Raw genomic sequence first — 55,625 nt, 5'->3', positions numbered from 1 at the left:
ACGTGGTCCGGCAGGCCGCGCTGATGCCGGGAGAAGGCGCCGTGGTCAACCTGTGCAACGACCGCTACGCCTTCGCCGTCGGGCTGGCGGCTGCAATGGTGCGCGGCGTCGCCAGTCTCCTGCCGCCCGACGCCCGTGCCGACACACTGGCGCGCCTGTGCGATCCGGGCGGCGGCACGGTGGCGGTGACCGACGAGCCGACACTGCCCACCCCTGGCATGACCAAGGTGCTGGTCGAGCGCGCAGCGGCTTGCGAAGGCGTGCGCCCAGGCGCTGGCGTACCGTCGATTGCCGGCGCGCTGCATGCGGTCAGCCTGCTGACCTCCGGCTCGACCGGTGTGCCGCAGCCGCACGCCAAGACGTGGGCGACGTTGGTCGGCGACGTGGCCGCCGCCGCCAGCACATTGGCGCGCCTGCTCGGGCGTACGTCGCTCGAAGGCATGACGATGGTCGGCACGGTGCCGGTGCAGCACAGCTACGGGCTGGAGTCGACCACGCTCCTGGCGATGCTGGGTGGCGCGGCTTTCGACAGTGGCCGGCCCTTTTATCCAGCAGACATCGTGCGCGCCCTGGAGTCGGTGCCGCGCCCGAGGGCGCTCGTGACCACGCCTTTCCACCTGAAGACGTTGATGCTCTCGGGGCTCGCGCTGCCGCCGGTCGATCTTCTTCTTTCAGCCACGGCGCCGCTGTCGCCGCAGCTCGCGGCGCAGGCTGAGCAGGCCACAGGCGGCATGCTCATCGAGATCTACGGGAGCACCGAGTCCGGCCAGGTCGCCGTGCGCCGGCCTACCGTGAGTGAGGTGTGGGAAACCTTTGGCGAGATCCGCGTCGAGTCGCAGGAAGCGGCCGATGGCACCGAGCGTTTCGTCTTCAGTGGGGATTTCATGCCCGAGCCGACGCCCATGGCCGACGTGCTCGAACTGCTCGATGACCGGCGTTTCCGGCTCTTCGGCCGTTCCAACGACCTGATCCATGTGGCTGGCAAGCGCAGTTCGCTCGGGCACCTCAACTACCACCTCAACAGCATTGCTGGCATTGAAGATGGCGCGTTCTGGCTGCCCGACGAGGTCACCGACGGCGTGGTGCGGCCCATCGCTTTCGTCGTCGCGCCCACGCTCGGCACGGCGGACATCGTCGGCGCATTGCGCGAGCGGCTCGAAGCCGTGTTCGTGCCGCGCCGCGTGGTGCAGGTGGCCGCGCTGCCACGCGAAGGCACGGGCAAGCTCACGGCCCGGGCGCTGCGTGAGTTTGCGCTGTCGCAACTGGCGGCCGACGACACGCCCGTCAGCCTGAGCCACGAGGTGCCCGTCGACCACCCCGCGTTCGCCGGACATTTTCCGGGGCAGCCGTTGCTGCCGGGGGCATTGCTGCTGTCCGAGGTGCTGGAAGCCGCGCATCGGGTGCCGGCAATGTCGGCCAGGCTGGGCATGCAGCCCACCCTGGCCGCCGTCAAGTTCCTCGCGCCGGTGCGCCCGGGCGACGCATTGACGATCGACCTGCACCCGGAGGCGGGTGCGTCGCGTGGCGTGCGTTTCGAGGTGCTCTGCGGTGGGGTGATCGCGGCCAGCGGCCGCTGGATTGGCGGGCCGGAGCGCGCGCCATGAGCCAGGACCGCATCGAAGCGCAGGCCGTGGGTGGCGAGGCTGTGCATGGGGAGGCTGCGCATGTGAAGGCTGCGCGTGCCGAGCCCGTGCGTGCCGCTGCAGGCGCGGCCGAATGGACGCGTGCGCCGGAGCGCAGCAACATGCTGGCCTTGCGTTTCATCGTATGGATGGCGTTGCGTTGCGGGCGGCCCGTCACCCGCGGGATCCTGCACCCGATCAGCCTGTATTTCCTGCTGTTCTCGCCCACGGCGCGTCGCCACATCAAGCGCTATCTCTTTCGTGCCATCGGGCCGCGCGCGGGGTGGGGCGATGGCTACCGGCTGCTGCACGCGTTCGCCTCGACCGTGCTCGATCGCATCTATTTCCTGCGCGGGCGCATGGAACTGTTCGACGTGCGCGTGAGCGGCCAGGCCCCGGTGGAAGCCGAAGTCACGGCCGGGCGCGGCGCCTTCATGCTCGGTGCGCACGTGGGCAGCTTCGAGGCGCTGGGCGCCTGCCGCCAGCAAAAGGTGCCCACCGGCGTGGCGGCCCACGACGCGCTGCGGCTTGCGATGCTGATGTTCACCGACAACGCACAACGCATCGTGTCGGTGCTCGATGCCATCGCGCTGCCCGAGATGCGCCCGCACGTGATCGCCCTGGGCCGGCCGCATTCGATGCTGGAACTGCGCGACTGGCTCGACAGCGGTGGCCTGGGGGGCATGCTGGCCGATCGCACGCTGCCAGGCGCCGAGGAGCAGCCCGCGCAGCAGCGCGGCAACAACGTGGTGCTGCCCTTCCTGGGGCAGCCTGCCACCTTCAACGACGGTCCGTTCCGTCTTGCCGCACTCCTGCGGCGCAAGGTCTTCTTCATGGCCGGCCTGTACGCCGGCGGTGCGCGCTACGACGTGCAGTTCGAGCCGCTGGCCGATTTCAGCGAACGGCTCGCCGATCCAGCGGCGCGGGAACGCCGCATCCGCGAAGCGATCGAAGCCTATGTCGCGAGGCTCGAGGCTCTCTGCCGCCAATACCCTTACAACTGGTTCAACTTCCATGATTTCTGGCTTGAAGACGCGCCTTGAATGCATCCCGCGCCGCACGCGCCCCTGGCGCTCGGCCCTGCGCGCCCTGTGGCTGGCCCTGCTGTGTGTCGCCGCACCGGCCTGGGCTTTCGACGTGCCCGAACTGATGGGCCTGCTCGCACGGCAAAAGCAGGGAGAGGCCACCTTCATCGAGCAGCGCTTCGTGCGCGGTGTCGACGGCCCGCTGGCTGCCAGCGGCACGTTGAGTTTCACCGCGCCCGACCAGTTGATCCGGCGCACGCTCACGCCACGGCCCGAGACCATGGCCGTCGAAGGCAACAACCTCACGCTGTCGCGCGGTGGCCGCAGCCGTACCATGACGCTGGACAGCGTGCCCGAACTGCTGGGCCTGGTCGAAGCCATGCGCGCCACGCTGGCGGGCAACGGTGCTGTGCTCGACCGCTATTTCGACACGCGGCTGTCTGGCACGCCGACCGAATGGGCGCTCGACCTGAGTCCCAAGGACGGCCGCCTGTCGTCGCAGGTCGCCTCGTTGCGCCTGGTCGGCAAGGCGGGCGAGGTGCTGGGCGTGGAAATGGAGTTTCGCGGCGGCGATCGTTCGGTCATGACCATCACGCCCAAGCGATGACGGCCGGCCCGACGCGTGCCCGGCGCATCGCCGTGCTGCTGCTGTGGTTGGCGGTGGTGCTGGCGGGCGCGGGCATCATCTCGCGCACGCAGTTCAGCGGTGACCTGTCGGCCTTCCTGCCGGCGAGCCCCGATGCGCGCCAGCGCGTCCTCATCGAGCAAGTGCAAAGCGGCGTGGCGTCGCGCACGCTGATGCTCGGCGTGGAGGGGGGCAGGGATGCGGCGCAGCGCGCCGAGGTGTCGCGTGCGCTTGGCAAGGCCATGCGCGCGAGCGGGCTCTACGAGCAGGTGCAGAACGGCGACACCAGCGAACTGCAGGAAGCGGGCACCTTCGTCTTCGACCACCGTTACCAACTCTCGCCCGAGGTGAATCCGGCGCGCTTCACGGTGGACGGCCTGCGCGATGCGATCTACGACACCTTGTCGCTGCTGGGAACGCCTGCCGGCAACATTGTCAAGCCGCTGCTTGAGCGCGATCCGACGGGCGAGACCCAGCGTATCGCCGAAGGCCTGATCCCGGCAAGCTCGCCGCGCAGCGAGGAGGGCGTGTGGGCTTCGCGCAGCGCTCCGCGTGCCATGCTGCTGGCAACCACCCGGGCGTCGGGCAGCGACATCGACGCGCAGGGGGCTGCGGTGGCCCGGGTGCAGACCGAGTTCGACCGCATCACCCAGGGCATGGGCGCCGATGCGCCCCGGCTGCTCCTGAGCGGCACGCCCGTGTTCTCGGTGCAGAGCCGCGACAAGATCAAGGGCGAGGCGGTGCACCTGGCCGTCGTCGGTGCGCTGGTGATGGGCTGCCTGCTGCTGCTGGCGTTCGCTTCGCCCCGCGCACTGGTGATCGCGTTGCTGCCGGTGCTCACCGGCGTGGTGGCCGGCACCGCCGCCGTCGCGCTGGTGTTCGGCTCGGTGCATGGCCTGACGATGGGCTTCGGCAGCACGCTGATCGGCGAGACCGTCGACTACGCCATCTACTACCTGATCCAGGCGCGCGGCGCGGCCGTCGCCGGCACCGGCTGGCAACGCTGGCGCGACCAGAACTGGCCGACGGTGCGCCTGGGGCTGCTGACCTCGGTCTGCGGCTTTGCGGCGCTGCTGTTCTCGGGCTTCCCGGGCCTGGCCCAACTCGGCGTGTTTTCCATCGCGGGGCTGGTGGCGGCGGCACTCGCCACGCGCCACGGCCTGCCGATGCTGGCACCCGACGGCGCGACCGGCATCGGCATGCGTCGGCACATGGCGCGCTTGGCAGGCGGCATCGTCATGGCCATGCCGCGCCTGCGCTGGGCCTTCGCCGCGCTGGCGATCGGTGCCGTGGGCGTGCTGGCCTGGCAGGGCGGCGAACTCTGGCGTGCGAGCCTGTCAGACATGAGCCCGATCTCCAAGGCCTCGCAGACGCTCGATGCTCAGCTGCGCTCGGACATCGGCGCGAGTGACGGCGGCACGCTGGTCGTGGTGCAGGCCGCCGACGCCCAGTCGGTCCTGCGCGCGGCGGAGGCGGCGGGACACCGGCTCGACGCTCTGGTGGAAAACGGCCAGCTCAGCGGCTACGACACCGTCACGCGCATGCTGCCGAGCGTGGCCACGCAGCAGGCGCGCATCGCCAGCCTGCCCGATGTCGCCACCCTGCGCGCGCGGCTGGGCCAGGCGATCAACGGCATGCCGCTGCAGCCGGCGCGTTTCGAGCCCTTCATCGCTGCGGTCGATGCTGCGCGCACGCAGGCGCCGTTCACCCGCGAGGCGCTGATCGACGGGCCTCTGGGACCGGTGGTCAATGCGCTGTTCTACGAACGGCCCGGCGGCGGCTGGTCGGCACTGATCTCGCTGCACACGACCGAGCGTTTCGACACCGGCCAGTTGGCGGCCGCGCTGGCGCCGCTGCCGGAGGTTCAGGTGGTGGACATCGGCCGCGAGCTGGGAAGCCTTTACACCCGCTACCTGCACGATGCCTTCGTGCAGGTGATGCTTGGCGCACTGGCGGTCGTGGTGCTGCTGGGTATCTATCTGCGCTCGCTGCGCCGGCTGGTGGCGGTCTGCCAGCCGCTGCTGCTGGCCGTGGTGCTCACGCTCGGCGGCATGGCGGTGCTCAACGTGCCGCTGGGCATCCTGCATCTGGTCGGGCTGCTGCTGATCGTTGCGGTCGGGTCGAACTACGCGCTCTTCTTCGACCAGCTTCAGCAGACCGGCCGTGCCGACGAAGACACGCTGGCCTCGCTGATGCTTGCGAACCTGACGACCGTGGTGTCCTTCGGGCTGATCGCAATTTCCGATATTCCGGCGCTGTCGTCCATCGGCCGCATCGTGGCGCCCGGTGCGCTGCTGGCGCTGCTGCTGTCAGCAGCCTTCACGCGCAGCGGGGTGATGCGCGCGCCGGCGAAGAACTGAGTTACAACGCCCGCATGCCGCCGTCGACCGTTCCTCCTTCCCAGGCTTCCCACGCTTGCCCCGCGATTGCCGTGCAGGCGGGCGCGTGGCCGCTGCCGCGGCTCATCACCGCCAGCGTGGGCGTGCACGTGGTCGCGCTGGGGGCCGCCTTGCTGGTGCCCGGCGCGTGGCCCTGGGCGCTGGGAGGCGTGGCGTTGAACCATGCGCTCATCACCGGCATGGGCCTGGCGCCGCGCAGCAACTGGCTGGGCGCCAACGTCACGCGCCTGCCGGCGGCCGCGGTGGCGCGCCGAGAGGTGGCACTGACCATCGATGACGGCCCCGACCCGCTCGTCACGCCGCAGGTGCTCGACCTGCTCGATGCGCAGGGCCAGCGCGCCACCTTTTTCTGCATCGCCGAGCGGGTGGCCGCCCACCCGGCGCTCACGCGCGAGATCGTCGCGCGCGGCCACAGCATCCAGAACCACACAGCGCGGCATTGCCACAATTTTTCGTTTCTGGGGCCGCGCGGCTACGCGAACGAGATCGCGCATGCGCAGCGGATGCTCGAGGATGCGACCGGCGAGCGCCCGACCTGCTTTCGTGCCCCGGCCGGGCTGCGCAACCCCTTTCTTGCACCGGTGCTGCACCGGCTGGGCCTGGCGCTCGTGAGTTGGACGCGGCGCGGCTTCGACACGCGCGAAACCGATCCGGCCAAGGTGCTCGCGCGGTTGTGCGACGGTCTTACGCCGGGCGACATCCTGCTGCTGCACGACGGCAATGCCGCACGCACGGCGGCGGGCGTGCCGGTGATCCTCGACGTGCTGCCGCCGCTGCTGCAGCGCTTGTCCGATGCCGGCCTGCGTGCCGTGACCTTGCCCGAAGCCCTGTCCCCTGGAGTGAAATGACCGTTCCGTCTCCCCATCCCGACATGGCTTGGCGTGACCTCGTCGATGCCGCCACCGCGCCGTATCGCAAGGCGGGCCGGTTTGCCTGGCACTTCGCACGCGGCAAGCTGGGCTACGACCCGGTGTTTCGCGGGCTGATCCAGCGCGGGCTGATCGGCGCGCACCGCCGCCGCGTGCTCGACATCGGCTGCGGCCAGGGTATCTTCGCGAGCCTGCTGGCCTCGATGGCCGCAATGCAGGGCCAGAACCGCTGGCCCGCCGACTGGCCCGTCACGCCGGATGCGGCGACCTACACCGGCATCGAACTGATGCCGCGCGACGTGGCACGTGCCGAGGCACTGGTCGGCCACATCGCGCCGACGCCGCGCTTCGTCTGTGGCGACATGTGCAGCGCCGAACTGCCGGCCAGCGACCTGGTCGTGATCTTCGACGTGCTGCACTACGTGGACCTGCAGGCGCAGGAAGCGGTGCTGCGTCGTGTGCGTGATGCGTTGGTGCCCGGCAGCGGCCGCCTGCTGCTGCGCGTGGGCGACATGCAGGACCGCCGGGGTTTCGCCATCAGCCAGTGGGTCGACCGCATGGTCACGCGCGTGCGCGGCCATCGCGTTTCGCCGACCTGGGGCCGGCCGCTCGCCGAATGGGTGGCGCTGCTGCAGCGCCTGGGGTTCACCGTGCAGCCGGTGCCGATGAGCGCGGGCACGCCCTTTGCCAACGTGCTGCTGATCGCCGACCGGCAGGCCGCCGCATGACCGCCCCATGACCACCGAAATGCCGCTCACGCTCGACCGCGATGGCATCGCCGCGCGCATTCCGCACAGCGGCCGCATGTGCCTGCTCGAACGGCTGGAACATTGGGATGCGCAGGCCATCCATTGCAGCACCCGCACCCACCTGGCGCCGGACAACCCGCTGCGCACGGCGAGCGGCCTGCTCGCACCGAATGCCATCGAGTACGCCGCGCAGGCCATGGCGCTGCATGGCGGGCTGTTGGCCACCGAAGGCGCGCCGCCCTCGGCGGGTTTTCTGGCGAGTGCGCGCAACGTGCGCCTGTCGGTCGCGCGGCTCGACCAATTGCCTGGCGCGCTGCAGGTGCATGCGCGGCGGCTGTCTGGCGACGCGCGCCAGGTGCTCTATGAATTCAACGTGAACGACGCGGCCGGCGCGGCGGTGGCCGAGGGCCGTGCCGTGGTCGTGCTGAACACGCCCTTGCCAGAAACGAAAGCCATTTCTCCATGAGTCTCTCCGGAAAACGCGCGCTGGTCACCGGCGCGAGCGGCGCGTTGGGGGCCGCCATCGCCCAGCGACTCGCGCGCGACGGCGCCCATGTGCTGCTTCACGCGAGTTCGCGCCCCGATGCCATCGCGCAACTGGCGGCCACCATCACGGCGGCGGGCGGCACGGCCGAATGCCACGTGTTCGATCTGCGCAGCGACGAAGCCACTGCCGCCGGCTGCGCGGCGATGCTGGCGGGCGGAGCGGTCCAGGTCATCGTCAACAACGCCGGTGTGCATGACGATGCAGTGCTGCCGGGCATGCGCGCCGAGCAGTGGCACAAGGTGATCGATGTGTCGCTCAACGGCTTTTTCCGCGTCACGCAGCCGCTGCTGCTGCCGATGCTGCGCACACGGTGGGGTCGCATCCTGAACATCTCATCGGTGGCTGCGCTCACAGGCAATCGCGGCCAGGTCAACTACGCCGCCGCCAAGGGCGCGCTCAACAGCGCAACCAAGGCCCTGTCGCTGGAAGTCGGTTCGCGTGGCGTGACGGTCAATGCCATCGCGCCGGGCATCATCGCTTCGCCCATGGCCGACGCGTCCTTCGATGCGGCCATGGTGCAGCAACTGGTGCCGCTCAAGCGCGCCGGCAAGCCCGAGGAAGTCGCCGCGCTCGCAGGCTTCCTGGCGAGCGACGAGGCGGCCTACATCACCGGGCAGGTGATCTCGATCAACGGCGGGATGATCTGACCCTTGGGGAAGGCGTCGCCTGCGGCGCTGGGCGCGCCGCTTGGCGGTAAGCAGCCAGTCACTTCACCTTGAAACCGCCCATGATGGGCGCGCCCAGCGCATCTTCAATCTCCTTTGGCCACGTCACCGTCTGAGCAGTCCAGACCACAAAGCGATTGACGACAAAGAACACCACGAACAGCGGCAGCGCCAAGTGCTGCCAAAGCTGCGTCCAGGGAAACTCTTTCCAGTCGCGCCAGTAATCCTTGCGCCGTTGCTTCAATGCTTCGACCATATCGAAACCCTTGATGCCTTTGGGTCCTTTGGTCGGGGACACTTCGCCGGCTTGGAGCGGCGGCATGCCAGCCTCCATGTAGCCACGGATGTATTCCCACATGGCGCCCGGAAAATCGACGCTCGGCAGCACGAAGGAATCCACGATGGTCGGGTCGCTGGCGCTGGCGCGCACCAGGAACACCAAGTGAAAGGTGCGCCGGAAGCTGGTGGTGCTGCCGCCCACTTTGGCGTGCAGTTCGCAATCGACCAGCGACCAATCGGCGGTGCGGGCCTCGACAGTGGTAGGGCCGAACAAGAGAAAGCGTTTGCGTTGGCCTTGATGGACATAGTAGACCTTGCGGCGCAGGCGATCGAAGTAGATCGGCATCTCGCTGGGGCTGAACATCTCGAAGTAGATGCCGATGAAGAAGATGGCGAAGAAGGCAGCAATGCCAAAAAGGAAAGCGACGTAGTGCCCACTTTGAAGATCTGTCCATAGCGACAAGGAACCGCCGGACGTCGCCCAGACAGCCCCCCCACCCGCGACCAACCCAAACGTCGTCGTATATCCCCCTGCACTCACCAGCGACCCGCCATTGAGTTCCACCGCGTTGCTGTAGACCTCGCTCAATCGCCCTTGTTGAGCCGCCTCTCCGCCGCCGGGCAAGCGCTTGTCATAGCGCTCGATCAAGCCCGCGACCAAGCTCACTTGCCGAGCATCTTCGGTGCTGATCCCGCTGGTATTGAAGCCCAACACCATCAGCGCCTCCTGCCTTCATATGGGTCTTCGTCTGTTGCCGCCACCCGCAGCGTGTGCCTGGTATCCACGGAAAGATCGGCCTCAGTGATGGGCGCGCCCAGCGCATCTTCAATCTCCTTCGGCCACGTCACCGTCTGCGCAGTCCAGACCACAAAGCGATTGACGACAAAGAACACCACGAACAGCGGCAGCGCCAAGTGCTGCCAAAGCTGCGTCCAGGGAAACTCTTTCCAGTCGCGCCAGTAATCCTTGCGCCGTTGCTTCAATGCTTCGACCATATCGAAACCCTTGATGCCTTGGGGTCCTTTGGTCGGGGACACTTCACCAGCTTTGAGCGGCGGCATGCCAGCCTCCATGTAGCCACGGATGTATTCCCACATGGCGCCCGGAAACTCGACGCTCGGCAGCACGAAGGAATCCACGATGGTGGGGTCGGTGGCGCTTGCACGAACAAGGAACAGCAAATGGAAGGTTCGCCGGAAGCTGGTGGTGCTGCCGCCCATCTTGGCGTGCAGTTCGCAATCGACCAGCGACCAATCGGCGGTGCGGGCCTCAACAGTCGTCGGGCCGAACAGCAGAAAGCGCTTGCGCTTGCCTTGATGGACGTAGTAGACCTTGCGGCGCAGGCGATCGAAGTAGATCGGCATCTCGCTGGGGCTGAACATCTCGAAGTAGAGGCCGATGAGGAAGACGGCGAAGGGCGTTGCGATCTGAAACAAAAAAAATGAGAAATAGCGTCCATTCCGTATTGGGTCAAAAAAATGTTCGTGACCGATCGACACGCTGGCCACGCCGCCAATCAACCCAATCGCCGTCACCCATCCACCAGCGCTGACCAGCGACCCCCCATTGAGTTCAATCGCTTCGCGGTAGACCTCACTTAGTCGTCCTTGATGGCTGGCCTGTCCGCTGCCAGGCAAGCGCTTGTCGTAGCGCTCGATCAAGCCTGCGACCAAGTTCTCTTGTCGCGCGTCGTCGGTACTGATGCCGCTGGTATTGAAGCCCAGCACCATCAGCGCCAATTACCCGCGTTGTCGGTGCGTGGTGCAGGCTCGTTGTGCCCCGGATCGGGATGTGCTGCCGCCACCCGCAGCGTGTGCCTGGTATCAACGGCGAGGTCGGCCTCGGTGATGGGCGCGCCCAGTGCATCTTCAATTTCCTTTGGCCACGTCACCGTCTGCGCGGTCCAGACCACAAAGCGATTGACCACAAGAAAGACAACAAAAAACGGCAATACAAGGTGCTGCCACAGTTGCGTCCAGGGAAACTCTTTCCAGTCGCGCCAGTAGTCACGTCGGCGTTGCTTCAAGGCCTCGACCATGTCGAAACCCTTGATGCCTTGGGGTCCTTTGGTTGGGGGCACTTCGCCGGCTTGGAGCGGCGGCATGCCGGCCTCCATGTAGCCCCGGATGTATTCCCACATGGCACCTGGAAATTCGACGCTCGGCAGCACGAAGGAATCCACGATGGTGGGGTCGGTGGCGCTTGCACGAACAAGGAACAGCAAATGGAAGGTTCGCCGGAAGCTGGTGGTGCTGCCGCCCATCTTGGCGTGCAGTTCGCAATCGACCAGCGACCAATCGGCGGTGCGGGCCTCGACAGTGGTAGGGCCGAACAGCAGAAAGCGTTTGCGTTGGCCTTGATGGACGTAGTAGACCTTGCGGCGCAGGCGGTCGAAGTAGATCGGCATCTCGCTGGGGCTGAACATCTCGAAGTAGAGGCCGATGAAGAAGATGGCGAAAGGCCCGGCAATACTGAGCCCCAATCCAAAATACCGTCCAGTTCGGATCATTTCCCATAAATCTAATAAATATGGTGGCCCAGGCAGCGCCCAAATTCCAAGCACACCACCTAGCAGCCCCATCGTCGTCACCCATCCACTAGCGCTGACCAGCGACCCCCCATTGAGTTCAATCGCATCGCGGTAGACTTCACTCAGTCGCCCTTGGTGGCTGGCCTCTCCGCTGCCAGGCAAGCGCTTGTCGTAGCGCTCAATCAAGCCTGCGACCAAGTTCTCTTGTCGCGCGTCGTCGGTACTGATGCCGCTGGTATTGAAGCCCAGCACCATCAGCGCCTCCTGCCTTCATATGGGTCTTCGTCTGTTGCCGCCACCCGCAGCGTGTGCCTGGTATTGACGGCAAGATCGGCCTCAGTGATGGGCGCGCCCAGCGCATCTTCAATCTCCTTGGGCCACGTCACCGTCTGTGCAGTCCAGACCACAAAGCGATTGACGATAAAGAACACCACGAACAGCGGCAGCGTCAAGTGCTGCCACAGTTGCGTCCAGGGAAACTCTTTCCAGTCGCGCCAGTAGTCACGTCGGCGTTGCTTCAAGGCTTCGACCATATCGAAACCCTTGATGCCTTTGGGTCCTTTGGTCGGGGACACTTCACCAGCTTTGAGCGGCGGCATGCCAGCCTCCATGTAGCCACGGATGTATTCCCACATGGCACCCGGAAACTCGACGCTCGGCAGCACGAAGGAATCCACGATGGTGGGATCGGTGGTGCTGGCGCGCACCAGAAACACCAAGTGGAAGGTGCGCCGGAAACTCGTGGTGCTGCCGCCCATCTTGGCGTGCAGTTCGCAATCGACCAGCGACCAATCGGCGGTGCGGGCCTCGACAGTGGTAGGGCCGAACAGCAGAAAGCGTTTGCGTTGGCCTTGATGGACGTAGTAGACCTTGCGGCGCAGGCGGTCGAAGTAGATCGGCATCTCGCTGGGGCTGAACATCTCGAAGTAGATGCCGATGAAGAAGATGGAGCCGATAATCAGAACTGTAAAAAGAACACCCAAAAAACCTGCAATTTGATAGTCCCTTGCAAAACTCCCAGAGGGTTCTAACCAGATATTGAGCAAGGCACCGAGAAGACCGATCGTCGTCACCCATCCACCAGCGCTGACCAGCGACCCCCCATTGAGTTCAATCGCATCGCGGTAGACCTCACTCAGTCGTCCTTGGTGGCTTGCCTCTCCGCTGCCAGGCAAGCGCTTGTCGTACCGCTCAATCAAGCCTGCGACCAGGTTCTCTTGACGCGCGTCATCGGTGCTGATCCCGCTGGTATTGAAGCCCAACACCATCAGCCCCGATCGCGAGCGTTGTCGATGCGCGGTGCGGATTCGCCGCGCCCCGGATCGGGATGTGCCTGCGCCTTGCGGCGCACATCTTCCTGCGTGTCGGTTTCATACTCGATGGCAAGCAGCCAGGCTTCTTCTTCGCTCGCTTTGCCGAAGCGCTTCACGGTGTCCTTGCCGAAGTAGCAGCGTCCAGCCCAGCGCATGTAGGAGTCGCGCTCGCTAACCACCGCATAGACATAAGTTGCCACACCCGCAACTAGCAAAACAATGCCGACGCCTGACACCACACTGGCGACTACGCCTGCCGTGCCGGCTACGGCGGCTTCTGTCGCGGCAGCACCAGCGAGACGCAGCACAACGTGCTTCGCAATGGCGCGTGTAACCATACCTTTGGTCGCGGCATCGGCGGCCATGATCCCGTTGGATACACCAATCCCAACGAACAGTCGAGAGGAATATATGTATCCCGCACCTGAATTCGCATCCCCCTCCTTCTGCGCCCCCTCCGCCTTCAACGCCATCAAATAAGCATTGATCCCCGCCCCCAGCACCCCCGTAATTGCAGCCGCCGTGCGCAGCACCGCAATCCGTGTGCTGGCCTCGACCAACTCCTCGCCGCCCGCCGCACGCATCAGCAACGAACTCTTATGGGCAGCGGCCAGTCGCTCGGCTGCCGCGCCCACGAACCCGCCCACACTGTCGGCCACGCCCAAGGCTGCTTCCGCGAGTTTGTCTTGATCGCGTTGGCTCTTGTTGAGTTCGCTCAGCAGTTGGGGCACACCCTGATACAGCCCGAGAAACTGCACGATCATGGCGCCGACAGCCAGCCGCCCGTCGATGGTGGTCAGGCCCAGGTCCTTCTGCGTCGCCTGTCGGCGCATGACTTCGGCGACTTCCTCGGGCGTGAGCGCATGGGTGCGATTGAGGCGTGCGCTTTGCATTTGCACGTCTTCAAGGCTTTTGGCGGCTGCGCCTCCGATGTGTGCCACGTTGACCCGTTGACCCGGAACCGTCTCGGGCCGCAAGTGGCCCTCATGGATTTCCAGTGCAGTCTTGATGTCAGTCAACACCTCCAATTCGACGGTGTTGCCCTGCGCGGTCACGATGGTTTTACGCAGCGCGTCTCTGGTCGCATAACCCCCAAGCACGCTCAGAGCCACATCGACGCTCACCCGGGTCTTGAGACGTACCACAGTGGACAGCACGGCCTTGTTGCCGCCCGGTCGCGTGGCTTCGACGGCTAGCTCCAATTGCCGCGCGCCCGCACACAGGCCGGGCAGCATCGCCTGGTATTTCTTGATGCTGCCCGAGGCGGGCGCAGGCGACTTGCCCCCGGCCATCGCCATCAACTGAAAAACACCGGTTGCGCTGGCGGCCAGTCCACCTGCGGAGAAGGCCATCAAACGCGGGTGCAGCCAATTCAGGCTTTTGCCCAAGTCATGCGTCACAATGCCTTTGAGTACGTCATAGCTTTTGTCGCGAATGTCGCTGATTTCGCCTTGGCCATCTTTCGCTGCGGTCGCGCCACGGTCAGCGTTACCAACAAGGAGGGCCTTGACCTTCGTGATGACGCTGCGCTGGTTGCCGTAGAAGCCGCGCAGTGCGATGGCGGCGGGATCTTCAATATCCTTGTCCAGAATGATCCCGGTCCAGCGCTCCGTGTGTTGGCGCACGGCCGGTTGGGGGAAGTGCGCGATGTAGCTCTCGCCCGCGTAGATCAAGCCGGACGACACGCGGGCCGTGAGCTCGGCCGCATCGTCTGCGTCGAAGTGAGTTTTGAAGTAGGCGCGAAAGGCGTTGCTATCAATCGCTGCGAGCCAGTCGGCTTCATAAGGAGCCAAGGCATCGGCAAGCTGCTTTTCGATGCTCGCGCGCTTGGCCGGCCAGCCGTTGTAGCTGTCCATGTCGAGTTGGTCGGTGATCCTTTCCCAATTGCGCCGACCGAACATCACGCCGCGCGTTTTAATGCGATCGCTCGTCCTAGTCGCCTCGGGTCCAACGGGCCGCATGTGACCGGCGCGACTGCCATCGTTGGCATATGCGCCACTCACATCGGGACTCCATTCGTACATGCCATGCACACGGTGTTTGATGCCGTTCCACTGGTTTTCCGACGCGGCGGTGGCCCATTCGCGGGACTGGATCATGCCGGCCACGGTGAGCGCTTTGCGCAGTCCTTCGAGCGTGCCGTAGCAGGCTTCCGAGCGCGTCCAGGCTTCGGTACTGTTCCACGTCTGCTGGTTGGCATCGTCTTTTGCCATGCGGATGCCGTTGAGGTCGGCGGCCAGTCCTACTGGATCGGGGATGGCAAGCACGAATTCCTTGCCCTTGGTCTTGGGGTGTTGCGCCGCCTGCTTTTGCATGACGGCAACCAAACCGGCCGCTTGACGATAGCTCTTGTCGCCCTCCGCGTCGTAGAACGGTGTCGCAGACGAAGTGCCACCGTCGACAAGATTGATGCCTTGTTTGACGCCGCCGTGATCGAGCACGCGCAGTGCGAAGTCGGCCACATGCTGCTGAATCAGGAAGGCATCGGCTTTGAAGGCATTTTTGACACCCCCCAATTCGGCCAACGGATCGATGCACACCATGCCCGCTGCGGCGGGGTCTTTCCGCACGCGCTCGCGCATGCCGTTGTTCCACCAGTTCATCGAAAATCCGATCCACACCGGGCCGATGCTGTCTAAGTGGTTGTGCGGCAACTGGATGCACAAGGTGCGCAGATCGTGTGGGTGCGAGTCTTTGGCGTTGCAGGCGAACTTGCATTTTTGGTCGGCCCAATTGACCTGCGACGCGGGGATCAATGCGCCGCTTTCATGCACGCGGAACACTTGCCAATCGTTGACGAGTTGGCGCGGTCGCTTGGTGTACCAGGCATAGACAAAGCCACCACGGCGCAGCATGCGAAGCGCGTGGCGGTTTTGCTTCAATGCGGGCAGCTTGAGTGCGGTGACGCTGGGTTCATGGGGCAGCAGTTTGGCGGCTTCGGGCGGCGCAAAGGCGTCGTCGGTGGAAATGGCCGTGGGTCGTACCAGCAGGATCGACAGACCAGCTTTGTTGTCGCATTTTTTGCAGTCGGTCATGCTTTGCCCTGTGTCGTTGGTGCCGCATGCGCGGCCCAGTGGTCAGCGGGTTTGCCGACCCATTCGTCCCGGTATATTTCGATCACCTCACCCAAATCTTCTCGCAGGCGCACCACGGCTTTGATGAGCTGCTGTGCTTGGGGGCACGTCTCGAAGGCCGGTTCCAGCAGTGCTTCGGCGGCGTAGGCGCCCCGATCTTCGGGGTAGACCAAACCCAGCTTTTCGGCCGCTTTCACTTTGTCGAGAACACGCGTCAAGGTGTCGTCGGGCAGCGGGAAGCTGCTGCGCAGCAAGAGGGTTTGCGCCACGCTGACAGGCTGGCAGCGGCTGATCAAGGCGAGGTGCGTTTCGTTCCAACCCAGCTTGTGGTTTTCATTGAGTTCCCCGGGCTGGCCTTGCAGGGTTTGAAGTGCGAAGTTGTGGTCGAGGTAGTGCCAGTCCATGCCTTGCACGGCGGCTGGCCAATCGAGGGAGGCTCCTTGCCGCAACGTGTTGAGCACGCGGCGGTCGAACAGGCGTGCCACTCTGGCCTGCCCGGCTTTGTTCAAGTGCAGCAGCTTGGAGAGTTGCCGCGACATCTGTGCGCCGTACCGCTCGAAGCCGGAGGGCATGCGCCCGGTCAGTGGCTGATCGCTGTCGTCCGTGTCGTGCATCCGCAACCAACCGCCGATGCGGTAGGGGCCTTTGCCCGTTGCAACGGCGTTCAAGTGTTCTTGGACGGCCCATTCGATGCTGGTTGCAAACCACGGATCGCTCGTGTTCTCCAGTCGCACGAGGTACGGGAACTCCAGCTCGGTGATGGTGCGGGGGAAATCGTCAGCGGAATGCAGGGATTCAATGCGCCGCTCCCATGCCGCCATTCGAGCTTTTTGCGGGCCACTGACATACTCGGCCGCAATCTCCGGGTCGAGTTGGACGCCGGGCGGCTCGTCGGGGGAGGGGTCGATCAGCAGGTAGACAGCCCCGCCGCCAATCTGTTCGGTCAAGCGCTCGGTGAGCGCGTCAAGCAAGGCGCGGGGTGGGGTTTCCCAAGGCCAAGGGGGGAGGGATGTTTTTGTTGTCGTCATGGCATGGTTACCAATTGACGGCGGTCTGGGCTCACAACCCCAGCGGGCTCCAGGGCCGCACTGCCCCAGACGACAGGAATTGCGGACGATTGAATCGCAAGGGTGCGCGAACGCACACCATCGAAGATGAACATGGGGACTCCCTGAAGTGCCGGTCCCCTTTGTGGGGGCCTTCTTCAAGGGATTATGAAAGGCTGTCTTCTTGGCGGAAGCCGTAAAAAGAAGACGTCTTGAGCGCGCTTTCGAGATGCGTGATGGATTGCACAAATCGAGCGATCCGGCCCTTCAATACGCTTGCAGATTGCCGCTTGTTTACAACGGTGGCACGGTGGGCGGGCTGCTCGCTGACGCTTGGTGCTCCTCCCATGCCGCCGGATCGGCCAGGCCAGCGCCCCACCACAATGGTGGCGGCATCGAGGGATGCGTGGATGCGGGTCGTTCTCGACGTCGAGTCCGGCAGCCTCCTAAAACTGCTGCAAGCGGGGTTGGTGCAGACGCTGCAGCCCCGCGATGGGCTCGTCCCTCAGCAGGGCCAGCACCATCTCGGCGAGTTCCACGCCGGTTTCCGCAGAACTGGCCTGGCGCATGCAGGCCAGACCTCGCGGTGCGGCTTCGGCGGGCAGCTCACCGTAGACCACCAGCGCCAGGTCCTGGCCCAGTTGCAGCCCGTGCTCCTTCACCGCCTGGAGCGCTCCCTGGGCAGCCAGGTCGTTGTCGATCAGCACGGCCTCGGGGCGTTCCTGCGCATTCAGCGTCAGCAAGGCCTGCATGGCCTGGTAGCCGGCGAGCGGGTCGAACGCATCGCGCCGAACGGCGGCGTGAGGTAGCGTGGCATCGGCCGTCGCCTCCAGCGCCGAGACGAAACCCGCGAAGCGCTGGGCAGCGAAGCTGTAGACCGCGGGTGCGCCCACGTAGCCCATGCGCCGTCGGCCACGGGCCAGGAGGTGTTCGCCGGCTTGCCGGCCGCCTGATTGGTTATCGAAATCGAGCCAGGCGTGGGTGGCGAGATGGCCGTCTTCGGTGCGGCCGTAAGCCACGAAGGGCACGTCGCGCTCGGCCAGCAACTTCAGTCGCGCGTCGTGCACCTGGGTTCGTGGCACCACGAAGGCATCGACGCGGCGGGTGGCAATGGCCCGCTCGTAGGCGCGCAACTCCTGATCCACGGGCGAGGACACCAACAGCAGATCCACCCCTTCCTGCGCCAGCCGTTCGGTCATGGCGGCCGCCACGGTGAGGAACTGCACGTCGCTGGCCAGGTGGCCTGGAACGATGGGCAGCACCATGCCCACCGCATCCGCCTTGCCCAGCGCCAGCCGTCGCGCGGTGGCGTTGGCGCGATAGCCGATGCGCCGTGCCACCTCCTGCACCAGGCGCCGCGTGCCTTCTGCCACCTCGGGGTAGTCGTTGAGCGCGCGGCTGACCGTGGTCAAGGAGAGATTGAGCTCGGCGGCGATCTGCTTGAGGGACATGGGACGTGATCGATAGAAGGAAAAGACGAAGGTCGGCGATACGCCGCTGACTGGTGTAACTACCAAGTCCAATTCAAAGCGCTTTGAAAGATACTCAAAGCGCTTTGAATGAGTCGGAAAAACAAATCAAAACTTGTGAGGGAGAAACACGGTGCGCCATCCACTGGAAACTTTCGCTTGTCGCATTCTTCGGTCGACGGCAGTCGTTCTGATGATACTGACGGCCTGCGCTTCAGCCATCGCCGCCGAGGAGGGGGAACTGGAATTCGCTGCCTATCTGCGGACGGGCGCGTCCCGGGCGTCGGTGGAAGGCGCTCCCCGTGGTGGCTACAGCCTGGGTCTGGCGGGCCAGAAGCTGAGGCTGGGCAACGAGGGCGATTTTTATGGCGAGGTGAAGCTTGGGCGCACCTTGGAGCTGGGCTCCGGCCTCAAGCTGCGCGCCGTATGGGGTGGCGCACTGTACGACCCTGCGCCGACGCCCGACCACCTGCACTACACCCTCAAGCAGGCTTTCGTCGAACTCGCGGGCCTGCCGATGCTGCCCGACCAGGCCGTGATCTGGGTCGGTCAGCGGGCCTGGCATCGCGAGAGCCTGCACATCGTCGACACCGACTACCTTCTTCCCGACAGTGGCCGGGGATTCGGCATCCACGGCCTGCCGGCCGGCCCTGGCCTGTTCGGTGTGGCCTATTTCGGCAAGATCATCCAGAACGTGGCGCAGGGCGTGCAGCACGATATTCAGGCGTCGCGGCTGAGCATCGATTGGAGCGCCGTGCCCATTGGTGAGCGCGGTGATCTGCGCGTGCAGGGCAGCCTGGTGCATGGGGGCGGCGCCAGCGGCGAGCGCGACGGGCAGTCGCTGTCGCTGCGTCACCGCTGCGCCGTCGAACTGACCGATCGCACCCTGCGCCACACCACCTGGCTGCAGTTCTCGTCAGGCCAGGGCGCGCTGGACAACGGATTCGGCGCTTTCTCCAGCACGGTTGGCCGGACGGCGCAGCGATTCGTCCACGCCGTCGAAGGGCAGTCCGGCCCGCTGGGCGCCCAGGCGCTGATGGGCATCGAACGGGGCCGCACCGATGGCATGAACCAGGTCGACAACGGCTGGGTGACCGGCGGTCGGCTGAGCTGGGACATCGCGCGCCATGCCAAGTTGCTGTTCGAGGCCGGTTACAACGAGCGCCGCCCCGACGACGGGGGGGCGCTGCAGCGGCTGAGCAAGTTCACCATCGCGCCCACCCTCAGCGCAAAGCCCGGCTTCAACGGCCGGCCCGAGTTGCGGCTGTTCGTCACCCGCGTGCGGATGAACGATGCCGCCGCCGCTGCGCTGGCCATGCCCGGCCGCGCCCGCAGCGTCACGCTGGTGGGCCTTCAGCTGGAGACCTGGCTGTAGGCGGCCCGCATGGGCGCCCGTTTTCCTTTTCCCCGCAATTGCCGTCCCTGACGGAGGATTTTCATGAAAAACAAAGTTCAGCTCATCACTTACGCAGACCGCCTGGCGGGTGACATTCCCGGTCTGGCCGCCTTGCTGGGCGGGTCGCTGTCGGAGGCCATCGGCGGCGTGCACGTGCTGCCCTTCTTCGATCCCATCGACGGGGCAGATGCCGGCTTCGACCCGAGCGACCACACCGCCGTCGATGCGCGCCTGGGTACCTGGGCCGACGTGCGAGCGCTGGGTGAGCAGGTGGAGGTGATGGCCGATCTGATCGTCAACCACGTCTCGGACGCCTCCCCGCAGTTCCAGGATTTCCTCCGCCGGGGCGACGCCTCGCCCCATGCCGGCATGTTCCTGACCTTCGGCAGCGTGTTCCCCGACGGCGCCACCGAGCAGGAGTTGCTGCGCATCTACCGCCCGCGCCCCGGCCTGCCGCTGACGGCCGTGACGCTCGACAACGGCGACAAGCGCCTGCTGTGGACCACTTTCACGCCCCGGCAAGTGGACATCGACGTGAACCATCCCCAGGGGCAGGCCTACCTGCGCGCCATCCTGGAGCGCTTCCACGCGTCGGGCGTGCGCGCGATCCGGCTGGATGCGGCCGGCTATGCCATCAAGAAGGCAGGCACGAGCTGCTTCATGATTCCCGAGACCTTCGATTTCATAGAGACGCTGAGCCAGGAGGCACGCAGCCTGGGCATGGAGGTGCTGGTGGAGATCCACAGCTATTACCAGACCCAGATCGAGATCGCGGCCAAGGTGGACCGGGTGTACGACTTCGCGCTGCCGCCGCTGGTGTTGCATGCGCTCTTCCAGGCCGATGCGGCGCCGCTGGCACGCTGGCTGGCCATGAGCCCGCGCAATGCCGTCACGGTGCTGGACACGCACGACGGCATCGGCGTGATCGACGTGGGCGCGGATGCCGTCACGGGGCGTCCGGGGCTGCTGGCGCCCGAGGCCATCGATGCGCTGGTCGAAACCATCCACGTCAACAGCGCCGGCCAGAGCCGTCAGGCCACCGGCGCGGCGGCCTCCAACCTGGACCTCTACCAAGTCAACTGCACTTACTACGACGCGCTGGCCCGCGACGACGAGGCTTATCTGGTGGCACGCGCGATTCAGTTCTTCGCGCCGGGCGTGCCGCAGGTCTATTACGTGGGCCTGCTGGGCGGCGTCAATGACATGGCGCTGCTCGAGCGCACCCACGTTGGCCGTGACATCAACCGCCATCACTACGACGCGGACGAGGTCCGCAAGTGCCTGGAGGCGCCGCCGGTGCGCCGCCTGCTGGCGCTGGCGGCCTGGCGCAATGCGCATCCCGCCTTCGCGGGCGAATTCCGCCTGCTGCCCGCGCAGCCGGGCCATCTGTCGATGGTCTGGACACAGGGTGACTCCCAGGCGCGGCTGGACGTCGATCTGGCTGCACGCATCGCCGTCATCGCCCAGGAGGGTGGCCCCGCGGGCAGCCCCGCACGCTGGGTGGTCGCCGGCCCCGACGCGGCCCGCTGAAGAGGGAAGCAGGCTTTTCGCCCCATCCGTTCGCTGCCGCCCACCCCCACGAGGAAACGACTGCCATGCCACATGCTGCACCCCTACCCGCGCAGACCCATCTGCTGCGCTGGCTCACCTGCCTGATGTTCCTGATCTTCGCCATGACGACCGATGCCGTCGGCGTGATCCTGCCCGAGGTGATCCGCACCTATGGTCTGAGCATGGCGGCAGCCAGCGCCTTCCACTACGGCACCATGCTGGCCATTGCGTTGTCGGGCTTTCTGCTGGGTGGCCTGGCCGACCGGCTGGGCCGCAAGTTCACGATATTGCTGGGGCTGGCGTTGTTCTCGCTGGCCAGCGGCATGTTCGCCCTGGGTGACGGCTTTGGCTTCTTTCTGGTGCTGCTCATGCTGTCGGGCGTCGCCGTTGGCATCTTCAAGACCGGCGCGCTGGCGCTGATCGGCGATCTCTCACGCTCGACCCGCGAGCACACGGCCACCATGAATACGGTGGAGGGCTTCTTCGCGATCGGCGCCATCGTCGGGCCCGCGCTGGTGACATGGCTGCTGCACACCGGGCTGCCCTGGAAGTGGCTGTACCTGGCTGCAGCCGTGCTGGCGATGGTTCTGGTGATCTCGGCGGCGAGCGTGCGCTATCCGCAGCCGCCGGTGTCGGTGGTCGGTGCTGGCGACACCATCGCCGCGCACGAGGCCAGCCTGCGCCAGTGCTTCGCGCTCATGCGCCAGCCCTACGTGTTGGGCTTTGCGCTATCGCTTTTCATGTACGTGGCCGTGGAATGTGCAATCTACGTGTGGTTGCCGACGCTGCTGCTCGGCTACAAGGGTCCGTCGACCTGGCTGGCCGCTTACGCGCTGCCGGTCTTCTTTGCATTGCGTGCGCTTGGCCGTTTTCTGGGCGGCTGGCTGCTCAGCCGCGTGGAATGGACGCTGCTGATCTGCGCCATGTCCTTCGGCATCGCCTTGTGCTTCCTCGTCGCCCTGTGGGGCGGTGTGGCCTGGGCGGTGTACCTGCTGCCGGCCTCGGGGCTGTTCATGTCCGTGCTGTACCCCACGCTCAACTCGAAGGGCATCAGCTGCGCGCCGCGTGCGCAGCATGGCGCCGTGGCGGGCTTCAACCTGTTCTTTTCGTGCCTGGCTGCGGCGGCCGGTCCGTTCGCCATGGGCCTGGTGGCCGACGCCTTTGGTGGCATGCGCTACGGCTTTGCATTGGCGAGCGCGTTTGCGGTCGTGCTGTTCGCCGGCCTGCTGTGGAACTGGCTGCGCCAGCCGGTGCGCGAGTACCTCGCGCGCTGCGACGAGCGAGATTACGCCGGCGCCTGACCCGCTGGGGTCCTGGCTGTCATCCCCGCGTGAAAAGCAGCGTTGCGTTCGATCCGCCGAAGGCGAAAGAACTGCTGATCGCCGCTTCGAGACCGGGCGCTTCGGCGCCAACGGCGGGGACCAGGTTCAGTGCGCAGTCCGGGTCTGGCGTGCTGCAGTGCGCATTCGGCGGCAGTTGACGGCGGCGCAGCGCGAGCACGGTCACCACCGCCTCCAACGCGCCAGCGGCGCCGAGCAGATGACCATGCAGGGCCTTGGTGGAGCTCACGGCCAGCCGATCCAGCTGCGAGCCCCAGACCTCGGCCAGCGCCTGGCGCTCCACCACGTCGCCGATGCGGGTGGCGGTGCCGTGGGCGTTGCAGTAGCCGACGTCTGCCGGCTGCAGGTCGGCCATGCGCAGGGCCGCGCGCAAGGCGCGGGCCTGGCCGGCGGCATCCGGCTTGGTGAGATGGGTCGCATCGCAGGTGCTGCCCCAGCCGGCCAACCGTGCATGGCTGCGCGCGCCGCGCCGCTCGGCGTGCGCGGCGGATTCGAGCACGAGGAACGCCGCGCCTTCGCCCAGCGCGAAGCCGGTGCGGTCGCTGGCGAATGGACGGACCGCGCTGGCGGCCTCGCCGGGTGCGAAGCTGGCCAATGTCTGCATCGCCTGCCATGCAAGCACCACGCCTTCGACGATCAATGCTTCGCTGCCACCAGCGATGGCGACGTCGACCTCGCCGCGCTCCACGGCCTTGGCCGCTTCGGCAATGGCAATGGAAGACGACGCACAGGCCACCGAATAGGTGAGCACCGGCCCTTGGGCGTTCAGGCGCATCGCCACGTGTGATGCCGGCGCGTTTGGCATGAAGGCCGGCACGGTCAGCGGCGGCACCCGGCCACTGGCGCCGCTGCGGTAGGCGGCTTCGAGCGCCCCTGCGCCCCCCATGCCGCAACCGGCATAGACACCGATGCGTTCTGGCGCCACGTCCGGCGCGCTTTCAGGGGCGCCGACCAGGCCTGCATCGCGCAGGGCCAGATCGGCTGCCGCCACGGCGAGCTGGCTCACCCGGTCGACGCCAGCGAGCTGCAGCTTGCTGAACCACCGTGCCGCCTCGAAGTCCACGGTGGCCGCGGCCGCTGGTTTGGGCAGGTCAGGAAGGATGGGGCGGATGGCCGATTCACCCCGCAGCAGCGCGTCGAAAAAGCGGCCAGCGTCGTCGCCGTGGGGCGCCATGACGCCCAGGCCAGTGACCAGGACCTGCTGCAGGCTCACGCTGCCCTGGCTGCTGCGGGTTGCTTGGCCAGCACGCTGTCGACCAGCGCGGCCAGGCCGGCGAGCGTGTCGATGCTCAGATCGTCATCGGGCATCGAAATATGGAAATGGTCTTCGATGGCGAAAACGAATTCGGCAAGCGCCAGCGAATCGAAACCCTTGTCGCGCATGGATGCATGCGGGTCGAGGGTGGCCGGGTCGATGTCGTATTTGTCCTGGATCAACGCCTGCAGGTCCTTCAACGAACTCATTGCTCTCTACCTCTGTGTAATTCTGGTTGTGCCTGATGATATTCGGTCGGCCCGATGCGCCAGCGGGCCCGTCGCGCGTGGCCGCCAACGCAAAGAAGGGACGGCAAAGGCGATGCCGAGCGCCGCACCCGCCAGCGCGTCCAGGGCGACATGCTGACGGGTGGCGAGCGTGGACCAGGCGATGGCGACGAACCACAGGAGGTTGAGTGCGCGCAGCACGACGGGTGTGCGTGCGTCCCGCAACACCTGCTCGATGCGCAGCATCGTGAACATGGCCGCTGCCACGTGCATCGAAGGGCAGGCATTGCCCGCTGCGTCAACGCCCTGCAGCAGCGCGAAGCCGGGGTAGCCGCTGGCGTCGAAGTTGCGCGCGGGCACCGCGGTCGGCCAGAAGTAAAAGCAAACCAGGCCCGCCACGCACATGGCGCTGATCCACAGGCTGTACACGACCAATTCGCGGAAGGTGTATTGCAGACCCGGCCCCATCCCGACGTAGACCCAGAGTGACAAATACGCCGCCAGCGCACTCGGTGTGAAGGGCACCAGCGCATCGAGTGCAATCAGCGGCATCACGGTGACTTCGAACACCGGGTGGCGCAACAGCTCGAAGTAGCCGATGAAGAACAGCCATGTGAAGGCGGTAGTGCCGACGAGTTTCAGCAGGAAGTGCCTGCGCATGCGCAGGCCGATGTCGACGGTCCAGTGGGGGGGCAGGGGGCTCGGCATGAAAGACTTCGGTGAATCGAGCCCGGCTGATGCAGCCGTCGGCCTCGTGCGTGTCAGCGCTGGAACGGCGGCTTGCGTCGCAGCCGCCGGTAGAGCAACTGCGGCAGCCGCAGCACGAATTCCACCATCAACCGCGTGTGCATCCAGGTCAGCAGCACATTGTCACGTAGGTAGTTGAAATGGGACACGCCGCCCTCCGCCGCGCTGAGGTATTTGACGGGCGCATCGATGTTCACCGGTTTCACGCCGCCCCAGGCCAGGCGCACGACCGCCTCGGTGTCGAAGTCGAAGCGACGCATCCATGGCTGGCGCTCCATCACGCGGATCAGTGCGCCGACCGGATAGATGCGAAAGCCGTAGAGCGAGTCGCCGATGCCCGCGAACAGCGTCTCCAGCTGGGTCCAGCCGTTGGAGATGCGCCGGCCCCGCACGCGCAGCAGTGGCGCGCTGGCGTCGAAGATCGGGCGTCCGAGCACCATCGTGTCGGGCCGCGCCAGGGAGGCCTGCATGAAGGCGGGGATCAGGTCGGCCGGATGCTGGCCATCGGAATCCATGGCCAGCGCATGCGTGAAACCGGCCTGCTCGGCCATGCGCAGGCCGTGCAGAACCGCCGAGCCCTTGCCCTGGTTCTCGGGCAGCAGCCAGACGCGCAGGCCCGGGTCGCTGCGCGCCATTTCCTGCAGTCGTTCACCGGTTCCGTCGGTGCTGCCGTCGACCACCACCCACACGGGGCTCCATTGGGCGCGCGCGGCCGCGACCGTCGAGAACAGCCGTTCACCGGTGTTGTAGCTGGGAATCAGGACAAGGTGGGTGCGCGAGGCGTCTGGCATGCGAGGGGCGCTTCGGTGGCGCTCTGTTCCATTTGGTGGCGAAAGTACTGTTCGAGCTGGCGCAGCAGCGCGTCGCTGTCCTGGGACGGCGCAAAGCGCTGGCCCAGCCGCAGCGTGAAGACCAGCGGCAGCGCGGGCACGCGCCACAGCGGCCAGCCCTTGCTGAGATACCGGGTGTTGGTTTCGATGAAGACGGTCTGGATTGGCACCTGCGCCATCTTCGCGATCAACGTGACGCCGGGCCGAAAGGCGTTGATGGGTGCGCGCACGGTACGCGTGCCCTCCGGAAACAGAACCAGTTGCCCGCCCTGGCGCAGGTCTTCAACGGCCAGCTTGATCATGCGCCGGGGGGAGTCGTTGCAGATGTAGTGGGCCAGCCGCGCGCCCGCGCCGATGAAGACGTTGCGCATCAGGTCGGCCTTCATGATGCAGGCGCTGCGCGGCAGGCGCGCCACCAGCAGCAGGGCGTCGAGCATGGTTGGGTGGTTGGCGACCACGATCAGTCCGCGCTCGCTGCGCAGCGCGTCCATGCAGGCGGCGTCGATGCGCATCATTCCGGTGAACGACGCGATGGCCCAGAACGACCGGTATGCGAAGGCGATGGCCGCGCGGCCGACGGTGCGCGCGTGCGCGGCCGGCATCACCGGATGCAGCGTCATGGCGATCACGTTCCATGCGAGCGAGGTCAGCCCGAGCAGCACAAGCATGGCGTAGAGCGGCACGGCGCGCAGCATGCTGCCTGCCGCGCGCAGGCAGCGTCCCACTTTTGCAGTCATCGGCGCATGCATGGGCGCCTTCATCGACGCGTGGCGGCGCGATTCATGCGCGCAGCGTGCCCGTCGAGACCGCGTGGGCTTCGATTTCAACCAGGAGGTCCTGACGGCAGACGTCGGCTTCCAGGAAAACCGCCTGGCGCACCAGCGGCGCCGTTTCGCCGACCGCCTCGGCCAGCAGGCGCTGCACCGCGGGCGCGTCGGCGGCATGCCGGATATAGACGACGCCGTGCAGATCGGCCAGTGCAAAGCGCGCGCTGCCATGCCGATGGGCGGCGTCGATCACCGCGCTCAGGTTGCGCAGGGTCTCGCGGGTCTGGGCCTGCACGTCGCCCGCATGCAGGGTCTCGTGCCCGACGATGCTGGCGGTGCCTGAGATGAAGAGCGCGACCTGGTCGTCACCCAGGGCGGACAGCGCCGCGCGCGAGAACGTCGGTGCGCTCGGGCCGTAGGTTGGGGGATAGCGGTAGGCCGACACCTGGCGCGGGTTTTCCACCGGCAGCGGTGCGTGCCGCCCGGCGAGAAAGCGCACGCTGAGCGCCCCTTGGCGGATGCCGAGCGCACAGGCCGCTGGCGCGCCCTCGAAAGCTGCCCGTCCCGCTGCGAGGAAAGCGCGCTGGCGGCCGAGGTTGAACTGGCGGTAGCGTTCGAGCCCGCCGCCGTCGCCGTTGATCTGCGGCAGGTAGTTCCAGACGCGTTGCAAATGTGGGCAGCCGGCGGCTTCCTGCGCCTGGAAAAGGTCGCGGTACGCCCGCTCGGCCAGCGCAGCCAACCCTTCAGGCTCGGCGCCTTCGTCGAGGTCGATGGTGCCGAGCATCCAGTGGCCGTCGCTGCGCCAACGCACGCAACCGGTGGTGCCGGCGGTGATGGGCAGGCGCGTCTGCAAGATGTCCGCGCATGGCGCATTGCCCAGCAGCACCTGCGCGTCGACAGTCGGCATCCAGTCGACGTTGGCTGGCGTTCCGTAACCGAGCGCGCCCAACGGATGCCTGTCGCCATGAACGAGCGTCAGGCTGTCGGGCAGGCTCAGACGGTCGATGCGCAGGGGCGAAACGGACGCGGTGGGCTGGGTGTGGCCGGCGCTCATCGGGCGTTCCCGACGTTCTTCTTTGGCGTACACACGCCGGTCTGTCCACGGTGCGCCGCAAGCACGTTGTGGCTTTTCTGTGTAGATTTCCTTGCGTCGATCGGAGTTACAACTGTATTCATTCGTATGGCGGTGGGATGTTCCGTGCGCAAGGGGACAGGCGGCGGCGCGATTCTCCCTTCAATTATCCCCAATGGCGGGCAATGGCCTGTCAGCGGAAGCCGGGCGTGGGCCCGCCGGACAGTAAAATCACGGATTGCTTTGAAACATATGACAGCGAGATAGACAGCCATGGCCGGACACAGCAAATGGGCAAACATTCAGCACCGAAAGGGCCGGCAGGACGAAAAGCGCGGCAAGCTCTGGACGCGCGCCATCCGTGAAATCACCGTCGCGGCCCGTCTGGGCGGGGGCGATCTCGGGACCAATCCGCGGCTGCGGCTGGCGGTGGAAAAGGCCAAGGCCGTCAACCTCCCGATCGACACCGTCAAGCGCAACATCGACAAGGCCACAGGCAACCTCGAAGGCGTGAGCTACGAGGAAATCCGCTATGAAGGCTACGGCATCGGCGGCGCGGCCATCATCGTCGACACCATGACCGACAACCGTGTGCGCACGGTTGCTGAGGTGCGCCACGCATTCTCCAAGCATGGCGGCAACATGGGCACCGAAGGCTCGGTGTCGTTCCAGTTCAAGCATTGCGGACAGTTCATCTTCGCGCCCGGCACCGACGAGGACAAGGTCATGGAAGTCGCCCTGGAGGCGGGCGCCGAGGACGTGCTGACCGACGAGGAGGGCGCCATCGAGGTGCTCACCGCAGCGGCCGATTTCGAGGCCGTGAAGCTCGCGCTCGAGGCCGCGGGCCTGACGCCCGATGCGGCCGAGGTCACGATGCGTGCCGAAAACACCATCGAGCTTTCTGGCGAGGAGGGCGCCAAAATGCAGAAACTCCTCGACATCCTTGAAGACCTGGACGACGTGCAAGACGTCTTCCACAACGCGGCGATCTCCGAATGAAAGTCCTCGTTATCGGCAACGGCGGCCGTGAACATGCCCTGGCCTGGCGATTGTCCCAGTCGGACCGCGTGTCCCGTCTCTATGTAGCCTCCGGCAACGGAGGAACGGCCACCGATCGCCGCTTCGAGAACATCGAACTGACCGATCCCGTGGCGCTGCGTGAGTGGGCGCAGCGGGAAAAGGTCGCGCTGACCGTGGTCGGCCCGGAAGCACCGCTCGCCGCTGGCGTGGTCGACGAATTCCGCGCGCATGGCCTGCGCATCTTCGGCCCGACCAAGGCGGCAGCCCAACTGGAGAGCTCCAAGGCGTTCTCCAAGGCGTTCATGAAGCGCCACAAGATCCCGACGGCCGAGTACGAGGCGTTCACCGACGCCGCCGCCGCGCATGCCTATGTCGACGCCAAGGGGGCGCCGATCGTGGTCAAGGCCGACGGCCTGGCAGCAGGCAAGGGCGTGGTGGTCGCCATGACGGCGGCCGAAGCCCATGAGGCGGTCGACTTCATGCTCGTGGACAACAAGTTCGGCGTGTCGCACAACGCGGGCGGTGCGCGCGTGGTCATCGAAGAGTTCCTGCAGGGCGAGGAAGCCAGCTTCATCGTGCTGTGCGACGGCAAGAATGTGACCGCGCTGGCGACCAGCCAGGACCACAAGCGTCTGCTCGATGGCGACGAAGGACCGAACACGGGCGGCATGGGTGCCTATTCGCCCGCCCCGGTCGTTACCGCCGAGGTGCATGCACGCGCAATGCGCGAGATCATCCTGCCAACCATCCGCGGCATGGAGAAGGACGGCATTCCCTACACCGGCTTCCTGTATGCGGGCCTGATGATCGATGCCACCGGCCATCCGAAGACGCTGGAATTCAACTGTCGCATGGGCGATCCGGAAACGCAGCCGATCATGATGCGGTTGAAGTCGGACCTGTTCGAACTGTTCTGGCACGCCACCGATGGCACGCTCGACCAGGTCGAACTGCAATGGGACCGTCGCGTCGCACTCGGCGTGGTGCTGGCCGCGCACGGTTACCCGCTGTCGCCCCGCAAGGGCGACCGCATCAGCGGCCTGCCACCCGAAGCCGCCGATGCCGTGGTATTCCATGCCGGCACGACGCTGGAGAATGGTGAATTGCGCACCAGCGGCGGCCGTGTGCTGTGCGTGACGGTGCTGGCCGACAGCGTCAAGCTGGCGCAGCAACGCGCCTACGAAGTGGCCGCGCGCGTGCAATTCGACGGCGTTCAATACCGCAAGGACATCGGGTTCCGCGCGGTGCAGTCGCGCAACAGCTGATGCCGGCGCGCCAGGCGGTCGTCAGCGCGTACCTGCGCGATCTTCAACAACGCATCGTCGCGGCCGTCGAGGCGGCCGATGGCGGCACCTGCGTGCGCGACGCCTGGCAGAAGGCCCCGGGAGAAGCGCTGCAGGGCAGCGGCCTGACCTGCATCCTCGAAGGCGGCGCGTTGTTCGAGCGCGCCGGCTGCGGCTTCTCGCAGGTCACCGGGCCCCGCTTGCCCCCATCGGCCACCCAGCACCGCCCCGAACTGGCAGGTGCCGCCTTCGAGGCGATGGGGGTATCGCTGGTGTTCCATCCGCGCAACCCCTACGTGCCGACCGTGCACATGAATGTGCGGATGTTGGCGGCATTGCCAGCGTCGGGCGAGGCGGTGTGCTGGTTCGGTGGCGGGCTTGATCTGACGCCGAATTACGGCTTCGAAGAGGACGCGGTGCATTTCCACCGCACGTGCCGCGACGCGCTCGCGCCCTTCGGTGAGGACAAGTACCCCCGGTTCAAGACCTGGTGCGACGACTATTTCTTCCTCAAGCACCGCAACGAGCAGCGCGGCGTGGGAGGCGTGTTCTTCGACGACTTCTCCGAGTTCGACTTCGAACGCAGCTTCGAGATGATGCGTTCGGTCGGCGACGCATTGCTCCCGGCGTACATGCCGATCGTCGAGCGGCGACGTGAAACGCCCTACGGTGAGCGCGAACGCGACTTCCAGCGCTATCGGCGTGGCCGTTATGTCGAGTTCAATCTGGTGTGGGACCGCGGCACGCATTTCGGCCTGCAATCGGGGGGGCGTACCGAGTCGATCCTGCTGTCGATGCCGCCGCATGCGAGCTGGGCCTACCAGTCGCAGCCGGCTCCGGGCACACCCGAGGCCGCGCTCTACACCGATTTCATCGTGCGCCGCGAATGGCTCTGACGCCGCTGGCGGGTGCGCCGCGCATCGGCGTCTTCGGCGGTGCGTTCGATCCGCCGCACATTGCCCATGTGGCACTGGCGCAGGCCGCGCTTTCCCAGTTATCGCTCGCCAGCCTGCGCATCTTCCCGACCGGGCAGGCCTGGCACAAGGCGCGCGCGCTCACCGCCGCCCCGCATCGGCTGGCGATGGCCGAGCTGGCCTTCGGTGATCTGCCGAACGTCGTGGTCGACCCGAGGGAGACGCTGCGCAGCGGGCCGACCTACACGCTCGACACATTGCGCGAACTGCAGGCCGAGCATCCGGCGTCGCAATTGGTACTTATCATGGGTGCCGACCAGGCTGTGGCACTGCCGGGCTGGCACGGATGGACCGAGATTCTTTCGATTGCTATCATTTCTATAGCTCATCGGGTAGAATCCGCGGTTGGCATCGCACGATTCGATCCTCAAACCTTGCCTGGCCTTCCGGCCAGCGCGCGTTTCGAGGCGCTCGACCTTCCGCCCATGGACACCAGCGCAACCCAGATTCGCGCTCGCGCAGCCCGGGGCGACGACATCACACGGCTGGTCCCGCCAGCCGTTGCGCGCTATATTGAACAACACCACCTCTACCACTCCGCCTGATGACCACTGAAGCCGCCGCCAAGAAAGACACCCAGAAACTCCAGCGAGCCATCATTGATGGGCTTGAAGACGTCAAGGCGCAGGACATCAAGGTTTTCGACACCGAGCATCTCTCGCCGCTGTTCGAGCGCGTGATCGTGGCCTCTGGCACGTCGAACCGTCAGACCAAGGCGCTGGCGGCCAGCGTGCGCGATGCGGTGCGCGAGGCGGGCTTCGGCAAGCCGCGCATCGAGGGCGAGGTGAACGGCGAGTGGATCATCGTGGACTGCGGCGCGGCCGTGGCGCACATCATGCAACCGGCCATTCGCCAGTACTACCACCTCGAAGAGATCTGGGGCGAGAAGCCGGTGCGCACGAAGCTGGGGGCAGCCAAGCCCGCAGGCGCAGCGGTTGCCGAGAAGGAGCCGGCCAAGAAAGTGGCCGCCGCCAAGACCTCGCTGCGTCGCGCGAGCGCGGCCAAGACCGCCATCCGCGAGGCGGAGCAGGCCGCCAAGGCGGAGAAGGCAGAAAGGGCGCGTCCGGCGCGCAAATCGCCCGCCCGCAAGTCGCCGGCGGCCAAGAGCGCAGCCCCGCGCAGCACGGCGGCCAAGACAGCCACGGCCAAGCCAGCGAGCAAGCCCACCGTCGTGAAGGTCGGCAAGCCTGCGGCCAAGAAGGTGGCAGCCAAGAAGGTGGCAGCCAAGAAGGTCGCCGCCAAGAAAGCTGCGCCCCGCAAGACTGCGCCGCGCAGCCAATGAAGTTGCTGGTGGTCGCGGTTGGGCAGCGCATGCCCGACTGGGCACAGACCGCCTGGGACGACTACGCCAAGCGCTTTCCGCCTGAGCTCAAGCTCGAGTTGCGCGCCGTCAAGACGGAGCCACGCGGCTCCAAGACCCTTGAAACCCTCTACGCTGCCGAGCGTGAGCGCATCGAAGGCGCCATTGCGCGCGGCATGCGCATCGTGGCGCTCGATGAGCGCGGCACGTCGCTTACCACCAAGGCGCTGGCCAGCCGCCTGCAGACCTGGCAGGGCGAGGGTGACAACGTTGCCCTGGTGATCGGCGGGCCCGATGGGCTCGACCCGGCCTTCAAGGCCGCTGCGCACGAACGCATCCGCCTGTCCGACCTGACGCTGCCTCATGCGATGGCGCGGGTGCTGCTGGTCGAACAGCTCTACAGAGCCTGGTCGGTCAATGCCGGCCACCCCTACCACCGCGAATGAGCGACTCTTCTCCCTTTCCCTTCATCTATCTCGCCTCCCAGAGCCCGCGCCGTGCCCAGTTGCTCGACCAACTGGGCGTGCCGCATCGTCTCCTGCTGGCCACGCCCGACGAGGATGCCGAGGCGCTCGAAACCGTGCAGCCTGGCGAATCGCCGCGCGACTACGTACAGCGCGTGACCGCGCTCAAGCTCGACGCCGCCGTGGCCCGCCATGCCCGCCGTTCGCTTGCAGGCGGTCCGATCCTGTGCGCGGACACGACCGTCGCGCTCGATCTGGACATCCTCGGCAAGCCGCAGGACGCCGACGACGCGCGCCGCATGCTGGCGCGGCTCGCGGGCCGCACGCACAGCGTGTTCACGGCCATTGCGCTGCAGAACGGCAGCCAGCGGCATGCCGCCCTCAGTGTGTCGGACGTGCGCTTTGCGCCGCTGAGCCCAGCCGCGATCGACGCCTACATTGCAGGCGGCGAACCCTTTGGCAAGGCGGGCGCCTATGGCGTGCAGGGTGCGGCAGCGGCGTTCATCGAACACATGAGTGGTTCCTACTCGGGCATCATGGGCCTGCCGATGTTCGAGACTGCGCAACTGCTGGACCGCGCCGGCATTGCAAGGGGATATGCATGCAAGACATCCTGATCAATTGGTCGCCGCAGGAAACGCGGGTGGCCATCATCGAACATGGCGCGGTACAGGAACTGCATGTCGAACGCACGCTCGAGCGTGGCCTGGTCGGCAACGTCTACCTGGGAAAGGTGTCGCGCGTGCTGCCCGGCATGCAGTCGGCCTTCATCGACATTGGCCTGGACCGCACCGCCTTCCTGCATGTGGCCGACATCGTGGCGCCGTTCACGCCGGGTTCGCGCCCGGTGACCCAGCAGCCCGATCGCGATCACCGCAATGGCGGGGTTCAGATACCGATCGAGAAGCAGGTGTTCGAAGGCCAATCGCTGCTGGTGCAGGTGATCAAGGATCCGATCGGCACCAAAGGCGCGCGGCTGTCCACGCAGATCAGCATCGCCGGCCGGCTGCTGGTGTTCCTGCCCCAGGACAACCATGTGGGCGTGTCGCAGAAGATACCGCCCGACTTGCGCGATGCCCTGCGCCACCGGATGCAGGTGCTCATCGACGCCGCCGCGGCGGCCGATGGCGGCGGTGTGCTGCCGGCGAACACGGGCGGCTTCATTCTGCGCACCAACGGCGAGGATTCGTCTGACGCGGAGCTGGCCGACGACATCGCCTACCTGCGAAAGACCTGGTCGCGCATCCGTGAGCTGTCGGGCCGTCTGCCACCCATGTCGCTGCTGCACCAGGACCTGAGCCTGTTGCAGCGCGTGCTGCGCGACCTGACCAGCGAAAACACCCAGGCCATCCGCATCGACTCACGCGAACAGTTCGAGCTGCTGTTGAAGTTCGGCCAGGAATTCATGCCGCAGGCGGCGGGCAAGCTGCAGCACTACAGGGGCGAGCGGCCGGTGTTCGATCTGTGTTCGGTCGACGAGGAAATCGCCAAGGCGCTCGGCCGCCGGGTCGATTTGAAGTCGGGCGGCTACCTGGTGGTCGACCAGACCGAGGCACTGACGACCATCGACGTGAACACCGGTGGCTTCGTCGGCGCGCGCAACTTCGACGACACGATCTTCAAGACCAACCTGGAGGCCGCGCAGGCCATCGCAAGGCAACTGCGACTGCGCAATCTGGGTGGCATCATCATCGTCGACTTCATCGACATGGCGCGAGACGGCCATCGCGAGCAGGTGTTGGCCGAGTTCCGCAAACAGCTGGCGCGCGACAGGGTGAAGACCAGTGCGGGCGGTTTCTCGCCGCTGGGGCTGGTCGAGATGACGCGTAAACGCACGCGCGAGTCGCTCGCACACATGCTGTGCGAGCCCTGCGCAGCGTGTGCCGGGCAGGGCATCGTGAAGACGGCGCGCACCGCGGCCTACGACGTGATGCGCGAGATCCTGAGGGAGGCGCGGCAGTTCACGCCGCGCGAGTTCCGCATCGTCGCATCGCCGCAGGTGATCGAGCTGTTGCTCGACGAGGAAAGCCAGCATCTGGCGGGGCTGAGCGACTTCATCGGCAAGCCGATCTCGCTGCAATCCGAGCCCGCGATGGGGCAGGGGCAGTACGACATCGTGCTGTTGTAGACCTCAGGCGCGCGGCTGCGGCCGCGTCCAGCGACGGGGGTTGCTGAAGCGTTCGGCCAGGAAGTCGAGCATCGCGCGCAGCACGGTCGGCATCTGGCGCCGCGACGCGTAGACGCCGTGCACGCCCAACGCCAGGGGCGCCAGCGCGGGCAGCAGCGCCACCAGCCGGCCCTGATCGATCAGCGTGGCCGCGGCGTAAGCCGGTTGCATGGTGATGCCCGCGCCTTCGACGGCTGCGGCCAGCAGGACATGCGATTCATTGGCCGAGAGGTTGCCTCCCACGGGCACGCTGATGCGTGCACCGGCAGCGTCGGAAAACTCCCAGAGGCTGCGCCCAAAATACGAATACGTCAGGCAGTTGTGGACCGACAGGTCTTCGGCGCTGAGCGGCGTGCCGTGACGCGCCAGGTAGCCGGGCGACGCGCAGACCACCGAATCGCATGCGCCCAGGCGCCGCGCGATCAGGTTGGGGTCGAGGTCATTGGTGATGCGGATTGCCAAATCGATGCGTTCTTCCACCAGGTTGACCGCACGGGAGTCGATGTGCAGGTCGACGGCTGCCTGCGGGTGGCGGCGCAGGAACTCCGTCACGGCGGCCGACAGAACTTCCTGGGCCAGCGACTGTGCACAGGCGATGCGCAGCAGGCCGCGCGGCATGTCGGCGCCGTCGCCGACGGGGATCGTCATTTCGGTGGCGACCTCGAGCATCCGCCTGCAGCGCGCCAGTGTCTGCTCGCCTGCAGCCGTGAGGCTCAGGCGCCGTGTGGTGCGATGAAGGAGTCGCGCACCGGCCCAGGTTTCCATTTGCGCGAGGTAGCGCGTCACCATCGGACGTGACATGTCGAGCGCATGGGCCGCAGCGGTCATGTTGCCGAGTTCGGCAATGCGGACGAAAACGTCGGCGGCGGTCAGGCGATCCATATTCGGTCGAATGAAGAAACAAACAATTGCATCGCAAGTTATTTTTGCATCGTTTGGAGAAACATACGATACGCCTCATTCAAATAAAGAAAGCAGCGTTCATGTCCTTCCTTCCGATCTTCCGTACTGTTCTCGGCGGCGCCTTGAGCGTCGGCCTGACGGCCACCGCACTGGCTGCCCAACCCCTGAAGCTGGAGGTCTACAACCCCGGCAAGAATTCGGTATTTCCGGTCTCGTCCGAAATCGTCGTCGGCGACAAGGAAGCCTTGCTGATCGATGCGCAGTTCCAGCGCAACGATGCACAGGCGCTCGTGGAAAAGATCAAGGCGACGGGCAAGAAGTTGACGACCGTCTACATCAGCCACAGCGACCCTGACTACTACTTCGGCCTGGATGTGATCCGCAGTGCGTTCCCAGAAGCGCGGATCGTCGCCACGCAGGCGACCGTCGATGCCATCCAAGCGTCCAAGGACGGCAAGTTGGCGCACTGGGGCCCGATCCTCAAGGACAACGCACCCCAATCGCTGGTGGTGCCCGAGGTCCTCGGCGAGCGTGGCCTGACGGTCGACGGCCGCAAGCTGGACATCGTCGGCCCCAACCCCGCACGCACGGTGGTGTGGATTCCCTCGATCAAGGCGGTGGTCGGCGGCGTACCCGTCTCGGCCAATATCCACGTCTGGGTGGCTGACACGCAAACGCCCGCTTCGCGCCAGAGCTGGCTCCAGACGCTGGACGCGATCGACGCGCTGCACCCCCGCACGGTGGTGCCTGGCCATTACCTGCCGGACGCCGATGGCAAGTTGCCGCACACGCCCGCTTCCGTGAAATTCACGCGCAGCTACCTGCAGGCTTTCGAGCAGGAAGCAGCCAAGTCGACGGACGCCGCCGCACTCATCGCCCGCATGAAGCAACGCTACCCGCAACTGGGCGAATCGTCATCGCTCGACCTGGGCGCCAAGGTGATCAAGGGCGAGATGAAGTGGCCGCAATGACCGTTCCTGCTGCCGCCGGCACCTTGCACTACATCTTCGACCCGCTGTGCGGCTGGTGCTATGCGGCCGCGCCGCTGGTGGAAGCGGCGCGGCAGGTGCCGGGGCTGCAGGTCGTCTTCCACGCGGGCGGCATGATGACCGGTGCCAACCGGCGTTCGATCACGCCGCAGTGGCGTGCCTACGTGATGCCGCACGACCACCGTATTGCGCAGCTCTCGGGGCAGCCCTTTGGCGAGGCTTACTTCGACGGATTGCTCAACGACACAGGCGCCGTCCTGGACTCGGAGCCGCCCATCACCGCGGTGCTGGCTGCGCAAGCGGTCGCGGGCCGTGGCTTGGACATGGTGCACCGGCTCCAACAGGCGCACTACGTGGAAGGGCGGCGCATCGCCGACGCGGATGTGTTGCGCGCGGTGGCGTCACAACTGGGTCTGGATGCGCAGGCATTCGCCGATGCGATCGTGCATTTGTCCGGCGACGCAACGTCGCGGCACATCGCCGACAGCCGGCGTCTTCTGGCCACAGTCGGTAGAAGTGGATTCCCGACTTTCGCGTGGGAGTCGACCGACGGGCGGCATGTCGACATCGATGTCGGTAACTGGCTGGGGCGTACGGCCGAGTGGTGCGCGCACCTCACGAGCTTGCGCTGACCGCCTGAAGACGCCGCGTCAAGTTCGTTTTCGCGTTCTTCTCAGAGCGTCGGCTCCTGGTTCGCCGGCGTGGTGCGCACGGCGTAGTTCTGCAGGCGGGCATACAGGCCGTCGAGCGCCATCAGTTCGGCATGCGTGCCGTTCTCGGCCACCCGGCCGTGGTCCATCACGACGATGCGATCGGCGTGCTGGATGGTAGACAGCCGGTGCGCCACGATCAGCGTGGTGCGGCCCTTCATCAGGTGATGCAGGGCTTCCTGCACCAGCCGTTCCGAACCGGTGTCGAGCGCGGAGGTCGCCTCGTCCAGCAGCAGGATCGGTGCGTCTTTGTAGAGCGCGCGGGCAATGGCCAGGCGCTGCCGCTGGCCACCGGAGAGCTGTGTCGCGTTGTGGCCGAGCACGGTGTCGATACCTTGGGGCAGGCTCTGCATGTGTTCGGCGAGGTTGGCGGCTTCCACGCAGTGCAGGACGCGCTCGCGGTCGATGGTCGCCCCCAGCGCCACGTTGGCTGCCAGCGTGTCGTTGAGCATGACCACGTCCTGGCTGACCATGGCGAACTGCGCGCGCAGGCTCTTGAGTTGCCACTGGCCGATGTCATGGCCGTCGACCAGGGCCTGGCCGGCGCTCGGCTGCACAAAGCGTGGAAGCAGGTTCACCAGCGTCGTCTTGCCCGAGCCCGATGGGCCGACAAAGGCAACGATCTCGCCGGGTTCGATCTTCAGGTTGACGCCGTCCAGGGCGTGCGCCTCGTCCTCGCCGCGGTAACTCACGCGCACATCGCGCAATTCGATGCGACCTTCGGCACGCGCCACGGCGAATTGACCCTCCGGCTCGGATGCGACTTCGTCGATCAGCGCCATGCCGCGCTCCAGCGCTGCCAGGCCGCGGGTGATCGGATTGGCCACATCGGCGAGCCGCCGGATCGGGGCGATCAGCATCAGCATGGCCGTGATGTAGGCGACAAAGCCGCCGACCGTCAGGCCCTGTTCGCCGCTCTGCCACAGCGCGATCATCACCACGATCGACAGCGCCACGGCTGCCAGCAGCTGGGTGGCCGGCGTCATTGCGGCCGAGGCGATGGTGGATTTCACCGCCAGCCGGTTCAGCGTGCCGCTCAACTCGGCAAAGCGCCGGGTCTGGCCTTCCTCGGCGCCGTGCAGGCGAATCATGCGGTAGGCGAGCACGTTCTCCTCGACCACATAGGCGAGGTCGTCGGTCGCTTTCTGGCCCAGCCGGGTCAGGTGATAGAGCCGCTTGGACAACGTCTTCATGATCCAGGCCACGCCGGGAGCCATCACGCCGATGATGAGGGTGAGCTTCCAGTTCAGGTAGATCAGGTAGCCCAGCAGCGCGATCATCGTGAAACCGTCGCGCGACAGGCCCAGGAGCGCCTGCACCAGCAGCATCGAGCCGGTCTGCACCTCGTAGACCACGGTGTTCGACAACGCGCTGGCCGATTGCCGGGTGAAAAGGGTCAGCTCCGCCACCATCAGCCGGGCGAACAGCACCTGCCGCAGGCGCTGCATGCCTTCGTTGGCAATGCGCGCGAGGGCATACTGGGAAACGAACTGTGCCAGGCCACGCACGGCGAAAAGCAGGATGATGGCGGCAGGCACCATCCAGAGTTCGAGCTGGCCCTTCGTGAAGCCGCGGTCGAGCAGCGGCTTGAGGAGCGCGGGCATGAGCGGCTCCGTGAGTGCGGCAATGACCGCCGTCCCCACGCCGAGCACCCACCACCGTCGGGAGCCGCCGAACCACGCCAGCAGGCGCGTGAGGCGGCGTGTCAGGGGAGGACGTAGTGTCTCTTCATCGCGGGCGGTCTGCATGGCGGCGGATTCTACGGGTGCGGTCCAACCCACGGATGTGTAGGCGGACACCGCACCTCCTACCTTTTGTGACGTCGCGCCCGGCACGGTGTGTACGATGGCGGGTTGTTACGACCGGTGAAACTTTTGTCCCGAAAACCTGTCCGAATTGCATGAACAAGCCGTTGACCGACTCCATTCCAACTCCTTTTTCATTGTCCCTGGGGCGCCGCACGTTGATGGCGGCCCTGGCGGTCACGCCCTTCGTGCCCGCACTTGCCCAATTTCGGGTCGAGGTATCCGGTGTGGGCCTGACCCAGTTGCCGATCGCTCTCGTGCCCTTCAAGGGCGAAGAAGGCTCACCGCAGAAGATTTCTGCCATCGTGCAGGCCGACCTGGAGCGCAGCGGCCAGTTCCGCGGCGTCGATGCTTCGGGCCAGGCGCTCGATGAAGCCTCCCGTCCGGACTTGAGCCTGTGGCGCCAGCGCACCGCCGATTCCCTGGTGGTCGGCAGTGTGGCGAGGCTGGCCGATGGCCGCTTCGACGTCCGCTTTCGCCTGTGGGACGTGGTTCGCGGGCAGGATCTCGGTGGCCAGAGTTACACCGTGCCGCAAGGCGACCTGCGGCTGGCCTCGCACCGCATCGCAGACTATGTTTACGAAAAGCTCACGGGCGACAAGGGCATCTTTTCGACCCGCATTGCTTACGTGACCAAGGCCGGCAGCCGCTACAACCTCTGGGTGGCTGATGCCGATGGCGAAAATGCGCAGGCCGCCCTGGCGAGCCCGGAACCCATCATTTCCCCGGTGTGGTCGTCCAATGGTTCGCAACTGGCCTACGTGTCCTTCGAGTCTCGCAAGCCGGTGGTCTATGTGCACAGCGTGAGCAACGGGCAGCGCCGTCTGGTTGCCAACTTCCGCGGCTCCAACAGCGCGCCGGCCTGGGCACCCGACGGCAACACGCTGGCGGTCACGCTCAGCCGTGACGGTGGATCGCAGCTCTACACGATCCCTGCGGCGGGCGGCGAACCCCGTCGACTCACGCAAAGCTCGAGCATCGACACCGAGCCTGTCTACTCCGCCGACGGCGGCACGATCTATTTCGTGAGCGACCGCGGCGGCGCACCGCAAATCTACAAGATGAGTGCCAGCGGTGGTGCACCTGCGCGCGTGACCTTCAGCGGGTCCTACAACATTTCTCCATCGGTCAGCGCCGATGGTCGGTGGTTGGCCTACATCTCCCGCATCGGCGGCGCCTTCAAACTGCAGGTGATGGAGTTGGCGACCGGCAATGTGGCATCGATTACCGATACCAGCGCCGACGAGAGCCCGAGTTTTGCCCCCAACAGCAAATTGATTGTGTACGCCACGCAACTACAAGGTCGCGAGGCACTCATGACCACCACGCTCGATGGGAAAATCAAGGCGCGGTTGGCAGGACAGGCCGGCGACATCCGTGAACCGGATTGGGGCCCGTTCCAGAAACAATGAAGATTCACACTCGAGGAGTTAGGTAATGTTGAAACGTACGATTTATTCGCTGGCCATCGTGGCCTTGATTGCGGGCTGTTCGTCGGGCACCAAGCTCAACGACACCCCGGTGGTGGACCGGTCCGGCGCAGGCTCGGGCCAGATGGGACAGAACGGCTCGGCCAGCGGTGTGGCCCCCGTGAGCATCGACCCGAACGCACAAAATGCGGCCGGTCCGGTGGGCGTCGCTCGCATCGTGTATTTCGGGTACGACAGCTACAGCGTCCAGCCTGAATTCCAGTCGCTCATCGAAGGCAATGCGCGCTTCCTGAAGGCCAATCCGCAACGTCGCGTGTCCATCGAAGGCCACACCGACGAGCGCGGCGGCCGCGAGTACAACCTGGCGCTTGGCCAGAAGCGCTCCGAAGCCGTGCGCCGTGCGCTGACGCTGCTGGGCGTGAACGACAGCCAGATCGAGGCCGTGAGCTTCGGCAAGGAAAAGCCCGCCGTCACCGGTTCGGGTGAGTCCGTGTGGGCGCAGAACCGCCGCGCCGAGATCACCTACCGTTGATGGCACGCGGCCTTTCTCTGCGTGGGGCGGCGGTCGCGGCCGCCCTGTTGTGTGCATCCATCGGCTCGCATGCCGCGTTGTTCGAGGACGACGAGGCGCGCCGCGCCATTCTCGACCTGCGCCAGCGGGTGGAGGCGATGCGCGTGCAGACCGAGCAGCGACTGACCGACGAAAATGGCCAACTGCGACGCAGCCTGCTCGATCTGCAAAGCCAGATCGAGTCGATGCGTGGTGACATGGCTCGGATGACGGGCCAGAACGAGCAGCTGACCCGCACGGTCACGGAGCTGCAACAGCGCCAGACCGACCTGGACGACCGCATGAAGAAGAGCGAGCCGTCCAAGGTGACTGTCGATGGCCGCGAATTCTCTGCCAATCCGCAGGAAAAGGCTGATTTCGATGCCGCGCTCGGTGTGTTCCGTAGCGGCCAGTTCGCACAGGCGCAGACCTCCTTCGCGGATTTCGTCAAACGCTATCCCCAGAGCGGTTACAACGCCTCGGCGCTGTTCTGGCTGGGCAATGCGCAGTACGCGACCCGCAACTACAACGAGGCCATCGCGAACTTCCGCTCGATGCTGTCGCTCGCACCCGATCATGCCAAGGCGCCTGAAGCCGTGCTGTCGATTGCGAACTGCCAGATTGAACTCAAGGACACGAAGGCCGCGCGCCGGACGTTGGAAGACCTGAGCAAGGCCTACCCCCAGTCCGAAGCCGCGCAAGCCGGCCGCGAGCGCCTCACGCGGCTCAAGTGAGCGGATTGCCGCTCGAGTCGGTTTGAACGAGATCGCTCTCGCAACAACGCCCGACGCCGACCTGGAGCGCAGGTTCGGCGGTCTTGCACGCCTGTACGGCGTGCAGGGCGCGGCGCGCATCCGCGGGTCCCACCTGATGGTGGTGGGCATCGGCGGGGTCGGGTCCTGGACGGTGGAGGCGCTCGCACGCAGTGGCGTGGACCGGCTGACGCTGGTCGATCTCGATCATGTTGCCGAGTCGAACATCAACCGCCAGATTCACGCGCTGGACATCACCGTCGGGCAGGCGAAAACCGAGGCCATGCGTGAGCGCATCGGGCACATCCACGCAGGTTGTCAGGTCTTCACGGTCGAAGATTTCGTCGATGCCGACAACTGGCAGCAGATTCTGGCCTCCGCTGTCGCGGCGAACGGGCCGTTGGATGGGCTGGTCGACGCGTGCGACCAAGTGCGTGCCAAGATGGCCATGGCCGTCTGGGCGCGTGCCACGCGCACGCCGTTCATCACCGTGGGTGCCGCCGGGGGCAAACGGCATGCCCACAAGGTCGAGATCGACGACATCGCTAGCGTGACGCACGACCCGCTCATGGCCCAAATGCGCCAGCGGTTGCGCAAGGCCCATGGCGCGCCGCGCGACGGCAAACGAATGGGCGTAGCCTGCGTCTTCAGCCGTGAAAGCGTGGCGCCCCCGGACGCTTCATGCGCCATCGAAGGCGATGGATCGCTCAACTGCCATGGCTACGGCTCGGTGGTCAGCGTCACCGCGACCTTTGGGCAATGTGCGGCCGGTTGGTTGATGGACCGGATTGCGCTCAAAAGCACGCTATAATCTATGGCTTTGCTGGATTGACGCCAGCGAACAAAGAGTGAGATCGGGGACGTTAGCTCAGTCGGTAGAGCAGCGGACTTTTAATCCGTTTGTCGTGGGTTCGACCCCCGCACGTCCCACCAAATTCAGTTATGAATCAAGCACTTGGCGCAGAAATGCCCAGGTGTTTTTTTCTTGTCAGAGTCTCATTGCCAGAGTGGGGGGCATGCCCGGTCGTTTGCACAATGACGCTCATGCTCACCCATTGCGCTTGGCGCCTGATCATCAGCCCGCCAACACCGACAGGCCGGAGATCAGGCGCTCGATCAAGATCGATGGGGCAACTGGCAGAGGGCGCCGACGCTTCGTGCATATCGCGATGGTGTCGGTGTGCATGCCCGCGTCTGTGAGCGGAACAAAGACGAGTTCACTGCGTTCGAGTTCGCCCAGGATGCCGACGCGGGTGCGTACGGCGCTCCCCATACCCATCTTCACCAGGGCGTTGATGGTCTCGAACGAGTTGGATTCGACGCGCATCGACAGCGGCTTTGACGACTCGTTGGCAAACTGCCGGTCGAGCATCTGGCGAATCGCATAGCCGCCATCTGGAATGATCAGCGGCTCGCCCACCAAGTCGGCGAGCCGTAGCGACTTGCGCATCGAGAGCCGGTGCGCGGGAAGCATCACGACGCCGATCGACACCGATACCTGTTTGCGCCGCTGCACCTGCGGATGAGGAAGGGGGTCGAAGGCCAGGCCGATATCGTATTCGCCTTGCGCAACACCCTCTGTGATGCTCGGCATGTCCGTCACCTTGATGCTGAAGCTGACCCCCGGATATTGTTCGCTGAAGGATGCGATCACGCGCGGCAGAAAGTCCTTGCCCAAGCCTTCTTCGCAGGCGATCGTGACATGGCCACGCCGAATGCCTCGCAGGTCCTCGATTTCCGACAGCATCCGCTCCATGCCGTGATGCGTCTGTTGCACATAGCGATAGAAGGTTTCTCCCGCAGCGGTCAGGCTCACGCCCTCGGCGCTGCGCTCGAAGAGCTGACACTTCATCTGCGCCTCGAGCTTGATGATTTGCCGATTGACGGCCGAGGGTGTGATGTCGAGCGATTCGGCGGCCTTGCGCATGGATTTTTTTTGCGCAGCCTCTCGAAAGTAGATGAGCGCGTTCCAGTGGAAGTGCATGCAGGACAGTCGGGGTAGGTAAAAGCAGTCGGCCGGTGCGCAATGTACACATTTTTCGCGCTGCGCAGCCGGGGTCATGGTGCCGCCTCGATGGCGACGCTGCGTGGACTTTGGGCCTCTTCCCTGCAACGGGTGCGGCAGGGAAGATGAGATCCATTCCTCCAATTCTCCTGAAAGGTCAGTGATGTCGCACAACAGTCGATGGGTCGCGGTTGCCCTGGTGGGCACGGTCGCAGCAGGGTTGAGCGCCGCGCCACCCGTGGAGGCTGCAGATGGCTTCACCCTGACGGACAAGCCCAAGATTGCATTGATCTATGCAGGCCCGCGCAATGACGGCGGTTGGGTCCAATCCTTCGAAGAGGCACGTGCAAAGATCGAGCGTGATACAGGCACCAAGATCCAGTTCGTCGAGAACGTGCCCGAGGACGCCTCGGCCATCAAGCCGGCGGCCGAGCGCTTCATCTCGCGCGGCGCCAACATCATCATCGGCACCGCCTTCGGCTACTCCGACAGCTTCAAGGAGCTGGCTGCCAAATACCCCAACGTCGCCTTCCTCAACGGCTCGGGCACCACCAACGCCAGCAACCTCGAAGCCTTCTATGGCCGCACCTACGAGAGCCAGTACCTGTGCGGCATGGCCGCCGGCGCGGCATCGAAGACCGGCAAGCTCGGCTTCGTCGCAGCCAACCCCTTCGGCGTGGTGAACTGGACGGTGAACGCCTTCGCGCTGGGTGCGCAGAAGATGAACCCCAACGCCACTGTCAACGTGATCTACACCGGCGCCTGGAACGACCCGGTGAAGGAACGCGCCGCGGCCATGGCCTTGATCGACCAGGGCGCCGACGTGATCGGCCAGCACGTCGACTCGCCCACGCCGCAGATCGTCGCCCAGGAGCGCGGCGTGTACGGCACCGGCCACCACCGCGACCTGCGCCAGTTCGCGCCCAAGGCCACGCTGTGCTCGTCGGTGTGGGTCTGGGACAAGTTCCTCACGCCCGAACTCAAGAAGATCATGGCCGGCAACTGGAAGCCGTCGCCCTACGGCGCCTTCATCGAAATGAAGGACGGCGGCACCGACATTGCCGGCTTCGGCGCGGGTGTGCCCAAGGACAAGGCAGCACTCATCACGGCGGAGCGCGACGCGATCATGAAGGGCAAGCAGATCTACGCCGGCCCGCTCAAAGACCGCGAAGGCAAGGAGCGCGTGGCCGCCGGCGCGGTGCTCTCGGACGCCGACCTCTGGAAGATGGACTGGTACGTCAAGGGCGTGGTCACACAGAAGTAGCTTCTTCCCATCCATACCTCAACTGCAGAAAACAACTTCCGCGTTGACTCTCTCTGTCCACCATCTATGTTTGCCCCTGATTTATCCTTGCGCAAGCCCGCAACGTCCCACCCTGTGATGCCCCTGGGCTCCACCGCCACCGCTGAGCTTGCACAGATGGCGCGCGCCGAACTGGCGATGCTGGCCTATCCCGACCGTGCGTGGGTGTTGCCGCCGACGGGTGACCACACGGAGTCGCTGTTCAATGTCGTGGTGGTTGGCGGCGGCCAGTCGGCGCTGGCCATTGGCGCGCGACTCCAGCGCGATGGCGTGGACCGAGTCCTGTTGTTGGACGCCGCAGAGGAGGGCGCTGAAGGCGTATGGGACAACTTCGCTCGCATGCCGGAGCTGCGCACGCCGAAACAGCTCAATGGCATGGACATGGGTTTGGCCAGCCTCAGCGTGCAGCGCTGGTACGAGGCGCGTTATGGCGCCGCAGCCTGGGAGTGCATCGATCGCATTCCGCGCAGCGCCTGGGCTGACTACCTTCGCTGGTATCGACGCACCCTGGCGCTGCCGATGCACAACGAGGTGAAGGTGCACAACGTGCGTCCAACCGGCTCATGGATCGCCATCGACGCGCAGACCCCGACCGGTCCACGGACCTACTTGACGCGTGTCGCGGTGCTGGCCACCGGCTTTGACGGCGCGGGTGAATGGCGCGTGCCAACCCTTGTATCCGACGCTTTGCCCCCTGAACGCTACAACCACTCGGCCGATGCCATCGACTTCACACGCTTGAAGGGGCAGCGCGTGGGGGTCCTGGGGCATGGCGCATCGGCCTTCGACAACGCGGTCGCCGCACTGCGCGCTGGCGCCGCATCGGTCGACCTGTGCTTCCGCCGAGCGCGATTGCCACGGGCCAACCCGCATCGGCATGTGGAGACGGCTGGCTTCATGCAGCACTTTCATGCGCTCCCCGATGCCGTTCGCTGGCAAGTGGCACAGCATTTTCGCGAGGTCGATCAGCCGCCACCGCGCGGCAGTTTCGATGCGGCACTGAGCCTACCGGGCTTCCGGATGCGCGCCGGCTGTCCATGGAATGCCATCCGCGTCGCAGAGCACAAGGGCCGCATGGAGATCATCGTGGACACCCCGCATGGAGCGTTGCATTTCGACCATCTGATCTGTGCCACTGGCCAGACGCTGGATCTCGCCGCCCGGACCGAGTTGCGCACTCTGGCACCGCTGGTGGCTCGCTGGCGCGATCGCCATGGATCGGCAGCGAATGCGCCGGCAGGGCAAGCGCCATATCTGGGACCGCATTTCGAATTCCAGGAGGCCGTCCCCGACACCGCACCCTGGGTTTCGCGCGTCTTCGCTTTCAACAGCGCCGCGCACGTCAGCCACGGTCCGCATTGCACCTCGATCAGCGGTCATAAACATGCGCTGCCGCTGGTCGTCCAAGGCATCACACGCAGGCTCTTCCTCGATCAGGCTGCGCAGTTGGTGCCCAACCTGCATGCGTACGCCGAAGCGGAACTCGTGATGCCGGCGGGCGTCGAGAACGACTGCTGGCCACCGTCGGCTGAACCATCGGCATCGGCCGAACCCCCATCTCTCCCAACATCGGCGCTCGCACCATGACCATGCCTCATACCCAAGCGGACCAGGATGTCCGAACCATTGACTTGCCCGTTCGAAAGCTGACGAGCGAGGCGTTCGCCGCTTTCGGCACCGTCATCGCTGCGACCGAAGACGGCATGCCTTTCGGTCCGAACGATGCTCAACTCGACCTTTCGCAGGGGACTCCTCGCTTCTACAACATGCGCCTGCCCGGACGTGGGCTGTGTTTCAACCGCATCACGCGTCATCGAGCGGTGACGCAGGCGCTCGCGTCTGTCGGCGGCTTCGATTGGTTGCTGGCCGTCGCGCCACCGTTTGCACTGGAAGACCCCCGCGCCGAACCACGGCCGCAGGATATCCAGGCATTCCGTATCCCCGGCAATGTCGCAGTGATGCTGCACGCGGGCACTTGGCATGCCGGACCGCTGTTCACGGCCGCCGAGATGTGCTTCTTCAATCTGGAGCTCGCCGACACCAACCTCACCGATCACCACACCTGCGATCTGAGCATTCGGTACGGCATCGCCATGCAACTGACGGAGTCGCCGCCCGGCCAAGAGCCGCCCGTCAGCGCTCACCCTTGATGAAGGGCGTCATCAAGGCGTGGGGACCGATGGCGCGCCGCGCCATTGGCACCATCGCGGCGATGGCCAGCAGGTAGGGCAGCATCAGGAACAGTTGGTACGGCACGCCGGGCAGGAGTGTCTGCAGCCGGAGTTGGTAGGCGTCGAACCAGGCATAGAGAAGGGCGCCGAGCAGCGCCGTGCCCGGACGCCAGGCGCCGAACACCACCAGCGCCAGCGCCATCCAGCCGCGGCCCTGGACCATGTTGATCACGAAGCTGTTGAAGGCGGCCGTGCTCAGGAAGGCGCCGCCGAGCGCCATCAGCGCACTGCCGACTGTGAGGCAGCCGTAACGAATCGCGATGACGTCGATGCCTTGCGCCGCCGCGCCCTGCGGGTGCTCGCCGACCAGCCGGATCGCCAGCCCGAGCGGAGTGAAGCGCAGTACATAGGCCACCAGCAGCACCAGCCCGATGGCCAGGTAACTCGGTGCAGTGGCGGCCAGGAAGGGCGAGTCCAGCCATGGCAGGTTCAGCGGCGCGAAGGCGACGATGGTCGGCGGGGAGGCCGTGCCCGGCACCGCGATCCGGTAGACGAACGACGACAGTCCCGTGGCAAGCAGTGTGACGCCGAGCCCGGTGACATGCTGCGACTGCGCCATCGAGATCGAGAAAATGCCGTGGAAGAAGCCGAAGCACGCACCAGCGAACGCTGCGATCAGCCACGCCGTCCAGAGTCCGAAACCGGCATGCACGCAGAACCAGGCGGTCAGCGCGCCGACGGTCATGATGCCTTCGATGCCCAGGTTGACGATGCCGGCCCGCTCGCAGATGAGCTCCCCCAGCATGGCGAAGATCAGTGGGGTGGCGATACGCAGAACCGCCGCCCACAACGTGGCGGTCAGCAGGGTTTGCAAAGCGTCGTTCATCGTCGGATCCGGTAAGTCAGAACGAACGAGGTGGCGAGCATCGCGAACAGCGAGAGCGCGACCATCACGTCGGCGATGTAGCTCGGCACGTTGAAGGCGCGGCCCATGGTGTCGGCGCCGACGAAGATGGCCGCCACCAGGAACGCTGCCAGCGGCACGGCGCCCGGATGCAGCTTGGCCAGCATCGCGACGATGACGCCGGTGTAGCCAAAGCCCGGCGACAGGTCGCCGGTGACAAAGCCCCGCAGTCCCATCACCTCGATGGCCCCCGCCAGGCCCGCGAGTCCGCCCGACCACAGCGCCGTCCAGATCACAATCCGGGTGGTCGAGATGCCGGCGAAGCGAGCGGCCGCAGGGTTGTGCCCGACCGCCCTGCGCTGCAGTCCGAACGAGGATCGGGACTCGACCAGGGCGATCAGCAGCGCGCAGCCCAGTGCGATCAGCAGGCCTGCGTGCAGGCGGGTCTGCGATAACAGCTTGGGCAGCATGACCGCCTCGAGTACCGGTTCGGTCTGCGGCCAGCCCATCGACATCGGGTCGTGCATCGGCCCCTGGATGAGCAGCGACACCAGCAACAGCATGACGAAATTCAGCAGCAGCGTGGTGACCACGTCGTCCACGTTGACCCAGTGCTTGAGCATCGCAGGCCCGAGCAGATAAAGCCCGCCCCCCAAGGCGCCGGCGAAAAGCAGCAAGGGCGTCAGCAGCCAGGTGGGCAGATTCAATGCGCCGGTGCCGAGCGCGGCCACCGCAAGCGCGCCGGCATAGAACTGCCCTTCGGCGCCGATGTTCCAGAGCCGCGCCCGAAAGGCCACCGCGCAGGCAAGGCCGGTGAGGATCAGCGGCGTGCTGCGGGTAAGGACCTCGCTGATGGCCAGGCGTGAACCGAAGGCGCCCTTGACCAGCGCGAGCCAGCTGGGCCACACCGGTGCGCCCGCCGCGGCGATCAGCAGGGAGCCCAGCAGCAGCATCAGCAGGCAGGCCCCCGCGATGCCCAGCACGACCAGGCTGGCTGGTTGGCTGTCGCGCCGTTCAATGCGCATGGGCGGCCTCGCCGAGCATCATCAGGGCGATGCGTTGGAGGTCATAAGGCGCCGTCAGGGGCGCCGAGATACGCCCGTCCTGGATCACCACGATGCTGTCGGCCAAGCCCAGCGCTTCGTCGAGGTCTTCGGTGATCAGCAGCACGCCGGCGCCGACCTCGCGTGCCTGCAGCAGGCGACTGTGCGTGTCGACCACGGCGCCTTCGTCGAGTCCGCGGGTCGGTTGGCAGGCGACGATGAGTCGTGGGTTGGCATCGAGGCCGCGTCCGATGATGAGTTTCTGCATGTTTCCGCCCGAGAGCAAGCGCGTTCGTTGTTCGGGACCGGTGCAGCGGATGTCGAAGTCGGCGATGAGCCGCGCGGTCTGTGCGCGTGCGGCGCCTTGGCGCAGCCAGCCCAGCCGGACGAAGCGCGGGTCGTCCAGGTCTTCCAGAACGGCGTTCTCCCACAGCCTCAGGTCGCCAACCACGCCTTCCTCGTGCCGGTCTTCTGGAATACGTGCGACTTGGGCTGCGTGCATGCCGGCGGCATGCGCGCGCCGAACAGTCCTGCCATTGATCTCCAGCAGGCCGGCGCGCGGTACGGCCAGGCCGCAGGCCAGGTCGATCACGGCGCGTTGCCCGTTGCCGGCCACCCCCACAAGGGCCACGATCTGGCGCGCATGCACCACCAACCGAGCGTCGCTGAGCGCCGGCGCGCCCTGGCTGGCCACACCTTCGAGCCTGAGCACCGGCTCGCCCGCAGTCAGCGCCTGGCGCGAGGGGCGCGACACGCGGCGGCCCACCATCAGTTCGGCCAGCGCGCCGCGGTCCATCGAATCCGCCGGACGCACCGCGACAATGCGGCCCGCCCGCAGGATCGCGACCCGGTCGGACACGCGCAGGACCTCGTCGAGCTTGTGGCTGATCAGGATCACCGACAAGCCCTCGGCAGCCATGCGGCCCAGGGCTTCGAACAGACTGGCGGACTCGATCGGCGTGAGCACGGCAGTCGGCTCGTCGAGCACCAGGATGCGCGCACCGCGGTAGAGCGACTTGAGGATCTCGACACGCTGTCGTTCGCCGACGGACAGCCGCGCCACCTTGGCGTCGGGCTCGACCGCCAGGCCGAACTGCTGGCTGAGCGCACGGAGCTTCTGACGGGCCAGCCGACGCGACGAGACCGGTCTGAAGATCGACTGCGTGCCGGCCATCACGTTGTCGAGCACCGAGAGGTTGGCGGCCAGCGTGAAGTGCTGATGGACCAGTCCCACACCGGCAGCGATGGCTGCGCTCGGCGACCCGGCGGCCAGCCGTTGGCCGAAGACCTCGATGTGGCCAGCGTCAGCGACATAGTGGCCGAACAGAATGCTGATCAGGGTGGTCTTGCCGGCGCCGTTCTCGCCCAGCAGGCCGAGCACTTCGCCCGGCGCCAGCTCAAGCGAGATGTCGTCGTTGGCGAGCTTGCTTGCGAAGCGTTTGCTGATTCCGTACAGGCCCAGTGCGAGAGGCGCCGGAGAACTCACGGTGCCACCGGACGCCACGGGAAGTGGGCTTCGAACCAGGCTGCCAGGCCCAGCAGACGTGTTTCGGACCCGACGCGGCCCATCATCTGGATCGCCAACGGCCGGCCCGCAGCATCGCTGCCGTGCGGTACCGAGATGGCAGGGCAGCCCGACGCATTGGCCACGGCGGCGAAGGGCGCGTAGCGGTCGAAGCGTGCGAGGTGCTGGTCGAGGTCGTCGCCATCGGTGCGCAGCACGCCGATCTCGGGCAACGAACAGGCCAGTGCGGGCGTCAGAAGGACGTCGACCTCGCCGAAGAAGTCGGCCATGAGGTCGGTGCTGCGGGCGACGGCGATCTCGGCCGCCATGTAGTTCGTGGCGGTGAAGGTCATGCCTCTTCGGGCCGCCGCCCAGGTGATGGGCTCCAGGTCGTCGGCAGCGGGGTTCAGGCTTTCGACGGCACTTGCGCTGCTTCGGCAGGCATAGGTCATGAAGGCGAGGGCGGCATCGGTGCAGGCGGGCTTCAACCGCTGCCCATCGATGGGCGTGACGGTGTGGCCGGCCGCGCGCAAGGCGGCGGCCGCGGTCGACGCCGCATCGACCCATGCAGCCTCCATGCGGGAACCCAGCGGTGCCTCCAGCAGCAAGCCGATACGCAATGGCGCCACCCGCTCGAACGAAGGCGCCTCGCGTGTGACCCATTGCCAGACGGCGATGCTGTCGCGCACGCTGCGGGTCACGACGAACTCCGCCGCCATGTCGCCGAAAACATTGCCGTAATCGGGGCCGCGCGGCACCGCACCACGGCCAGGCTTGAGGCCCAGCACGCCGCATGCGGCGGCCGGGATGCGGATCGATCCACCGGCGTCGGTGGCGTGCGCGACCGGCACGATGCCGGCAGCCACCGCCGCCGCCGCGCCGCCGGACGAGCCGCCCGCGCCGAAGGCTGGTGCCCAAGGGTTGCGGCAGACCGGGCCGACCATCGGCTCGCTGCTCAGGTTGAGACCGAACTCAGGCACGGTGGTCTTGCCGAAGGGCACGAAGCCGCCTTCACGCAGCCTGGCGATCAACGCCCCGTCGCGGGCGTCGGGCGGCACGCCGCGTGCGAGCGAGCGCGAGCCAGCGCGTGTGGGCAGGCCTGCCATCGGCGCGCCCAGGTCCTTGACGGCGAAGGGCACGCCGGCGAACGGCCCCGTCGACGCAGGGCCTTGGAGCTGCGTCCAGGCGAGGTCTTCGCCGAACTGGCTGAAGGCGCCGAAAGAAGGCTGCAGGCGATGCGCCCGGTCGATCGCCATCGTCAGCAAGACGGCGGGATCGACCCTTGCCTGCACGACGGCCGATGCGAGCGCCGTCGCGTCGGACTCGACGTATTCGTTCTCGTCGAAGCGCATCGAATTCAGGCTGGCTTCGCGTCGTTGATCGGGACGGTGAAGCTCCCCGCCTTGATGGCGGCGCGTTTGGCCATCATCTTTTCGATGGCGGCGGCAGGCACGAGCTGTTTGTCGAAAAGAACATCGTTGCCGCCCTTGTCCATCATGCTGAACGCGCCGTAATCCTTGCCCGCCGGCCTGCCGGCCACGGCATCGGCCAGGGCCGCGTCCAAGGTGGGACTGAAGTACCAGACGGCGCTGGCGATGACCGTCCCCGGATAACGCGGCATGTAGTCGAGCAGCGACCCGATCGCCAGCTTGCCGCGCGCCTTCGCGCCGTCGGCCGTGCCGATGCGCTCGCCGAAGAGGATGTCGCAGCCGCCATCGATTTGCGCGACGGCCGATTCCTGCGCTTTCGGCGGGTCGAACCAGGTGTTGATGAACCCACTCTGGAACACCAGGCCGGACTTGACTTCGCTGGCGCCGGCACGAAACGCGTTGATCAGGCGGTTGACCTCGGGGATGGGAAAGCCACCGACGGCGCCCAGCTTGCCGGTCTTGGTCAGGCTGCCGGCCAGCATGCCGCTGAGGTAGGCGGCCTCGTAGTTCCGGGTACCAAAAACGCTGAAGTTCTCGCCCTGCGGGCCGGCGCTGGAGCCCATCAGGAAATAGACCTTGGGGTAGTCCTTGGCAACTGCGCGCGCGTCGCGCTCGGCACCGTAGCTCTCGCCGACGATCAGCTTGGCACCCGACTGGGCATACTCGCGCAGCACGCGGGGATAGTCGGTGTTGGTGACGTTCTCGGAGAACACATAGTCGATCTTGCCGGCGGCAGCGGCCTGCTTCAGGGCCTCGTGCAGCCGGGAGTTCCAGGCGTTCTCGACCGGCGATGCGTGCACACCGGCCACCTTGATCTTTTCGGCGGCGTTGGCACGCCCCATCAGGAGCGGCAAAGACATGCCAAGCGCCAGACCGGTGAAGGTGCGACGTCCTGGGCTTCTGGGTTGGGTCATTTCAACTCCGTGTGAAGATGGTCGTGCCTTGTTTGAGCAACTATCGTGCCAAACTTTATTCAATCCAGACAATGACTTGGAGATATCTCTACGTCCTGGTTGAAACTCAGTGCTCCAGAATGGACCAAGTGGTCAAACCGATGGGCAAACTTGGTGCGCGACCGTAGCGCCGTGATTGCGTTGCGAAGCAGGCAACAGCCATCAGCCAGGGTCCCGAGGCGATGAGGAGATCGGCGCGCTATGGCACGATTCCGGGATGCACGATCCTTCCCGCCGCATTCCGTATCGAACATGGCCGGGGGCCTTTGCTGTGTTGGCGGCCATCTTGGCCTACGTCGGGTTCCTGACGGCATGGGACCGCCACACGCCGGGCAGCCTCGAATTGGACCCGGGGCGGACGGTGACCCTGGGCCACGTTCGCTTCGTGCCGGCCGATGGCTGGAGCATGGATGTGTCACGCTCGAGGTTCGGCCAGTCACTGTCGCTGTTCAAGGGGCGCCACCGGTTCGAGGTGAACATCGAGCAGTGGGACGGCGGGCCGGCAGGGCCTGTCGTGCGACTGCGGCGCATGGTCGAGCGCGGCCAGGGTCTGCACATCGATGGCGAGATGTCCGATTTCGTCAACACGTGGGGGCTCGAGGGTACAACCTTTGCCTATTACGGCCCCCGACTCGCTGGCCGGTTGTGGCAGTCGGTCGACACGCAACGCCGGACCCTGGTCAAAGTCGACTTCCAGGGACCTAACGAGGGGATGGAAACCGCATTGGAAGACGCCCGCACGATGGTTGATTCGATGGACTTCGGTGCGCCATGAAGAACGCCCTCAACATCGATGCCGACGCCAGCGGGCCCATCGGCACCGACTCGTTCTTCCAGCCTCGCCGCGCGGCGTTCTGGGTGCTGACCGGGCTGATCGTCAACGGCCTGTTCTACACCCTGCAAATGTTCTCGATGGGGCTGAGAGTCGTCCCGGTCACCGTTCTGTTGGGTTTGCTGGTCTGGGCCGGCTATACAGCGCTGTTCATGCTGGCGTTCCGGGCGCTGGACCTGCTGGATCAGCACCCATGGGAGGCCTTCTTGTTGGCTTTCGGCTGGGGCGGCTTGGGTTCGGTTTTTTTCGCGGCACCAGCCAACCTGGCGTTCCAGAGTCTTTGCAGCAAGCTGATTTCACCGGAGTTCGCCGCTGCCTGGGGTGCGGCGCTGGCCGGCCCTACGACCGAAGAATTCATGAAACTCGCCGGTGTGGTGCTCATGATTCTGGTCGCGCGCAACCAGTTTCAGACGCACCTCTCCGTGCTCATCGTCGGCGCCATGACGGGACTCGGTTTCCAGGTCATCGAAAACCTCGCGTACACCGTCAAAGCTTCCATGCATTTTCCGCTCGAAAGCCAGGTCGAGCCTGTGCTGCTGAATCTGCTGACGCGCGGTCTGCTTGCTGGGCTGTGGACTCATGCGGCTTTCTCCACGATCGCTTCTTACGGTATCGCCTGGTTTCTGCTGCATCCGCAGCGTCGCATCGCCAGCCGTCTGGCGATGGCTATCGCGTGCTTCACTTTGGCGTGGTTCCTCCACTTCTTCTGGAACTCCCCCTTGCTGGAGGATGTCTTCAGTGAAGAACTCACGGGCCTGGTGTTGCTGACTTGTGTCAAGGGCATACCGGTGTTGCTGGCCGCGGCCCTGTTCTGGCATGTGGCGGCGCGCGAGAACGGCGCCTACCTCCATGCCCTTGGCGCCTACTTCGTTCCCGAACGCGCCCTGATCGCCGACGACGAATGGCTGCGCCTGGGTGCGCCGCTGCTGCGCTGGCAAGCGCGACGTGAAGTCCGTCGCAGGTTCGGCGCGCAGGCAGGTCTTCTGAAGACACGATTGCAGCGTGAGCAACTGCGACTCATCCACAAGGCAGCCACCTACGGGAGAGGACCGCAGACACGGCAGCACGAGCTTGCCATCCTGCGACTGCGTGAGGCGTTGGACCTGAGCATGTCGAGAAACAGCCAGCGCGACGCCGCTGTGCCGTAACGGGTGGGATGTGCCCGGTGAGTCACCGCGGTGCCTGCCACGCCAACTTAAGGTGCGCTTAATCGCCATGCGCGACCATCCGTTCCTTCAAGCCGAGCCGCCTTTCGGCACGGGACCGAAGGAGTTTGAATGTTCATGGCTGTTTCCTCCGACGACGGCAATCCGTCGCCGCCGGCCGGTGTCGCGTCCGAGCGGCTCGCTCTTGTCGTGCATGGGCACGACGACCCGCGGCGCGCTGAGGTCGAAGCCTTCATCAGAGACGTTTTTGCGCAGCGCTACGGCGCCCGTGTGCAGCAGTTCACCCCGGTCCTGGTGAGCCTGCAGGACCGCGGCAAAATCGTTGCGGCCGCTGGGTACCGCAGCGCCGCGGGTGCGCCGCTGTTTCTCGAGCGCTACCTGCCGTCGCCGGTTGAGACACTGCTCGCCGCGCAAGCCGGGGCCGAGCCGGTGCGCCGCAGCGTGGTCGAGGTAGGGCACCTCTCGGCGTCACGGTCCGGCGAGGGGCGGCGCCTGATCGCGCTGCTCGGCCCGCACTTGGCCGCACAAGGCTTCCAGTGGGTCGTGAGCACGCTCACGACCGAGTTGCG

General features: G+C 65.9%; 52 protein-coding genes and 1 tRNA gene (2 of these 53 running past the window's edge). 32 read left to right on the top strand and 21 right to left on the bottom strand.

All coding sequences use genetic code 11. The features are described 5' to 3' along the window. The 8 genes in view from J2W36_RS20705 to fabG are tightly spaced (at most 14 nt apart) and all read left to right on the top strand, a layout consistent with a single transcriptional unit that may run on beyond the window. A protein-coding gene (locus J2W36_RS20705) for an ApeI family dehydratase (RefSeq protein ID WP_307691660.1) crosses the window boundary here: on the top strand, positions 1-1,604 show its 3' portion. 139 nt of this gene lie to the left of the window's left edge; the window shows 1,604 of its 1,743 coding nt (coding positions 140-1,743); the start codon falls outside the window, past its left edge; its stop codon occupies positions 1,602-1,604. Then, positions 1,601-2,665, top strand: coding sequence for a lysophospholipid acyltransferase family protein (locus J2W36_RS20700; protein WP_307691659.1), 1,065 nt, complete (start codon positions 1,601-1,603; stop codon positions 2,663-2,665). The genes J2W36_RS20705 and J2W36_RS20700 overlap by 4 nt, the downstream gene beginning before the upstream one ends. Next, complete coding sequence (locus tag J2W36_RS20695) at positions 2,649-3,254, top strand: LolA-related protein (protein ID WP_307691658.1); 606 nt, start codon at positions 2,649-2,651, stop codon at positions 3,252-3,254. Before J2W36_RS20700 ends, J2W36_RS20695 begins: the two co-directional genes overlap by 17 nt. Next, a complete protein-coding gene (locus J2W36_RS20690; protein ID WP_307691657.1) occupies positions 3,251-5,632 on the top strand; it encodes an MMPL family transporter in 2,382 nt (793 codons plus the stop codon). The genes J2W36_RS20695 and J2W36_RS20690 overlap by 4 nt, the downstream gene beginning before the upstream one ends. A gap of 14 nt (positions 5,633-5,646) precedes the next feature. Next, on the top strand, positions 5,647-6,519 hold the full coding sequence (locus tag J2W36_RS20685) for a polysaccharide deacetylase family protein (protein ID WP_307691656.1): 873 nt from the start codon (positions 5,647-5,649) through the stop codon (positions 6,517-6,519). After that, complete coding sequence (locus J2W36_RS20680; RefSeq protein ID WP_307691655.1) at positions 6,516-7,268, top strand: class I SAM-dependent methyltransferase; 753 nt, start codon at positions 6,516-6,518, stop codon at positions 7,266-7,268. The genes J2W36_RS20685 and J2W36_RS20680 overlap by 4 nt, the downstream gene beginning before the upstream one ends. Before the next feature lie 7 nt (positions 7,269-7,275). After that, positions 7,276-7,755: a hotdog family protein gene (locus tag J2W36_RS20675; RefSeq protein WP_307691654.1), complete on the top strand. Its 480-nt coding sequence runs from the start codon at positions 7,276-7,278 to the stop codon at positions 7,753-7,755. Continuing rightward, a complete protein-coding gene (gene fabG, locus J2W36_RS20670; RefSeq protein WP_307691653.1) occupies positions 7,752-8,483 on the top strand; it encodes a 3-oxoacyl-ACP reductase FabG in 732 nt (243 codons plus the stop codon). Before J2W36_RS20675 ends, fabG begins: the two co-directional genes overlap by 4 nt. Before the next feature lie 58 nt (positions 8,484-8,541). On the opposite strand, the gene J2W36_RS20665 is transcribed toward fabG, so the two are convergent. From J2W36_RS20665 to J2W36_RS20635, 7 genes are all read right to left on the bottom strand, one after another. Beyond that, positions 8,542-9,498 carry a DUF6708 domain-containing protein gene (locus J2W36_RS20665; protein WP_307691652.1) on the bottom strand — a complete coding sequence of 319 codons (957 nt, stop codon included), beginning with the start codon at positions 9,496-9,498 and terminating at the stop codon, positions 8,542-8,544. Next, positions 9,498-10,511 carry a DUF6708 domain-containing protein gene (locus J2W36_RS20660; protein WP_307691669.1) on the bottom strand — a complete coding sequence of 338 codons (1,014 nt, stop codon included), beginning with the start codon at positions 10,509-10,511 and terminating at the stop codon, positions 9,498-9,500. The genes J2W36_RS20665 and J2W36_RS20660 overlap by 1 nt, the downstream gene beginning before the upstream one ends. Beyond that, positions 10,511-11,566 carry a DUF6708 domain-containing protein gene (locus tag J2W36_RS20655; RefSeq protein WP_307691651.1) on the bottom strand — a complete coding sequence of 352 codons (1,056 nt, stop codon included), beginning with the start codon at positions 11,564-11,566 and terminating at the stop codon, positions 10,511-10,513. The genes J2W36_RS20660 and J2W36_RS20655 overlap by 1 nt, the downstream gene beginning before the upstream one ends. Continuing rightward, positions 11,566-12,579 (bottom strand): DUF6708 domain-containing protein, encoded by a 1,014-nt coding sequence (locus J2W36_RS20650; protein ID WP_307691650.1) that lies wholly within the window; start codon positions 12,577-12,579, stop codon positions 11,566-11,568. The genes J2W36_RS20655 and J2W36_RS20650 overlap by 1 nt, the downstream gene beginning before the upstream one ends. Beyond that, positions 12,579-15,659: a T6SS effector BTH_I2691 family protein gene (locus J2W36_RS20645; RefSeq protein WP_307691649.1), complete on the bottom strand. Its 3,081-nt coding sequence runs from the start codon at positions 15,657-15,659 to the stop codon at positions 12,579-12,581. Before J2W36_RS20645 ends, J2W36_RS20650 begins: the two co-directional genes overlap by 1 nt. Next, positions 15,656-16,669: a hypothetical protein gene (locus J2W36_RS20640; protein ID WP_307691648.1), complete on the bottom strand. Its 1,014-nt coding sequence runs from the start codon at positions 16,667-16,669 to the stop codon at positions 15,656-15,658. The genes J2W36_RS20645 and J2W36_RS20640 overlap by 4 nt, the downstream gene beginning before the upstream one ends. Before the next feature lie 521 nt (positions 16,670-17,190). Then, complete coding sequence (locus J2W36_RS20635; RefSeq protein ID WP_307691647.1) at positions 17,191-18,195, bottom strand: substrate-binding domain-containing protein; 1,005 nt, start codon at positions 18,193-18,195, stop codon at positions 17,191-17,193. A 211-nt stretch (positions 18,196-18,406) separates the two neighbouring features. Here J2W36_RS20635 and J2W36_RS20630 point away from each other — a divergent pair, with 211 nt between their 5' ends. The 3 genes from J2W36_RS20630 to J2W36_RS20620 all read left to right on the top strand — a co-directional run bounded on the left by J2W36_RS20630 (position 18,407) and on the right by J2W36_RS20620 (position 22,461). Further along, complete coding sequence (locus J2W36_RS20630; RefSeq protein ID WP_307691646.1) at positions 18,407-19,588, top strand: carbohydrate porin; 1,182 nt, start codon at positions 18,407-18,409, stop codon at positions 19,586-19,588. Between the two features lie 63 nt (positions 19,589-19,651). After that, the gene (gtfA, locus tag J2W36_RS20625; protein ID WP_307691645.1) at positions 19,652-21,139 is read left to right on the top strand and encodes a sucrose phosphorylase; all 1,488 of its coding nucleotides are present in this window, start codon (positions 19,652-19,654) and stop codon (positions 21,137-21,139) included. A 65-nt stretch (positions 21,140-21,204) separates the two neighbouring features. Further along, on the top strand, positions 21,205-22,461 hold the full coding sequence (locus tag J2W36_RS20620; RefSeq protein WP_307691644.1) for an MFS transporter: 1,257 nt from the start codon (positions 21,205-21,207) through the stop codon (positions 22,459-22,461). Between the two features lie 19 nt (positions 22,462-22,480). Here the strand turns inward: J2W36_RS20620 and J2W36_RS20615 are convergent, their stop codons facing one another. The 6 genes from J2W36_RS20615 to J2W36_RS20590 are packed head-to-tail and all read right to left on the bottom strand — an operon-like array spanning position 22,481 to position 27,380. Further along, a complete protein-coding gene (locus J2W36_RS20615; protein ID WP_307691643.1) occupies positions 22,481-23,713 on the bottom strand; it encodes a beta-ketoacyl-[acyl-carrier-protein] synthase family protein in 1,233 nt (410 codons plus the stop codon). Then, positions 23,710-23,964, bottom strand: coding sequence for an acyl carrier protein (locus J2W36_RS20610; RefSeq protein WP_307691642.1), 255 nt, complete (start codon positions 23,962-23,964; stop codon positions 23,710-23,712). Before J2W36_RS20610 ends, J2W36_RS20615 begins: the two co-directional genes overlap by 4 nt. A 6-nt stretch (positions 23,965-23,970) precedes the next feature. Further along, complete coding sequence (locus J2W36_RS20605; protein WP_307691641.1) at positions 23,971-24,690, bottom strand: phosphatase PAP2 family protein; 720 nt, start codon at positions 24,688-24,690, stop codon at positions 23,971-23,973. Between the two features lie 53 nt (positions 24,691-24,743). Beyond that, positions 24,744-25,520 carry a glycosyltransferase family 2 protein gene (locus J2W36_RS20600; RefSeq protein WP_307691640.1) on the bottom strand — a complete coding sequence of 259 codons (777 nt, stop codon included), beginning with the start codon at positions 25,518-25,520 and terminating at the stop codon, positions 24,744-24,746. Beyond that, positions 25,487-26,296, bottom strand: coding sequence for a lysophospholipid acyltransferase family protein (locus J2W36_RS20595; RefSeq protein WP_307691639.1), 810 nt, complete (start codon positions 26,294-26,296; stop codon positions 25,487-25,489). Before J2W36_RS20595 ends, J2W36_RS20600 begins: the two co-directional genes overlap by 34 nt. A 43-nt stretch (positions 26,297-26,339) precedes the next feature. Further along, on the bottom strand, positions 26,340-27,380 hold the full coding sequence (locus tag J2W36_RS20590; protein ID WP_307691638.1) for a chorismate transformation FkbO/Hyg5 family protein: 1,041 nt from the start codon (positions 27,378-27,380) through the stop codon (positions 26,340-26,342). Between the two features lie 291 nt (positions 27,381-27,671). Here J2W36_RS20590 and J2W36_RS20585 point away from each other — a divergent pair, with 291 nt between their 5' ends. The 8 genes from J2W36_RS20585 to rng are packed head-to-tail and all read left to right on the top strand — an operon-like array spanning position 27,672 to position 34,567. After that, positions 27,672-28,397 carry a YebC/PmpR family DNA-binding transcriptional regulator gene (locus tag J2W36_RS20585; protein WP_307691637.1) on the top strand — a complete coding sequence of 242 codons (726 nt, stop codon included), beginning with the start codon at positions 27,672-27,674 and terminating at the stop codon, positions 28,395-28,397. Beyond that, a complete protein-coding gene (gene purD, locus J2W36_RS20580; protein ID WP_307691636.1) occupies positions 28,394-29,683 on the top strand; it encodes a phosphoribosylamine--glycine ligase in 1,290 nt (429 codons plus the stop codon). Before J2W36_RS20585 ends, purD begins: the two co-directional genes overlap by 4 nt. Further along, complete coding sequence (hemF, locus tag J2W36_RS20575; protein WP_307691635.1) at positions 29,683-30,597, top strand: oxygen-dependent coproporphyrinogen oxidase; 915 nt, start codon at positions 29,683-29,685, stop codon at positions 30,595-30,597. Before purD ends, hemF begins: the two co-directional genes overlap by 1 nt. Continuing rightward, the gene (nadD, locus tag J2W36_RS20570; protein ID WP_307691634.1) at positions 30,588-31,220 is read left to right on the top strand and encodes a nicotinate (nicotinamide) nucleotide adenylyltransferase; all 633 of its coding nucleotides are present in this window, start codon (positions 30,588-30,590) and stop codon (positions 31,218-31,220) included. The genes hemF and nadD overlap by 10 nt, the downstream gene beginning before the upstream one ends. Next, positions 31,220-31,957: a ribosome silencing factor gene (gene rsfS / locus J2W36_RS20565; protein ID WP_307691633.1), complete on the top strand. Its 738-nt coding sequence runs from the start codon at positions 31,220-31,222 to the stop codon at positions 31,955-31,957. The genes nadD and rsfS overlap by 1 nt, the downstream gene beginning before the upstream one ends. Then, positions 31,954-32,421, top strand: coding sequence for a 23S rRNA (pseudouridine(1915)-N(3))-methyltransferase RlmH (gene rlmH / locus J2W36_RS20560; RefSeq protein WP_307691632.1), 468 nt, complete (start codon positions 31,954-31,956; stop codon positions 32,419-32,421). The genes rsfS and rlmH overlap by 4 nt, the downstream gene beginning before the upstream one ends. Next, positions 32,418-33,056: a Maf family protein gene (locus tag J2W36_RS20555; protein ID WP_307691631.1), complete on the top strand. Its 639-nt coding sequence runs from the start codon at positions 32,418-32,420 to the stop codon at positions 33,054-33,056. Before rlmH ends, J2W36_RS20555 begins: the two co-directional genes overlap by 4 nt. Continuing rightward, positions 33,041-34,567, top strand: a complete 1,527-nt coding sequence (gene rng / locus J2W36_RS20550; RefSeq protein ID WP_307691630.1) for a ribonuclease G — start codon at positions 33,041-33,043, stop codon at positions 34,565-34,567. The genes J2W36_RS20555 and rng overlap by 16 nt, the downstream gene beginning before the upstream one ends. A 3-nt stretch (positions 34,568-34,570) precedes the next feature. Here the strand turns inward: rng and J2W36_RS20545 are convergent, their stop codons facing one another. Next, a complete protein-coding gene (locus J2W36_RS20545) occupies positions 34,571-35,488 on the bottom strand; it encodes a LysR family transcriptional regulator (RefSeq protein WP_307691629.1) in 918 nt (305 codons plus the stop codon). 101 nt (positions 35,489-35,589) lie between these two features. Between J2W36_RS20545 and J2W36_RS20540 the strand changes: the two genes are divergently transcribed. After that, positions 35,590-36,480, top strand: a complete 891-nt coding sequence (locus J2W36_RS20540) for an MBL fold metallo-hydrolase (RefSeq protein ID WP_307691628.1) — start codon at positions 35,590-35,592, stop codon at positions 36,478-36,480. Next, complete coding sequence (locus J2W36_RS20535; protein WP_307691627.1) at positions 36,477-37,130, top strand: DsbA family protein; 654 nt, start codon at positions 36,477-36,479, stop codon at positions 37,128-37,130. Before J2W36_RS20540 ends, J2W36_RS20535 begins: the two co-directional genes overlap by 4 nt. Before the next feature lie 41 nt (positions 37,131-37,171). Here the strand turns inward: J2W36_RS20535 and msbA are convergent, their stop codons facing one another. After that, positions 37,172-38,956 carry a lipid A export permease/ATP-binding protein MsbA gene (gene msbA / locus J2W36_RS20530; RefSeq protein ID WP_307691626.1) on the bottom strand — a complete coding sequence of 595 codons (1,785 nt, stop codon included), beginning with the start codon at positions 38,954-38,956 and terminating at the stop codon, positions 37,172-37,174. Between the two features lie 152 nt (positions 38,957-39,108). Here msbA and tolB point away from each other — a divergent pair, with 152 nt between their 5' ends. The 5 genes from tolB to J2W36_RS20505 all read left to right on the top strand — a co-directional run bounded on the left by tolB (position 39,109) and on the right by J2W36_RS20505 (position 42,678). Continuing rightward, positions 39,109-40,425 (top strand): Tol-Pal system beta propeller repeat protein TolB, encoded by a 1,317-nt coding sequence (gene tolB, locus J2W36_RS20525; protein WP_503169906.1) that lies wholly within the window; start codon positions 39,109-39,111, stop codon positions 40,423-40,425. Positions 40,426-40,450: 25 nt separating this feature from the next. After that, the gene (gene pal, locus J2W36_RS20520) at positions 40,451-40,975 is read left to right on the top strand and encodes a peptidoglycan-associated lipoprotein Pal (RefSeq protein WP_307691625.1); all 525 of its coding nucleotides are present in this window, start codon (positions 40,451-40,453) and stop codon (positions 40,973-40,975) included. Then, positions 40,975-41,727: a tol-pal system protein YbgF gene (gene ybgF, locus J2W36_RS20515; protein WP_307691624.1), complete on the top strand. Its 753-nt coding sequence runs from the start codon at positions 40,975-40,977 to the stop codon at positions 41,725-41,727. The genes pal and ybgF overlap by 1 nt, the downstream gene beginning before the upstream one ends. 22 nt (positions 41,728-41,749) lie before the next feature. Further along, positions 41,750-42,556, top strand: coding sequence for a tRNA threonylcarbamoyladenosine dehydratase (locus tag J2W36_RS20510; protein WP_307691623.1), 807 nt, complete (start codon positions 41,750-41,752; stop codon positions 42,554-42,556). Positions 42,557-42,602: 46 nt separating this feature from the next. Then, a tRNA-Lys gene (locus J2W36_RS20505) sits at positions 42,603-42,678 on the top strand. 142 nt (positions 42,679-42,820) lie between these two features. Here the strand turns inward: J2W36_RS20505 and J2W36_RS20500 are convergent. Beyond that, positions 42,821-43,729, bottom strand: a complete 909-nt coding sequence (locus J2W36_RS20500) for a LysR family transcriptional regulator (RefSeq protein ID WP_307691622.1) — start codon at positions 43,727-43,729, stop codon at positions 42,821-42,823. Positions 43,730-43,913: 184 nt separating this feature from the next. Between J2W36_RS20500 and J2W36_RS20495 the strand changes: the two genes are divergently transcribed. The 3 genes from J2W36_RS20495 (at position 43,914) to J2W36_RS20485 (ending at position 47,203) form a co-directional block, all read left to right on the top strand. Further along, positions 43,914-45,014: a BMP family ABC transporter substrate-binding protein gene (locus tag J2W36_RS20495; RefSeq protein WP_307691621.1), complete on the top strand. Its 1,101-nt coding sequence runs from the start codon at positions 43,914-43,916 to the stop codon at positions 45,012-45,014. Between the two features lie 117 nt (positions 45,015-45,131). Further along, positions 45,132-46,640, top strand: coding sequence for a SidA/IucD/PvdA family monooxygenase (locus J2W36_RS20490; RefSeq protein ID WP_307691620.1), 1,509 nt, complete (start codon positions 45,132-45,134; stop codon positions 46,638-46,640). Then, entirely contained in the window at positions 46,637-47,203 is a 567-nt protein-coding gene (locus J2W36_RS20485; RefSeq protein ID WP_307691619.1) for an ureidoglycolate lyase, read from the top strand. Before J2W36_RS20490 ends, J2W36_RS20485 begins: the two co-directional genes overlap by 4 nt. Here J2W36_RS20485 and J2W36_RS20480 read toward each other — a convergent pair. The 5 genes from J2W36_RS20480 to J2W36_RS20460 are packed head-to-tail and all read right to left on the bottom strand — an operon-like array spanning position 47,187 to position 53,019. Further along, complete coding sequence (locus J2W36_RS20480; RefSeq protein ID WP_307691618.1) at positions 47,187-48,110, bottom strand: ABC transporter permease; 924 nt, start codon at positions 48,108-48,110, stop codon at positions 47,187-47,189. The two genes, J2W36_RS20485 and J2W36_RS20480, sit on opposite strands and share 17 nt — an antisense overlap. Then, a complete protein-coding gene (locus tag J2W36_RS20475) occupies positions 48,107-49,153 on the bottom strand; it encodes an ABC transporter permease (protein ID WP_307691617.1) in 1,047 nt (348 codons plus the stop codon). The genes J2W36_RS20480 and J2W36_RS20475 overlap by 4 nt, the downstream gene beginning before the upstream one ends. After that, entirely contained in the window at positions 49,143-50,657 is a 1,515-nt protein-coding gene (locus tag J2W36_RS20470) for an ABC transporter ATP-binding protein (RefSeq protein WP_307691616.1), read from the bottom strand. Before J2W36_RS20470 ends, J2W36_RS20475 begins: the two co-directional genes overlap by 11 nt. After that, positions 50,654-52,027, bottom strand: a complete 1,374-nt coding sequence (locus J2W36_RS20465; RefSeq protein WP_307691615.1) for an amidase — start codon at positions 52,025-52,027, stop codon at positions 50,654-50,656. The genes J2W36_RS20470 and J2W36_RS20465 overlap by 4 nt, the downstream gene beginning before the upstream one ends. Before the next feature lie 5 nt (positions 52,028-52,032). After that, positions 52,033-53,019 (bottom strand): BMP family protein, encoded by a 987-nt coding sequence (locus tag J2W36_RS20460; RefSeq protein WP_307691614.1) that lies wholly within the window; start codon positions 53,017-53,019, stop codon positions 52,033-52,035. 256 nt (positions 53,020-53,275) lie between these two features. Between J2W36_RS20460 and J2W36_RS20455 the strand changes: the two genes are divergently transcribed. The 3 genes from J2W36_RS20455 to J2W36_RS20445 all read left to right on the top strand — a co-directional run. Further along, positions 53,276-53,833 (top strand): hypothetical protein, encoded by a 558-nt coding sequence (locus J2W36_RS20455; protein WP_307691613.1) that lies wholly within the window; start codon positions 53,276-53,278, stop codon positions 53,831-53,833. Then, positions 53,830-55,038, top strand: coding sequence for a PrsW family intramembrane metalloprotease (locus J2W36_RS20450; RefSeq protein ID WP_307691612.1), 1,209 nt, complete (start codon positions 53,830-53,832; stop codon positions 55,036-55,038). The genes J2W36_RS20455 and J2W36_RS20450 overlap by 4 nt, the downstream gene beginning before the upstream one ends. Before the next feature lie 135 nt (positions 55,039-55,173). Further along, a protein-coding gene (locus J2W36_RS20445) for a thermostable hemolysin (RefSeq protein WP_307691611.1) crosses the window boundary here: on the top strand, positions 55,174-55,625 show its 5' portion. 184 nt of this gene lie beyond the right edge of the window; the window shows 452 of its 636 coding nt (coding positions 1-452); the start codon lies at positions 55,174-55,176; the stop codon falls past the right edge of the window.

It is taken from the genome of Variovorax ginsengisoli (assembly GCF_030811835.1).
Classification (GTDB): Bacteria; Pseudomonadota; Gammaproteobacteria; order Burkholderiales; family Burkholderiaceae_C; genus Variovorax; species Variovorax ginsengisoli_C.
This window is presented reverse-complemented; position numbering and strand designations above follow the sequence as displayed.

What these genes read in the sequence shown, in the direction of transcription:
- J2W36_RS20700 (WP_307691659.1), top strand. Translation starts at nt 1,601, where the DNA reads ATGAGCCAGGACCGCATCGAAGCGCAGGCCGTGGGTGGCGAGGCTGTG.
- J2W36_RS20690 (WP_307691657.1), top strand. Translation starts at nt 3,251, where the DNA reads ATGACGGCCGGCCCGACGCGTGCCCGGCGCATCGCCGTGCTGCTGCTG.
- J2W36_RS20685 (WP_307691656.1), top strand. Translation starts at nt 5,647, where the DNA reads ATGCCGCCGTCGACCGTTCCTCCTTCCCAGGCTTCCCACGCTTGCCCC.
- J2W36_RS20680 (WP_307691655.1), top strand. Translation starts at nt 6,516, where the DNA reads ATGACCGTTCCGTCTCCCCATCCCGACATGGCTTGGCGTGACCTCGTC.
- J2W36_RS20675 (WP_307691654.1), top strand. Translation starts at nt 7,276, where the DNA reads ATGACCACCGAAATGCCGCTCACGCTCGACCGCGATGGCATCGCCGCG.
- fabG (WP_307691653.1), top strand. Translation starts at nt 7,752, where the DNA reads ATGAGTCTCTCCGGAAAACGCGCGCTGGTCACCGGCGCGAGCGGCGCG.
- J2W36_RS20665 (WP_307691652.1), bottom strand. Translation starts at nt 9,498, where the DNA reads ATGGTGTTGGGCTTCAATACCAGCGGGATCAGCACCGAAGATGCTCGG.
- J2W36_RS20660 (WP_307691669.1), bottom strand. Translation starts at nt 10,511, where the DNA reads ATGGTGCTGGGCTTCAATACCAGCGGCATCAGTACCGACGACGCGCGA.
- J2W36_RS20655 (WP_307691651.1), bottom strand. Translation starts at nt 11,566, where the DNA reads ATGGTGCTGGGCTTCAATACCAGCGGCATCAGTACCGACGACGCGCGA.
- J2W36_RS20650 (WP_307691650.1), bottom strand. Translation starts at nt 12,579, where the DNA reads ATGGTGTTGGGCTTCAATACCAGCGGGATCAGCACCGATGACGCGCGT.
- J2W36_RS20645 (WP_307691649.1), bottom strand. Translation starts at nt 15,659, where the DNA reads ATGACCGACTGCAAAAAATGCGACAACAAAGCTGGTCTGTCGATCCTG.
- J2W36_RS20635 (WP_307691647.1), bottom strand. Translation starts at nt 18,195, where the DNA reads ATGTCCCTCAAGCAGATCGCCGCCGAGCTCAATCTCTCCTTGACCACG.
- J2W36_RS20630 (WP_307691646.1), top strand. Translation starts at nt 18,407, where the DNA reads ATGATACTGACGGCCTGCGCTTCAGCCATCGCCGCCGAGGAGGGGGAA.
- gtfA (WP_307691645.1), top strand. Translation starts at nt 19,652, where the DNA reads ATGAAAAACAAAGTTCAGCTCATCACTTACGCAGACCGCCTGGCGGGT.
- J2W36_RS20620 (WP_307691644.1), top strand. Translation starts at nt 21,205, where the DNA reads ATGCCACATGCTGCACCCCTACCCGCGCAGACCCATCTGCTGCGCTGG.
- J2W36_RS20610 (WP_307691642.1), bottom strand. Translation starts at nt 23,964, where the DNA reads ATGAGTTCGTTGAAGGACCTGCAGGCGTTGATCCAGGACAAATACGAC.
- J2W36_RS20605 (WP_307691641.1), bottom strand. Translation starts at nt 24,690, where the DNA reads ATGCCGAGCCCCCTGCCCCCCCACTGGACCGTCGACATCGGCCTGCGC.
- J2W36_RS20600 (WP_307691640.1), bottom strand. Translation starts at nt 25,520, where the DNA reads ATGCCAGACGCCTCGCGCACCCACCTTGTCCTGATTCCCAGCTACAAC.
- J2W36_RS20595 (WP_307691639.1), bottom strand. Translation starts at nt 26,296, where the DNA reads ATGACTGCAAAAGTGGGACGCTGCCTGCGCGCGGCAGGCAGCATGCTG.
- J2W36_RS20590 (WP_307691638.1), bottom strand. Translation starts at nt 27,380, where the DNA reads ATGAGCGCCGGCCACACCCAGCCCACCGCGTCCGTTTCGCCCCTGCGC.
- J2W36_RS20585 (WP_307691637.1), top strand. Translation starts at nt 27,672, where the DNA reads ATGGCCGGACACAGCAAATGGGCAAACATTCAGCACCGAAAGGGCCGG.
- purD (WP_307691636.1), top strand. Translation starts at nt 28,394, where the DNA reads ATGAAAGTCCTCGTTATCGGCAACGGCGGCCGTGAACATGCCCTGGCC.
- hemF (WP_307691635.1), top strand. Translation starts at nt 29,683, where the DNA reads ATGCCGGCGCGCCAGGCGGTCGTCAGCGCGTACCTGCGCGATCTTCAA.
- nadD (WP_307691634.1), top strand. Translation starts at nt 30,588, where the DNA reads ATGGCTCTGACGCCGCTGGCGGGTGCGCCGCGCATCGGCGTCTTCGGC.
- rsfS (WP_307691633.1), top strand. Translation starts at nt 31,220, where the DNA reads ATGACCACTGAAGCCGCCGCCAAGAAAGACACCCAGAAACTCCAGCGA.
- rlmH (WP_307691632.1), top strand. Translation starts at nt 31,954, where the DNA reads ATGAAGTTGCTGGTGGTCGCGGTTGGGCAGCGCATGCCCGACTGGGCA.
- J2W36_RS20555 (WP_307691631.1), top strand. Translation starts at nt 32,418, where the DNA reads ATGAGCGACTCTTCTCCCTTTCCCTTCATCTATCTCGCCTCCCAGAGC.
- rng (WP_307691630.1), top strand. Translation starts at nt 33,041, where the DNA reads ATGCAAGACATCCTGATCAATTGGTCGCCGCAGGAAACGCGGGTGGCC.
- J2W36_RS20545 (WP_307691629.1), bottom strand. Translation starts at nt 35,488, where the DNA reads ATGGATCGCCTGACCGCCGCCGACGTTTTCGTCCGCATTGCCGAACTC.
- J2W36_RS20540 (WP_307691628.1), top strand. Translation starts at nt 35,590, where the DNA reads ATGTCCTTCCTTCCGATCTTCCGTACTGTTCTCGGCGGCGCCTTGAGC.
- J2W36_RS20535 (WP_307691627.1), top strand. Translation starts at nt 36,477, where the DNA reads ATGACCGTTCCTGCTGCCGCCGGCACCTTGCACTACATCTTCGACCCG.
- msbA (WP_307691626.1), bottom strand. Translation starts at nt 38,956, where the DNA reads ATGCAGACCGCCCGCGATGAAGAGACACTACGTCCTCCCCTGACACGC.
- tolB (WP_503169906.1), top strand. Translation starts at nt 39,109, where the DNA reads ATGAACAAGCCGTTGACCGACTCCATTCCAACTCCTTTTTCATTGTCC.
- pal (WP_307691625.1), top strand. Translation starts at nt 40,451, where the DNA reads ATGTTGAAACGTACGATTTATTCGCTGGCCATCGTGGCCTTGATTGCG.
- ybgF (WP_307691624.1), top strand. Translation starts at nt 40,975, where the DNA reads ATGGCACGCGGCCTTTCTCTGCGTGGGGCGGCGGTCGCGGCCGCCCTG.
- J2W36_RS20500 (WP_307691622.1), bottom strand. Translation starts at nt 43,729, where the DNA reads ATGCACTTCCACTGGAACGCGCTCATCTACTTTCGAGAGGCTGCGCAA.
- J2W36_RS20495 (WP_307691621.1), top strand. Translation starts at nt 43,914, where the DNA reads ATGTCGCACAACAGTCGATGGGTCGCGGTTGCCCTGGTGGGCACGGTC.
- J2W36_RS20490 (WP_307691620.1), top strand. Translation starts at nt 45,132, where the DNA reads ATGCCCCTGGGCTCCACCGCCACCGCTGAGCTTGCACAGATGGCGCGC.
- J2W36_RS20485 (WP_307691619.1), top strand. Translation starts at nt 46,637, where the DNA reads ATGACCATGCCTCATACCCAAGCGGACCAGGATGTCCGAACCATTGAC.
- J2W36_RS20480 (WP_307691618.1), bottom strand. Translation starts at nt 48,110, where the DNA reads ATGAACGACGCTTTGCAAACCCTGCTGACCGCCACGTTGTGGGCGGCG.
- J2W36_RS20475 (WP_307691617.1), bottom strand. Translation starts at nt 49,153, where the DNA reads ATGCGCATTGAACGGCGCGACAGCCAACCAGCCAGCCTGGTCGTGCTG.
- J2W36_RS20465 (WP_307691615.1), bottom strand. Translation starts at nt 52,027, where the DNA reads ATGCGCTTCGACGAGAACGAATACGTCGAGTCCGACGCGACGGCGCTC.
- J2W36_RS20460 (WP_307691614.1), bottom strand. Translation starts at nt 53,019, where the DNA reads ATGACCCAACCCAGAAGCCCAGGACGTCGCACCTTCACCGGTCTGGCG.
- J2W36_RS20455 (WP_307691613.1), top strand. Translation starts at nt 53,276, where the DNA reads ATGCACGATCCTTCCCGCCGCATTCCGTATCGAACATGGCCGGGGGCC.
- J2W36_RS20450 (WP_307691612.1), top strand. Translation starts at nt 53,830, where the DNA reads ATGAAGAACGCCCTCAACATCGATGCCGACGCCAGCGGGCCCATCGGC.